At 67.6% G+C, this 54425-nt stretch carries 40 protein-coding genes and 7 pseudogenes; 24 read left to right on the forward strand and 23 right to left on the reverse strand.

Annotated features, from left to right (window positions below; all coding sequences use genetic code 11):
• Both I8N68_RS27780 and I8N68_RS27785 read left to right on the forward strand, forming a co-directional pair.
• A partial coding sequence (locus tag I8N68_RS27780; RefSeq protein ID WP_200215460.1) for an IS3 family transposase occupies window positions 1–330 on the forward strand: 330 nt, incomplete at its 5' end.
• Between the two features lie 122 nt (window positions 331–452).
• Window positions 453–1075, forward strand: a pseudogene (locus I8N68_RS27785) (IS6 family transposase); the annotation flags it as partial.
• 340 nt (window positions 1076–1415) lie between these two features.
• On the opposite strand, the gene I8N68_RS27790 reads toward I8N68_RS27785, so the two are convergent.
• The 3 genes from I8N68_RS27790 to I8N68_RS27800 form a co-directional block, all read right to left on the reverse strand.
• Window positions 1416–1889 (reverse strand): DUF3618 domain-containing protein, encoded by a 474-nt coding sequence (locus I8N68_RS27790; RefSeq protein ID WP_200215461.1) that lies wholly within the window; start codon window positions 1887–1889, stop codon window positions 1416–1418.
• Window positions 1886–2317, reverse strand: a complete 432-nt coding sequence (locus I8N68_RS27795; RefSeq protein ID WP_200215462.1) for a phage holin family protein — start codon at window positions 2315–2317, stop codon at window positions 1886–1888. The genes I8N68_RS27790 and I8N68_RS27795 overlap by 4 nt, the downstream gene beginning before the upstream one ends.
• A gap of 93 nt (window positions 2318–2410) precedes the next feature.
• Window positions 2411–2641, reverse strand: coding sequence for a hypothetical protein (locus tag I8N68_RS27800; protein WP_200215463.1), 231 nt, complete (start codon window positions 2639–2641; stop codon window positions 2411–2413).
• A 244-nt stretch (window positions 2642–2885) separates the two neighbouring features.
• Between I8N68_RS27800 and I8N68_RS33260 the strand changes: the two are divergent.
• Window positions 2886–3187, forward strand: a pseudogene (locus tag I8N68_RS33260) (transposase family protein); the annotation flags it as partial.
• 326 nt (window positions 3188–3513) lie between these two features.
• On the opposite strand, the pseudogene I8N68_RS34565 reads toward I8N68_RS33260, so the two are convergent.
• From I8N68_RS34565 to I8N68_RS27835, 7 genes and pseudogenes are all read right to left on the reverse strand, one after another.
• A pseudogene (locus I8N68_RS34565) lies at window positions 3514–4981 on the reverse strand (tyrosine-type recombinase/integrase).
• Window positions 4974–5363, reverse strand: coding sequence for a hypothetical protein (locus I8N68_RS33265; RefSeq protein ID WP_234040732.1), 390 nt, complete (start codon window positions 5361–5363; stop codon window positions 4974–4976). The pseudogene I8N68_RS34565 and the gene I8N68_RS33265 overlap by 8 nt, the downstream one beginning before the upstream one ends.
• Window positions 5364–5590: 227 nt before the next feature.
• On the reverse strand, window positions 5591–6385 hold the full coding sequence (locus I8N68_RS27815) for a hypothetical protein (RefSeq protein WP_200215464.1): 795 nt from the start codon (window positions 6383–6385) through the stop codon (window positions 5591–5593).
• Window positions 6354–6974 (reverse strand): DNA cytosine methyltransferase, encoded by a 621-nt coding sequence (locus I8N68_RS27820; protein WP_307813003.1) that lies wholly within the window; start codon window positions 6972–6974, stop codon window positions 6354–6356. The genes I8N68_RS27815 and I8N68_RS27820 overlap by 32 nt, the downstream gene beginning before the upstream one ends.
• Window positions 6975–6990: 16 nt before the next feature.
• Window positions 6991–7917, reverse strand: coding sequence for a DNA methyltransferase (locus I8N68_RS27825; RefSeq protein WP_234040735.1), 927 nt, complete (start codon window positions 7915–7917; stop codon window positions 6991–6993).
• A 55-nt stretch (window positions 7918–7972) separates the two neighbouring features.
• A complete protein-coding gene (locus I8N68_RS27830) occupies window positions 7973–8761 on the reverse strand; it encodes a hypothetical protein (protein WP_307813004.1) in 789 nt (262 codons plus the stop codon).
• Window positions 8762–9222: 461 nt separating this feature from the next.
• Window positions 9223–9825 (reverse strand): DedA family protein, encoded by a 603-nt coding sequence (locus I8N68_RS27835; RefSeq protein ID WP_307813005.1) that lies wholly within the window; start codon window positions 9823–9825, stop codon window positions 9223–9225.
• A gap of 148 nt (window positions 9826–9973) precedes the next feature.
• Between I8N68_RS27835 and I8N68_RS27840 the strand changes: the two are divergent.
• A pseudogene (locus tag I8N68_RS27840) lies at window positions 9974–11144 on the forward strand (IS256 family transposase).
• Window positions 11141–11557 (forward strand): VOC family protein, encoded by a 417-nt coding sequence (locus tag I8N68_RS27845; RefSeq protein WP_200215466.1) that lies wholly within the window; start codon window positions 11141–11143, stop codon window positions 11555–11557. Before I8N68_RS27840 ends, I8N68_RS27845 begins: the two are co-directional and overlap by 4 nt.
• Here I8N68_RS27845 and I8N68_RS27850 read toward each other — a convergent pair.
• From I8N68_RS27850 to I8N68_RS27860, 3 genes are read right to left on the reverse strand one after another with little or no spacing between them, the layout of a single operon-like run.
• A complete protein-coding gene (locus tag I8N68_RS27850; protein WP_200215467.1) occupies window positions 11482–11856 on the reverse strand; it encodes a VOC family protein in 375 nt (124 codons plus the stop codon). The two genes, I8N68_RS27845 and I8N68_RS27850, sit on opposite strands and share 76 nt — an antisense overlap.
• Window positions 11853–12155 carry a DUF1905 domain-containing protein gene (locus tag I8N68_RS27855; RefSeq protein ID WP_200215468.1) on the reverse strand — a complete coding sequence of 101 codons (303 nt, stop codon included), beginning with the start codon at window positions 12153–12155 and terminating at the stop codon, window positions 11853–11855. Before I8N68_RS27855 ends, I8N68_RS27850 begins: the two co-directional genes overlap by 4 nt.
• The gene (locus I8N68_RS27860) at window positions 12152–12916 is read right to left on the reverse strand and encodes an ArsR/SmtB family transcription factor (RefSeq protein WP_200215469.1); all 765 of its coding nucleotides are present in this window, start codon (window positions 12914–12916) and stop codon (window positions 12152–12154) included. Before I8N68_RS27860 ends, I8N68_RS27855 begins: the two co-directional genes overlap by 4 nt.
• Before the next feature lie 243 nt (window positions 12917–13159).
• On the opposite strand from I8N68_RS27860, the pseudogene I8N68_RS27865 reads away from it, so the two are divergent.
• Window positions 13160–13937 (forward strand): annotated as a pseudogene (locus tag I8N68_RS27865) (transposase family protein).
• A gap of 132 nt (window positions 13938–14069) precedes the next feature.
• Here I8N68_RS27865 and I8N68_RS27870 read toward each other — a convergent pair.
• The 3 genes from I8N68_RS27870 to I8N68_RS27880 form a co-directional block, all read right to left on the reverse strand.
• The gene (locus I8N68_RS27870) at window positions 14070–15020 is read right to left on the reverse strand and encodes an aminoglycoside phosphotransferase family protein (protein ID WP_200215470.1); all 951 of its coding nucleotides are present in this window, start codon (window positions 15018–15020) and stop codon (window positions 14070–14072) included.
• A gap of 95 nt (window positions 15021–15115) precedes the next feature.
• Window positions 15116–15670, reverse strand: coding sequence for an AAA family ATPase (locus I8N68_RS27875; protein WP_200215471.1), 555 nt, complete (start codon window positions 15668–15670; stop codon window positions 15116–15118).
• 444 nt (window positions 15671–16114) lie between these two features.
• Window positions 16115–16984 (reverse strand): hypothetical protein, encoded by an 870-nt coding sequence (locus I8N68_RS27880; protein ID WP_200215472.1) that lies wholly within the window; start codon window positions 16982–16984, stop codon window positions 16115–16117.
• Window positions 16985–17784: 800 nt separating this feature from the next.
• Here I8N68_RS27880 and I8N68_RS27885 point away from each other — a divergent pair.
• From I8N68_RS27885 to I8N68_RS27920, 8 genes and pseudogenes are all read left to right on the forward strand, one after another.
• Window positions 17785–18681, forward strand: coding sequence for a hypothetical protein (locus tag I8N68_RS27885; RefSeq protein WP_200215473.1), 897 nt, complete (start codon window positions 17785–17787; stop codon window positions 18679–18681).
• Window positions 18682–18736: 55 nt separating this feature from the next.
• Entirely contained in the window at window positions 18737–19699 is a 963-nt protein-coding gene (locus I8N68_RS27890) for a TRM11 family SAM-dependent methyltransferase (protein WP_234040737.1), read from the forward strand.
• Window positions 19696–20244 (forward strand): DNA cytosine methyltransferase, encoded by a 549-nt coding sequence (locus I8N68_RS27895; RefSeq protein ID WP_200215475.1) that lies wholly within the window; start codon window positions 19696–19698, stop codon window positions 20242–20244. Before I8N68_RS27890 ends, I8N68_RS27895 begins: the two co-directional genes overlap by 4 nt.
• Entirely contained in the window at window positions 20213–21007 is a 795-nt protein-coding gene (locus I8N68_RS27900; protein ID WP_200215476.1) for a hypothetical protein, read from the forward strand. Before I8N68_RS27895 ends, I8N68_RS27900 begins: the two co-directional genes overlap by 32 nt.
• Window positions 21008–21098: 91 nt before the next feature.
• A complete protein-coding gene (locus I8N68_RS27905) occupies window positions 21099–21407 on the forward strand; it encodes a helix-turn-helix transcriptional regulator (protein ID WP_200215477.1) in 309 nt (102 codons plus the stop codon).
• A 121-nt stretch (window positions 21408–21528) separates the two neighbouring features.
• A complete protein-coding gene (locus I8N68_RS27910; RefSeq protein ID WP_200215478.1) occupies window positions 21529–22992 on the forward strand; it encodes a tyrosine-type recombinase/integrase in 1464 nt (487 codons plus the stop codon).
• Window positions 22993–23145: 153 nt separating this feature from the next.
• Entirely contained in the window at window positions 23146–23871 is a 726-nt protein-coding gene (locus I8N68_RS27915; protein ID WP_200215479.1) for a hypothetical protein, read from the forward strand.
• 474 nt (window positions 23872–24345) lie between these two features.
• A pseudogene (locus I8N68_RS27920) lies at window positions 24346–25572 on the forward strand (helix-hairpin-helix domain-containing protein); the annotation flags it as partial.
• 279 nt (window positions 25573–25851) lie between these two features.
• Here the strand turns inward: I8N68_RS27920 and I8N68_RS27925 are convergent.
• Both I8N68_RS27925 and I8N68_RS27930 read right to left on the reverse strand, forming a co-directional pair.
• Window positions 25852–33423, reverse strand: a complete 7572-nt coding sequence (locus tag I8N68_RS27925) for an FG-GAP-like repeat-containing protein (protein ID WP_200215480.1) — start codon at window positions 33421–33423, stop codon at window positions 25852–25854.
• 951 nt (window positions 33424–34374) lie between these two features.
• Window positions 34375–34527 (reverse strand): hypothetical protein, encoded by a 153-nt coding sequence (locus I8N68_RS27930; protein WP_200215481.1) that lies wholly within the window; start codon window positions 34525–34527, stop codon window positions 34375–34377.
• A gap of 759 nt (window positions 34528–35286) precedes the next feature.
• Between I8N68_RS27930 and I8N68_RS27935 the strand changes: the two genes are divergently transcribed.
• On the forward strand, window positions 35287–35487 hold the full coding sequence (locus tag I8N68_RS27935; protein WP_200215482.1) for a helix-turn-helix transcriptional regulator: 201 nt from the start codon (window positions 35287–35289) through the stop codon (window positions 35485–35487).
• Window positions 35488–36016: 529 nt separating this feature from the next.
• Here the strand turns inward: I8N68_RS27935 and I8N68_RS27940 are convergent.
• Window positions 36017–38134 (reverse strand): N-6 DNA methylase, encoded by a 2118-nt coding sequence (locus tag I8N68_RS27940; RefSeq protein WP_200215483.1) that lies wholly within the window; start codon window positions 38132–38134, stop codon window positions 36017–36019.
• Between the two features lie 795 nt (window positions 38135–38929).
• On the opposite strand from I8N68_RS27940, the gene I8N68_RS27945 reads away from it, so the two are divergent.
• From I8N68_RS27945 to I8N68_RS27960, 4 genes are read left to right on the forward strand one after another with little or no spacing between them, the layout of a single operon-like run.
• Window positions 38930–40432 carry a type I restriction-modification system subunit M gene (locus tag I8N68_RS27945; RefSeq protein ID WP_200215484.1) on the forward strand — a complete coding sequence of 501 codons (1503 nt, stop codon included), beginning with the start codon at window positions 38930–38932 and terminating at the stop codon, window positions 40430–40432.
• Window positions 40429–41919 (forward strand): type I restriction-modification system subunit M, encoded by a 1491-nt coding sequence (locus I8N68_RS27950; RefSeq protein ID WP_200215485.1) that lies wholly within the window; start codon window positions 40429–40431, stop codon window positions 41917–41919. The genes I8N68_RS27945 and I8N68_RS27950 overlap by 4 nt, the downstream gene beginning before the upstream one ends.
• Complete coding sequence (locus tag I8N68_RS27955) at window positions 41916–43097, forward strand: restriction endonuclease subunit S (RefSeq protein ID WP_200215486.1); 1182 nt, start codon at window positions 41916–41918, stop codon at window positions 43095–43097. The genes I8N68_RS27950 and I8N68_RS27955 overlap by 4 nt, the downstream gene beginning before the upstream one ends.
• The gene (locus I8N68_RS27960; protein WP_200215487.1) at window positions 43094–46027 is read left to right on the forward strand and encodes a type I restriction endonuclease subunit R; all 2934 of its coding nucleotides are present in this window, start codon (window positions 43094–43096) and stop codon (window positions 46025–46027) included. Before I8N68_RS27955 ends, I8N68_RS27960 begins: the two co-directional genes overlap by 4 nt.
• Window positions 46028–46474: 447 nt before the next feature.
• Here I8N68_RS27960 and I8N68_RS27965 read toward each other — a convergent pair whose 3' ends face one another.
• Genes I8N68_RS27965 through I8N68_RS27980 form a run of 4 tightly spaced genes read right to left on the reverse strand, consistent with a single transcriptional unit; the run spans window position 46475 to window position 48913 of the window.
• Complete coding sequence (locus I8N68_RS27965; protein WP_200215488.1) at window positions 46475–46753, reverse strand: hypothetical protein; 279 nt, start codon at window positions 46751–46753, stop codon at window positions 46475–46477.
• Entirely contained in the window at window positions 46753–48273 is a 1521-nt protein-coding gene (locus I8N68_RS27970; protein ID WP_200215489.1) for a ThiF family adenylyltransferase, read from the reverse strand. The genes I8N68_RS27965 and I8N68_RS27970 overlap by 1 nt, the downstream gene beginning before the upstream one ends.
• A 17-nt stretch (window positions 48274–48290) precedes the next feature.
• Entirely contained in the window at window positions 48291–48656 is a 366-nt protein-coding gene (locus I8N68_RS27975) for a hypothetical protein (RefSeq protein WP_200215490.1), read from the reverse strand.
• A complete protein-coding gene (locus tag I8N68_RS27980) occupies window positions 48653–48913 on the reverse strand; it encodes a multiubiquitin domain-containing protein (RefSeq protein WP_200215491.1) in 261 nt (86 codons plus the stop codon). Before I8N68_RS27980 ends, I8N68_RS27975 begins: the two co-directional genes overlap by 4 nt.
• Before the next feature lie 339 nt (window positions 48914–49252).
• Between I8N68_RS27980 and I8N68_RS27985 the strand changes: the two genes are divergently transcribed.
• The 5 genes and pseudogenes from I8N68_RS27985 to I8N68_RS28005 all read left to right on the forward strand — a co-directional run.
• The gene (locus I8N68_RS27985) at window positions 49253–49546 is read left to right on the forward strand and encodes a hypothetical protein (RefSeq protein ID WP_200215492.1); all 294 of its coding nucleotides are present in this window, start codon (window positions 49253–49255) and stop codon (window positions 49544–49546) included.
• Complete coding sequence (locus tag I8N68_RS27990) at window positions 49543–50541, forward strand: hypothetical protein (RefSeq protein WP_200215493.1); 999 nt, start codon at window positions 49543–49545, stop codon at window positions 50539–50541. The genes I8N68_RS27985 and I8N68_RS27990 overlap by 4 nt, the downstream gene beginning before the upstream one ends.
• Window positions 50538–51932, forward strand: coding sequence for a hypothetical protein (locus I8N68_RS27995; RefSeq protein ID WP_200215494.1), 1395 nt, complete (start codon window positions 50538–50540; stop codon window positions 51930–51932). The genes I8N68_RS27990 and I8N68_RS27995 overlap by 4 nt, the downstream gene beginning before the upstream one ends.
• Entirely contained in the window at window positions 51925–53700 is a 1776-nt protein-coding gene (locus I8N68_RS28000; protein ID WP_200215495.1) for an AAA family ATPase, read from the forward strand. Before I8N68_RS27995 ends, I8N68_RS28000 begins: the two co-directional genes overlap by 8 nt.
• Window positions 53645–53915, forward strand: a pseudogene (locus I8N68_RS28005) (transposase family protein); the annotation flags it as partial. The gene I8N68_RS28000 and the pseudogene I8N68_RS28005, both read left to right, overlap by 56 nt.
• Between the last annotated feature and the right edge of the window lie 510 nt (window positions 53916–54425).

Here is a 54425-nt window from a genome sequence, read left to right on the forward strand (position 1 = left end):
AACTACACGTCCTTCCGGTTCGCGGAACGCTTGCAGGACAACGGAATCCTGCCGTCGATGGGTTCCGTCGGCGACTCGTACGACAACGCCCTGATGGAAAACTTCTGGTCGACGCTCAAAATCGAACTCGTCTACCGCACCTCATGGCGGACCCGCGACGAGGCCGAGAACGCGATCTTCGCCTACATCGACGGCTGGTACAACATCCGCCGCATACAGAAGGAACTGGGCTACCTCAGCCCCGACGAGTACGAGACCGCCTGGCACACCCGCCAGCACAACCTGGCCGAGCCAACTATCAACACCCCTGCACCAGCCGGCAGCAGGTAACCACCGCTCCATCAAAGCGGGGGGAACTCAGCCACCCTGCCCGACGGGCTCCGTTGCGTTGAGTGTTGGCATGATCGAGGCAGGCTTGAGCAGTGAAGTCGTTGACCCACTCTCGGCCGTGGCTGCCTCCGAAGTCGGCGTTCGCCGGGTTCCGGTTCCCGCCGGAGGTGATCGTCGTCGCGGTCCACTGGTATCTGCGCTTCAACCTGTCCTACCGAGACGTTGAGGAGCTGCTCGTCGAGCGCGGCGTGGAGGTCGATCACGTCACCGTGTTCCGGTGGGTGCAGCGGTTCACCCCGCTGCTGGCTGACGGCGCCCGATTTTGCCGCCACTCACCGGGCGACCGGTGGCACGTTGATGAGACGTACGTCAAGGTAAACGGGGTGTGGCGGTACGTGTACCGGGCGGTCGACCAGTACGGGCAGGTCATCGACGTGCTGGTCTCGGCCCGCCGCGACGCCGACGCGGCCCGGCGGTTCTTCCGACGCGCGCTGTCCACGCTGAGGTGACGCCCAACGAGGTGGTCACGGATGCCGCGCCGGTCTACCCCGGCGTGCTGGATGAGCTGATCCCGCAGGCATGGCACCACGTCGAGCAGCACGCGAACAACCCGATAGAAGCCGATCACAGCCAGCTCAAACAGCGGTTGAGACCGATGCGCGGGCTACGAACCGACAAGACAGCACAGGTCATCATCGCCGGACACGCGTTCATGCAGAACCTGCGCCGCGGACACTACGAACTCGGGACTGCCCCCGGTTCGGTTGACTCCTGACCTGTGAGGATGCGTTCCTCGCTGGAAGGATGTCTGTCATGCCGAAGGCTTTCCCCCTGGAGTTCCGCCGTGACGTCGTCGCGGTCGCCCGCAAGGGCGAGGCTCCTATCGCTCAGATCGCGAAGGATTTCGGGATCTCCGAGACGAGTCAAGGGATTCCTGAACAGCCCGCAGGGGGCCTGTTCAGGACTACGACCGGACCTGCACTTGAGAGCTGGGGAGCTTCTCGCGGAAGCACTCCGCCGCAGGTCATGGGCCGTCTCCATCCCCGTTGAAGGCGCGTAGGGCACCGGTCGGGCGGGGCCCTTGGTCATCTCGTCCGGCTACGTCGGTAGGCCACGATCGTGAGGGCGGCTGCGGCGCCGGCGGCGGCGAGGACCGGCACGGGTTTGGCGCGTACCGCGGTGCCGACCTTCTCTGTCACGGCACGTGCGGAGGTTACCTCGGTGGACTCGGTCTTGCCGGTGGTCTGGGTACCGGCTGAGGCCGAGGCGCGTGCTTTGGTCATGGCCTGACGGGTCTTCTGCTTGGCGATGGCGACGCGCTGGGAGGCTTTCTGGCTCGCCGTGCGGAACATCTGCGTTGCCGAGGTCTTCGCCGACTGGCTGGCTGTGGTCAGGCGCTGCCTGAGTCCACCGGCCGCTGAGGTGGCCTTGCCGCCGAGGCGGGTCTTGACGTCGGTCTTGGCGGCCAGGGCGGCGACGGTGTCCCCCAGCTCCGCACGCGTGTGCTGGATGTCCTGCGGTACTTTGTCGGGACCACTGCTTGGGCTTGCCGTGCTCATGGCCGCCTCCGACCTGCCGCGCCGCGTATCGTCTCGATGTCTGCTTGCACGCTGTCCCTGGTCGCTGTCGGCGTGGCTGGCATGGCTTTTGTGACCTGCTTCTTTCCGCGTCGCGCCGCTACTGCGGCGGCGATGAACAGGATGACGGCCACGATGAGCGCGGCCAGCGCATCCGGCATGAACGCGCCCAGGGCCAACACCACTGCGGCGACGAGGGCACCACCGCCGTAGAGACCGAGCGTGGCGCCGCCGCCGAGCAACCCGGCGCCCACGCCTGCGCGTTTGCCCTTCGCGGTCATCTCCGCACGCGCCATCGTCAGTTCGTCCCGGACCAGGCGGGTGATCTGTTCGGTGGCGCGTTGCACCAGCTCGGCGACTGGCGTGTCAGCAGAGGCAGCGCCAGGGCTGCCGCTGGACTTTTCTGCCATGAGTGCCCTCATTCTTTCTCGCGCCGGGATGGCCAGAGACCCGACGGCGGTGACCTGTCGGCCACGTCGGACTGAATCTGTCGGACCGCCGGGTCAGCCTCGCTGCACCGCTGGTGTCTTCACCGAGCCCTGCGAGGGTTCGTCGAAGCGCCCGCCCGGAGACGGCAAGGCGGTGTCGCCCAGCTGGCTGGCGGCGTCACCCGCCGGGATGTCACCCGCCTGCCTGCGATGCAGTGTCAGCGCGCCCGCCGCCCCGGTCAACGCCCCCAGTCCGAAGGCAAGGATCAACGCTTGCCGGATGTTTGAAGTGCTCTTGCGCGCCATGATCGCTCCCTGAACCCCACGTGCCTGGATGGCCTTGATTGTCCGGCTTGGCCACTGAAGCCGCGCACCAAATCGGCGGACTTGTATGGCAGCCACGCGGATTGGGGCCGCAGAAGTGCGGTCGGCATGGAGGTCATCCCCGGCGCTGAGCAGGCACGCGGCGGCGTGTCGTTGCTCCGGATAGGACGAGGCTCCCGGTAGGACAGCAGTCGACCAAGACGCACTGCCCAGTACGGGAGGTTCGTTGCTGACCTGTCCTGCCAGCATCCCGCTGTCCACGCGCAGCCTGACCCGCCCGACCGAGCTGATCCGCGCCCGGCGCCGTGCGTTGGGCGGCCGTTGGCGCAGGCTGCCCGCGCAGCAGCAGGCGCTGATGGCCCTGGCCCACCTGCGCAACGGCGACACCCTCACTCGCCTCGTGGCCGGGCTTCGAGTTGTCGGGTGGCCACGGTATGGCGGTACCTGCGCGAGGCCGTCCGCCTGCTCGCCGGCTGCGCCGACGACCTCGCCGCCGCGATGCGCCGGGCCGTCAGGTTGGCGTATCTCGGCCGAACTTGGACAGGGTTTGGTTGTAGAAGACGATGGCCGGACCGACGGCACACGTACGGACGGCCGGGATTCATCGTTGAACGTCGTTGTAGACCTGTGCACGTTCGGCCGTACCCGGTTGGGCATGTTGACCCGTACGCCGACAGCGGAGCTGCTTCTCCCAGCCGAGGTGTTCAGTCAGCTCCTGGTCAGCGTGTTCTCGAGGAGTGCCTTGGTCAGTTGCGTGAGCAGCCCATCCGGCCTGGTCGGGGAGAGCCGTCGCTCCCTGACCAGGCCGGACGTGGTGGCATGGCCTCGGGTGCCTTGACTGGTCATCGCCGTCGTCATGCCGCCCGATACGGTCGGCGGGGAATTAGTTTCGTGGTGGCTTCCGCGGTTGTCCGCTTCAGCTCCTCCAAGACGGAGGTGTAAATGTCGGCGGTCATGGTGTAGGAGGCGTGGCCGAGGGTGTCCTGGATTTCTTTGATGCTGGCGCCAGCGGCAAGCATGAGGGTCGCGGCGATGTGTCGGAGATCGTGGAATCAGACGGGTGGGAGGCAGCTGGCGGCGACCAGGTTGTCGAATCGTTGGGTGATCGTCTCGGGGTGCCAGGGTTTGCCGTCGGGGCGGACGAAGAACATCCCGGTGTCGGGCCAGTCCGAGCCGCTGACCAGTTTCCACCCGTTGCGGCGGGCGAGGTAGGCGCGCAGCACGGTGACCGTGTCCTCGGCGAGGGGGACGACTCGTTCTCCAGCGCGTGATTTCACCGGCTTGGTGATCGGTTTGTAGCCGACGCTGGTGCGTTGTTCGGTGATGGTGATGGTGATGGTGATGGCGGCGGCGTCGAGGTCGACGTCGTAGTCCCGCAGCCCGCACAGCTCGCCACGGCGTAGTCCTCGGTGGGTGGCGAGCACGAGCAGGGCGTAGAGGACGATGTCGTGAGTTTCGGCGTAGTCGAGGAACGCGCCGGCCTGGGCGGGAGTCCACACCATGACGGCACTGGGCCGTGCGCCGCTCTTGCGCCACCGGTTGACGGCGGTGTCGGTCCACAGCCGTGGCTTGGGCGAAGCGCCGGAGGGCAGGTCGACGTGCTCGGCGGGGTTGTGGTCGATGAGCCGGCGGTGCTTGCGGATCGCGTCGTTGAGCGCCGCGCGCAGTGTCGCCAGGATCCGCTGCTGGCTGGCAGGCCCAACCGTTCGGACGCCCTTGACACTGTCGCGAGCCACCTGGTCGGTGCTGGCGCGCGCGGCGGTGATCTCGTTGTTGCGGGTGTCGATCAGCGTGAACACGGCCTGGATGTGCGTGGCGGTGAGGCTGCAGTGGAATGCCGCCGATGTTGGGGATCCAGTACATGCGGATGTGGTCCTGGTAGCTGCGCAGCGTCGCTGGCGACAGCCGCGTTCGCGAGGTGATCCAGTCGGTGAGGTAGTCCCCGACGGTGGTGGCGACGTTGGCGGGCACGCCTGCGCGGATGCGGCGGGCGACGGCGTCTCGCTCGGGCAGCGGTTCGCCGCGCTTGCACGAGTGCAGGAGGTCGGAGACCTGGCGGGTGAGGGTCTTGTCCCGGCAGGCGAGGTCGAGCAGCGCGCGGGCGTGGTCGCGTTCGGCGACGGCGGCGTCGCGGGTATCGAAGCCGGTGCGGCGTAGTTGGCGGCGCTTGCCGGTGGCGTCGGGTGGAAGTTCCAGTTGGTATCCCCAGTTGCCGTGGTGGGAGTTCCAGCCGGCGCCGCGTCGGAGTTTGGGGCACTTCGCGCCGAGGCGCTTGCCGTCGTGGACGCATCCGCATCGTTTGCCGACGGATCCGTCAGCCATCATCGGTCCTTTCGTCGGTGCGGCCCCGCGTGTGCTGGCCGGGGCGGGCATCGGATTGGTCGGTGCTGATCGACGCGTGATTCGGGGGCAGGGTCAAGTCGACGGTCCGGTGGCGGGGCGCGGGTGGGGGGTCGGGGTCGACGCCGAGGGCGGTGAGGATGGCGGCGACGGAGACTCGGTAGCGGGACCCGACGCATAGGACCCGGGCCGGGAAGGTGTCGGTGGCGGCGAGTTGGTAGGCGCGGCTTCGGGACAGGCCGAAGATCTGGCCGGCGGTGGTGATGTCGGTGACCGCGCCGAGCGCGCGGATCCGCTCCACCGTCCACACCTGCGATGGGCGGTCGTTGGTTGCGGCGGTCGTCGAGGGGTGGTCGGAGTTCATGAGGGCAGTTCTCCTTGTGTGGGGTTTGCGGTGGTGGCGGCAGTGAACCGGCTGGCGCCGTAATGGCGCAGCGACCAGATGGGTGGCGAGGTTCGATTGCGTCGGCCGATGCGTCCGGCATCCAGTGAGTACCTCGGGGGCGTCTGCGAGGTGCAAGGCGAGCCGGCCGACCTGCCGGTATCGGTATGCCTCCAACCCTGCAGCGGAAGGCTGCCCGGGCCGGCCGGTCATCGCGGCTGCCAGCGGTGAGGGCACAGGAGCAGCCGCAGTGCGGCGGCGGCTTGCTGCGTTACGACGCCGTTGCCGAGGACCCGCAGCGCGAGGGTGCGCGGCAGGCCCAGCGCGGGTTCTGTGACGTGGCCGTCCGGGAGTCCCATCAGCCATTCCACGAACGGCGGGGCGAGGACAGGCTTGCCGTGCCGGCCGGTCTGCGTCGGCTCCGGCGCGGACCGGCCGAGCAGCAGCTCCCACCGGTCCACAGCGGCGGCGTAGACGCCCCACCTGTCCTCGTCGAGCCCTCCCAGCCGGTCGGACAGACCGGCGATGGTGGTGCGCAGGTCGACGCCACCGTCGCCGTGCAGGCCGGGCCCACGCCCGTCGGAGGCGCGTGGCGTGGGCAGGGACCGGGCGGGGACCCGGACTGCCGCGGAGGGCAGGGTGAGGTCGCCGTGGGAACCTCGCTGTCCAGGGCAGCCGTTCTCCCCGTCGGTGGCCCGCGGGGTGGGAAGGAGCACCTGCGACAGCGGCGGGCGGAAGCCCTTACCGGCCCGCCGGCCCGGGGTGCCGGTGTCGCTGGCTCGCGGGGTGGGCAGAAGCCGAGCCGCGTCGGTCAGCGTCCGGCCGGCGTGCGGGATGGGCGTGATGCGGCCGGCGGTGGCGTTGGCCGACGACCGGCTGTCCGCGACCGTGGGTGTGGGCAGCAGCCCGTGCGTCGAGCCGGTGGGTTCGAGCAGGTCGGGCAGGCCGTACTGGTGGCCGGGGCCTTTGCCGTCACGGGCACACGGTGTCGGCAACGTCCGCACGCCGCTGAAGGTGCTCGGCGGGAGCGGCCAGCAGAAACAACCGGTCACGACGGTGGGCGGCGCCGACGTCGGATGCGCGTAGGCACAGCCAGCTCGTGTCGTACCCGATCGCGGCCAGGTCGGCTTCGACGACGTCGAGTCCGCGTCGGAGGAGGGCGGCAACGTTCTCCACGAAGACGAGCGGCGGTCGAAGTACGCGAAGGGCGTCTGCGACACACGTCCAGACGCTGGAATGCTCGCCGCCGATGCCGGCGCGCTTGCCCGCGTTGGAAATGTCCTGGCACGGAAACCCGGCGGTGAGGATGTCGACGGGCTCGATGCCGGTCCAGTCGACGGTGCGGATGTCACCGAGGTTGGGCACGTCGGGCCAGTGGTGGGCCAGGACGGTGCGGGCGTGCCGGTCGGTCTCGGCGTACCAGGTGAGCTGGCCGCCGAGCACCAGCTCGACGGCCATGTCGAGTCCGCCATATCCGGTGCACAACGATCCGATGCGCGGTCCGGGCCCCGGCCCGGCACGGTGGTCACTCACTCCACCTCCCGCAGCGGCATCACGTCCGGCAGGTCCGCGTCGGCGGCGAGGCTCAGGCACGGTGTGGCGGGTTCGCTCATGCGCGGCCCTCCCGTTGCTCACTGGGGGGCTGGGTCTTGGCGAACACGAGGACGTCTTCGTGTGCGATGAGGTGCATCGGGGTGCCGGCGGTGCGGGCCCGGCGGACCTGCTGGAGCTGGAAGAAGCTGGGCCGGGCGACGAGGTGCCCGTCGCGGACGGCCGCCAGGAGTGCGACGCACCGGTCGACCGGGGTCAGGCCTGCGCGGATCCCCGCACCGATGACAGCGGACGGCAGGTCGACCAGCTGGCCGTGCTTGCGCCACGGCCGGGCGGTGACCACGACGACGCCGCCGGGGCGGAGCAGGGTGTGGCAGCCGGCCAGGATCTGCGCGAACCCGTCGGCGAGTCCGGTGAGGTCGCGGTAGGCGAGGTTGCCGCGGTCGCTGCCGTCGTTGTAGGCGTTGTCGAACTTCGCCACCCCGTCGGTGCCGGGGCGGACCAGTCCGTGGACGGTCGGCCCGTACGGCGGAGATGTCACCACCAGGGCGACCTTGCCGGCGAGGGCGGCGGGAACGAGGGACAGGATGCGGGTTGCGTCGCCGCGGATCACCGCCGCCCTGCCGGTCGCCCCTTGGACGTGGGCGTGGGTGGTGTTGGCGTCGGCGATGTCGGACCAGCGGGACTCGTATTCGACGCCGATGGCGTCGCGGCCGGCGTGGATGGCCTCGACGAGGGTGGTGCCGATGCCGCACATCGGGTCGAGGACCAGGTCCCCTGGGTTGGTGTAGGCGGCGACGGCGTGGGCGGCGATCGCCGGCAGCATCCGGGCGGGGTGCTTCACAGACTCGGGAACGTAGCGGCCTCGACGCTGCACCGGCCCGGTGCTCTGGGCGGTCGCCCACACCGACAGGCCATCTGGCCCGGTCGGGGCCGGGTGGCGTCCGTCGTACTCCCGGTGGCGATCCTCGTGGGCGCGGTGCATGCCGCCGGCGCCCTCCGGCCGGACCGGCTCATCCGGTCCGTGGGTGGTGGGGTGCTCAGCCACGTCGGTCACCGCCCTCTCGGTGCCGCCGCCGCTGCGGCGGGTTGGCCGGTGGAGGGTTGAACACCAGCAGGTCGGCATGGACGCGGTGGTGCGTGAGCGTCCACTGCTGCCCGGCCATCTCGTGGGCGAGGGCGAGGAGTTCTGCGTCGGTGACGTGGTAGACGAAGGTGTCGGCGTCGGTGTCGGCGGTGACCGCGACGATGTGCTGCAGATATCCCAGCCCGACGTTCGCCGCCCCGGCGGCGAGGGGACCGAAGTCCTCCGGCGTCGCGATTGTGCCGGCGGGGACCGCGACGATGAGCACGAGGCAACCGCCGGGGCGCAGCAGCCGGGCGCAGGCGGTCAGCAGGCACGCCAGGCGTTCCCGGTTCGTGGCGTCGTTGGCGTCGAGGGGCCAGGAGGCGACCAGCAGGCCGGTCGCCTGCGGGGAGCCAGTGGGGTCGGCCGGGTCGGTGAGGTCGTCACCGAACCAGGCGCTCACCTCCGGCACGTCGTCGTACTGCTGCTGCTCGTCAGACGGGTTGGGTTCGGCAGGTTCGCTGGCCGGGCCGATGAGGAGGTTGGGTCCGTCGGTGAACCGGCCGGGGTGGTGCCGGCGCCGCCCGGCGAGGCAGGCGGTGGTGAGGGCGTGGTCGTCGGTGCAGTCGACGACCGTGTCGCCGGGGCGGCTGTAGGCGGACACGAGGCGGTAGGCGAGGCGGGCGCCGACGGTGCGGCCTGCGTCGGCGGCGGTGCGGGCGGTGCGCCACACGGTGATCGGCACCGGCGGGTCGCCGGCCACAAGATCGGTCTGGGTCGGGTCGGCGCCGGAGGTTGGTTACGTCGTGGCCGTGGCTGTCGGTCAGGGTGGCCTGGCCGATGAGTTTCGACGGTCCGCCGGCGACGTAGGTGGCGTCAGCCCGGACCTGTACCTCGAACTTGCTGTCCTGTGGTTGGCCGTGATCGTCGGTGAAGTGGATCATGCAGATCCAGTCGGGGCCGGAACCCACGTCGGGGACGTCGGGCCGCCACGGTCGCAGGCCGTGGAAGCGCCGATGGTCTGCACGGTGATGCCGTGTTCGCCGAGCAGGTCGGCCCGCTGCACGTAGAGGTTGGCGAAGGCGGGCCCGACGGCCGGTTCGAGGCGCGTCTTGGTGATGTCGGGCTGGCCGCATCCGGTCAGTGCCCCGGAGGCAGCGACGGCGAGGCCTGCGGCCGTTCGGCCGGCACCAACGCCGTTGCCTGCCTTACGGCGATAGCTGGCTATCTCTTCCTGCTGCGGAGCAGCTCGATGATCATGGGCGCGATGGAGAGGAGGACGATGGCGATGAGGATGATTTCGATGTTCGCCTTCACGGCGTCGATTTGCCCGAGGAAGTAGCCGAGGACGGTGACGCCGGTGCCCCAGAGGGTGGCTCCGATGATGTTGTAGATGGTGAAGGTGCGATAGTTCATGCCGCTGACCCCGGCGATGATCGGGGTGAAGGTGCGCACGATGGGCACGAAGCGGGCCAGGACGATGGCCCGAGGCCCGTACTTCTCGAAGAAGTCGTGTGCTCTGCGGACGTTGTCTTGCTTGAACAGTCGGGAGTCAGGGCGGCGGAACAGGGCGGGTCCGGCCTTGCGGCCGAACAGGTATCCGACCTGGTCGCCGGCGATGGCCGCGGCGACGATCGCGGTGCAGACCAGCCACAGTGGTTGGGTGAGGTAGGTGTCGCTGGCCACCAACAGTCCGGTGGTGAACAGCAGTGAGTCGCCGGGGAAGAAGAACCCGATCAGCAGCCCGGATTCGGCGAAGACGATCGCGAGGATGCCGATGAGGCCGAAGGTGGTGATCAGGTAGTTCGGATCAAGCCAGTGAGGCATCGGGACTGACAGCTCCGGTTTCGAGCAATGCTCAAGATCTGTGGATCGGTTCCGGGAGGAACGCGGAGGGCGCAGTACCTTCCCGAATGATCCCGTGATGGTCATCGAGTAGGCCGACGTTCGCAGCGTCGGTCGGGAAGGCACGCCCATGCTCACCGTAGTCAATGCCGACGATTCCACGCGAGACGGCTCCCTGCTGGACGAGATCGTCCGGGAGGGAGCGAGGCGCATGCTGGCCGCCGCACTGGAGGCGGAAGTCAACGCCTACATCACCGGCCGGGGCGATCGAGGTCAAGGCCCCGCGGGTGAATGACAAGCGGGTCGATGAGACCACCGGCGAGCGCAAGCGGTTCTCCTCGGCGATCCTGCCGCCGTGGTGCCGCAAGTCCCCGAAGATCGCCGAGGTGCTGCCGCTGCTCTACCTGCACGGCCTGTCTTCGGGCGACTTCGTTCCGGCGATGGAACAGTTCCTCGGCTCGGCGGCCGGGCTGTCCCCGGCCACGGTCACCCGGCTGACCGCCCAGTGGCAGGCCGACCACGCCGCGTTCCAGGACCGCGACCTGTCCGGCACCGACTATGTCTACACGTGGGTCGACGGCATTCACCTGCGCATACGCCTGGAGGAGGCCAAGGCCGCTGTCCTGGTCGTCATCGGGGTCCGCGCGGACGGCACCAAGGAGCTCGTCGCGATGGCCGACGGTTACCGGGAGTCGTCCGAGTCGTGGGCCTCTCTGCTGCGGGACTGCGCGCGCCGGGGCATGCGCGCGCCCGTGCTCGCGGTCGGCGACGGCGCCCTCGGGTTCTGGAAGGCCCTGCGCGAGGTCTTCCCCGATACCCGCGAGCAGAGGTGCTGGGTTCACAAAACCGCCAATGTCCTGGACGCCCTGCCGAAGTCGGCCCAGCCGGCGGCGAAGAAGGCCCTGCAGGACATCTACAACGCCGAGGACCGCGACCACGCCGAGCAGGCCATCACAACCTTCGCCAAGCTCTACGGCGCCAAGTTTCCCAAGGCCGTCACGAAGATCACCGACGGCCAGGACGTGTTACTGGAGTTCTACGACTACCCGGCCGAGCACTGGATCCACCTGCGGACCACCAACCCGATCGAGTCGACCTTCTCCACCGTCCGCCTCCGCACCAAGGTCACCCGGGGCGCCGGCTCCCGCGCCGCGGCCCTCGCCATGGTGTTCAAGCTCGTCGAGTCGGCCCAGGCCCGCTGGCGCTCGGTCAACGGCGCCCACCTCGTTCCGCTCGTCCGCGCCGGAGCCCGCTTCGAACGCGGTCAACTCGTCGAGCGCCCCGAGGCGGTGGCCGCATGAACCGGCTGACGCGCGGGGCACTACTGCACCACGTCGAGATCTGGGTGCCCGATCTCGATCGCGCCCTCGCCTCACTCGGCTGGCTGCTGGAAACGCTGGGTTACGCCGTCTCCCAGAGCTGGGAGACCGGCCGCCGCTGGCTGCTGGGGCCAACCTACGTCGTCCTGGAACAGTCCCCGGCCCTCACCGGCGACCGGCACGATCGCCGCCGACCCGGGCTCAACCACCTGGCATTCCATGTCGAGGACGACGCCGCCGTCGAGAAGCTGGTCATCGAGGCGACCCAGCACGGCTGGAGCCTGATGTTCCCCTACCTGCGCCCGTCTGCCGGCGGCTGTCACGTCTCTGTGATGGAGAAGGCGTTGCCGTCGGGGTCGCGGAAGGCGAACATCGGTGGTACGCCGGGCCATTGAAGGATCTCATCGGTATCGACGCCGGCGGCGTTGAGGGCCGCGTGCGCGGCCGCTGCGTCGTCGGTGGTGAACCGGATAGTGATGGGGCCGCGGGTGACGTCTGCGGTGGCCTGCTCAAGCGTGACGACGACGTTGTCGCCGCCCGGTGCGAGCTCGATCCACCGTCCGGTCGGGATCGGCTCGTCGCGCAGTACCGTGAAGCCGAGCGTGTCGAGGTAGAACCGCAGCGCCTGTTCCTGGTCGTCGACCGGCACGCTGACCGTTCGGACACCCGTGATGACTGACTTCGGCGCGGTCATCGTGCGATCCGCTCGTCGAGGGTGACGGTGACGGTGTCGCCGGCCTGCTTGCCGATGCGGGTGCGGATGTCGGCGGTGAACGCGAGCTTGTGCGTGCCGTCGCCGAGCGCCATGAACGAGCCCTGGAACTGCTCGCCGTCGACGTGGCCGCGCACCTTCACCAGGCCACGGGTGCCGAAGAACTCGGCCGAACCCGGCATCACGACGTAGGTCCAGCCGCCCTTGCTGGGGCTCTTCCGCAGCTCCGAGGTGAACGTCTTGTCGAGCTTCGTGTCGGACTTGGCTTGCTGTGCGGTCATGATGTTTCGCCTCCGTACATGAGCGAGCCTGGCGTGGTGAGTTCCCGGCCCGTTTCGAGCCAGGTCTTGAGCCCGGAGAGGATCATCGGCCAACCGCCGTAGAGATGCGCGTCGGCGTCGGCGGCGAGTTGGTCGTGCCGGACGACGAGCTTGCAGCTGTCGCCGACCTGCTCGATCTCCCAGGTCACCCGGCTGGTACCCTGGCGGGCGATGTCGTCGTCCCAGATGGCGCGGTATGTCTGCACGAGCCGTCGGGGCGGGTCGACCTCGAGGTTGTCCCCTTCGATCAATCCGCCAGGCACGCCGTCATGCGTGACCCTGTACGCGGATCCCGTGGCCCAGTCGGATTCCACGCGGGAACCGAACTGGAACCGCGCCCGCGTCTCGGGATCGGTGATCGCCTGCCACAGCCGCTGCGGCGTGGTGCGGATGTAGATCTCGAACACCTTCTCCACGCTTGTCTCCAGATCTCGTTTCAGGTCGACGAGGCCGGCGGCCCACGTCTCGGTGTATTTGCTGACCCAGCGGTCGTGGATGAGACGGATCGGAACGGGGTTCAGGAAGTGCAGCTTCTCCCTGCCCCGCCGGTCCGACATGACCACGCCGGCCTCCTCGAGCAGACGAAGGTGCTTCGCTACGGCGACCCTTGTCATCGCGAACCTGTTCGCCAGCGCGTTCAGCGACTGCCCGTCCTGCCGGAACAGCTCGTCGAGCAGCTCCCGGCGCGTCGGATCCGCCAGCGCCCTGAACACCTCTTCCACACATCCGACTATAGGAAACCAGATGGTTTCATGTCAAGGCTAGCGAGGCGCGCGCCGACGGGTTGCGAAGCAGCGGAACGGCCCACGGCCCCGGACAGCCGGACCTGTTCCGCCGGTGCCTCCATCTGGCACAACTGGACCACAGGCGCCCTCGTCAAGCGATCCCTGATCGCCTGCAACGACTAAGGGATGTCTCGTAACCCCGGCGTCTGTCTGTTGAGGACGGTGAGGCAGGATGCCTGGGTGCAGGTGATCACCGCAGCCCACTCGGAGTGGATCTTCCCGTTCACCGGGCTGCAGCCCGCCCAGTTCCGCAAGCTGGTCCGGCTGGTCGCCGAGCGTGGCGGTGACGGCACCGCCGACGGCCGGCCGGGCCGGCAATGGGCCCTGGACCTCGCCGACCGGGTGCTGCTGGTGGCCACCTACTGGCGCACGAACCTGACGATGCGCCAGATCGGCCCGCTGTTCGGGGTGTCGCACTGCGCGGCGCACCGGGTCATCGACACCCTCGCACCCCTGCTGGCCCTGGCGCCGGTGCGCAAACGACCGGTCGAGCAGATCGCGATCGTCGACGGCACCCTGATCCCCACCCGCGATCACCGCCTGGCCGCCCGGAGCAAGAACTACCGGTACTCGACGAACCTGCAGGTCGCCATCGACGCCAATACCCGCCTGGTCATCGCCGTCGGCGACCCGCAGCCGGGCAACCGCAACGACACGATCGTCTACCGCAGCTCAGGCATCCAGGAGAAGCTGGCCGGGCGGCCGGTGATGGCCGACGGCGGCTACCGGGGCAACCCCGAGGTGATCATGCCGTACCGCAAACCCTCCGACGGCAGTGCGCTGCCGGACTGAGCAAGCCCTCAACGTCGAGCACCGAACCGTCCGAGCAGGGGTCGAACACGCTCTGGCCAGGATGAAGTGCTTCAAGATCCTCCGCGACTACCGCCGCGCCGCCCACACATTGGCCGACGCCGCTTCCGGCATCGCCAACCTCCACAACATCATCCTCGCCGGCTGACCGCCGGCCCGGCCCCAGGCAACGCCTTCACCCAGTTACGAGACGTCCCTTAGCCAGGGCGTCCGCTCGGCGGCAGTGAGCGGATGGTGCATCGAAACCGCCCCTTCGGACTTCAAACCCGCGGTTCGGTGGTCATGCCAATGTCGGATTGGCTTGGAGCCGGCTCTGCAGCCAGCGCAGCGACGCCTGCCCGAGGGCGATGACCATGCCGAGCCAGTTGTGGTCCACGGCCGGCCCGACGACCGTTGCCAGCCGTATGAGGATACCGGCATGCATCGCCAGGAATACGTTGATCTGATTCGGGTCGAGGTGGCGGGTAAGTGGATGCGTGTCGGCGAATGGCTCCGGGTCGACGCCGCTCAACGCCGCACTCGATATCAGTGTCAGAACGTCGCAGTGGGCGGCGCCGATCCATGCATGGGGCCAGTCGATGAAGAACACGCGATCCGGGGAGAGCATGATGTTGAACGGGTACAGATCGCCATGCAGCAACGTCTCGCCTGCGAGCGCCTGCCCTGCCTGCTCCTCAAGCCCAACCAGTTTGTCGAGGTGGCGGGCGGCCCACGGCGACAGCGACTGAAGCCTGCTGGTCGCGCCCTCGCTGGCCAGGGCGAGCCAGCCGCCGAGCCGCGGCGAGCCCAGGATGGACCTGTCGACCGGTGAAGGGGTCAGCGCCATCGCCAGGTCCGTGGCCGCGGTGAGCACCCGCTCGAATTCGTCGCGCCGCCAGGGCTGGGCCGGCAGGGCGCCGTCGATCTCCTCGAACAGCAGAGCCACCCAGTTACCGTCGTCGTAGCCAGCCAACAGTCGAGGGACCGGCGCCTCGGCTGGCAGCCGCTGTGAAATGGCGATCTCCCTCTGGTGGAACCGCGCCACCGCGGGGGCGACCAGCGAACTCGCTGCCTTGACGAACGCCCGCCGGCCGTCGGCCAGGCGCACCCGAGCCGCCAGCGCTTCCGAGAAGCCACCTGGCTGGCTGGTCGCAACGACCACCCTGCTGCCAAGCAACTCCTCGATCGACGCGACTACTTCCGCCGGTACCTGTGCCCAGGTGATGCGCCGGCCTCCGGTTGCCGGCGGCATAACACGCACCGCATCCCGGCCTTGGGTTGAATCCCATGTCATGGCGGTCTCTCAATTCGGCACGACGCGCGAACTGCGGTATGACGCTACGCCGCTCACGGCAGCCGGGCCGGTCGATCGACAACCTGCTGAACCGCGGCCACGCGAACCGGAAGCGGAGCCGCCGGAACTTCGAAGAGGTCGAATCCGACCTCGCGGTAGGTCAGTTCATGGACTTTCTCGAAGGCGAGCGAGTCCTCGAAGGTGATACGACGAGCGGCGGTGGCCTGGATGAAGCCCTGATGTCGTACGAAGAAGGCCGTCCGCTCATACCACCGCTCAGCCACCATGCGTTCGATCGTTTCGAACAGGTGAGACGGTGCTGTCAGGTCGAGGTAGCGGCACAGGGCCAACGTGCAGACCGGAGAACGGTCGAAGAAAACGACGCCGCGTGGGTCCGCCTCGGACGCAAGCTGTCTCTTTCGCTGAAGATCCAGCACTCGGTCGGCGAAGCCGGCATCTCGCCACGGCTCTGGCTGGCCGAGCGCCTGCTGGAGCGCGATGACGTCCGTCGCGGCCTCCTCGACGACGCTATGGCCGTCGATCTCTAGCTGGCGCAGTATGGCCGTCTTACCGGAGCCCGGGGCGCCGGTGAGGATGTACGCAGGCATGGTCCCTCCTATGAGATACGACGGGCAGAAGGCAACCGCACGATCCCGGGTCGATCCGGCACGCAAGGGCGAAGCGCGTTGCGGCCAGCCACAAGAATGCCGAGAGCTGGGCTCCATCGGCGCGGTGCCAACGGAAAGGCTATCCGAGCAACAGCACCCTGTCATCGGCAAAAGCGGATGCGCCGCCATGCCGAGGCGCGTCTGCTTCGTCGCGGAACGTCACGACGGCCACCGACTACCCATGGGTCCCGCTGAGGCACCGCTGGTCGGCTCGGGGAGCGGTTGGAGGTGGAAACTGCTCGCTCTCATCTCAGCGTCCGTCTACACGACGCTGTGCATGTTCATCTGTACCTGGCCGGGCACGTTGGCTCGTACGTCGGCGATGACAGCAGTGGCGGGGTCCGACGGTCATGGTCGGACCCCGCCTCACGGATGTGGTGCAGGTTAGGCAGCGGCGGCTGCCGGGGACGCCGTCCGCCTGGGTCGGGTGGTGATGCGGCCGGTGCGGGTCCGGATGCGGTGCACGGACTGGTTCTGCAGGTACTCGCGGGTCTTGGGGGACACGACGCTGGTGAGCAGTCCCTTGGCCAGGGCGTCGGCGAGGCGTTCGTCGATGCCGTTCATCCGCTTGCGTAGCGCGTCGACGGTGATGCCCAGACGCGCGGCGATGGGCTCGATCGCCCGCTTTCCGAGCCGCAGGTCGATGTAGGGGTCCAGGTCGGTGTGCTCGAGTAGGCCGAGGCGGGCGGCGCGGCGGACGAGCAGGTCGGGGTGGCCGTAGGGGACGTGCGGGATGCGGGGGCCGGTGAGGTGCTCCACGTGCTCCACGGGCACCGCGGTGCCTGTGCGGCGCAGCAGTTCGTGTCCGGCCCGCCAGCTGGCCATGCACAGCGCCGCGTGCGGCGCGGGCTTGGCCAGATCGACGCGGTCGCGCAGAGCGGTGAGGAACCCGGTGAGGATCTCCGCGTCGAGGTCGGCGGCGTCACCGGACCAACCGGCGTGCAGTCGACCGGCGTGGCGGCGCAGCGCGGGCATCGCCATCGCCACCGCCGCGATGACCCAGGACGGTCCGTCCAGGCGGGCGCGGCGGACCAGGTCCCGCCACACCGCGTCACGCGCGGTGTAGGCGCGGGGTTGGCGCAGCAGCCAATCCCGCAGCGCAGGAAGTGTCATGACCCCGCCCGGCAAGCCGGTGTCAGGGCCGAGGGTGTCCAGGTCGAGTGTCATCGGGTCGGGGCCGGTGGTCAGCGCCGCGAAAGCGGCGTCGACGGCGTCCAGCGGCGAGTCGGGCCAGTCCGGGTTGGACACGGTCATGTCCACACACTCCCTATAGAAGAAGGTCGTCGATGACGCGCCGAGGTGGTGCCACCCCCCCCGGCGCGGAAGACATCGATTGCGCCACGGCGACCTCGCAGACCTCTGACAGCCCAGGCCAACGCCCCGATGACACCGTGTCCACCCGCCGACTCGCCGACCTGACAGACACCGGCGGCCACCGGCACCGACTCTGACAGCGGGCTAACAAACTGGCCTTGACCTGCGCGTTGACACCACCCAGTCCGGTGGTGACACCGGCCGCGCCGGCGGATCTGACAGCCCGGCCGCGCCCGTCAGAGGGGTCTGACAGCGGTATGACAACCGCGCCGTGACGCCACGGCGGTGTCTGACAAGCCTGCCGTTGTCAGATGACGCCAACCTGACGGCGGCACGGTGTCTGTCACGGCGACACTCCCGGCGGCGAACCGCGATCTGACAGCGGCACCGCCGGATGACACGACGTCGCGGCGCTGTCATCGACAACACTGCCTGACCGCGCCAGACCTGACACGCGGGCCCTGGCGCGACGCCGCGCCGGTCTGACAGCGCGGTCCACGCACCAACGTCATCGGCATCCGTCGTTACGCCGGGCGGGGGGATGCGCGTCACCTTCCGTCACGATGAGCGGCGACGACGGCCCCGGGGCGTCGGTCTGACCGCATCGCAGCGCCTGCGGGCGGGGTCGGCAGGGTGGTGCTGTGAGACCTCTGTCAGGCCGAGGGGTGTCCGCCAGAGCTGACAAATGCCGGTTTGAGGGGTGTCAGCGCATCACGGCGCGGCGCGGAGCCCACATCCAGATGAGCGAGCACACGCCGCAGCACCACCTCGACCCTGCCCAGCCCGTCGACCCGCACGACGTCGACCCGACCCTGATCGACCTGGTCGCCGGCGACCCGCCCGTGCCGGTCACCGTGTGGCGCACCGCCCGCGGCCCGGCCGACGCCGGCCGCACCATCGGCGCCCGACTGGCCTACCGGCTCGTCGCCGCCTACAGCCGCCCCGGCGAGGCCGTCGTCGACCTCACCGGAGACCACGCCCTGACCGCCGTCTGCGCGGCCGGCGCACGCCGGCACCACCCGGGCTGGTTCACCGACGCGTCCAGCCTGATCATCGGACCAGCCACCCCGCCGACCCGCCCCGACCCGGCCGCCATGCCCGACGACAGCAGCGGCGACCTGCCAGACATGCGCACGTGGTTCGGCGACGATCTCACCGACCCCGACCTGCCCGCAGACGAGGCCACCACCTACCCCGGTCGCACGTCGCTGACGGAGGCGACCAGCCTGGTCGTGGCCTGCTGGCCCCTGGACGCGGCCGACACAATCAACCGGGTCCGGCTGGCGTGGCTGCTGACCGCGTGCGCTCGCCTGCTGCGCCCCGGCGGCTGCCTCGTCCTCGTCGTCACCGTGCCGGCCAGCATGGACGGGCCGGAGGACTTCACCCCGGTGGCCACCGCCGCCGCAGCTGCCCGCCTGGGCTACCTGCAGCACATCGTCGCCGTCGCCGCCGACACCGACAGCGACGCGTTCGTCTACCACGTCACCGACGAGGAACTGCTCACCCTCGCCCAGCAGACCGGCGAGCAGCAGTGGTCGGTAGCACACCTGCGGGTACACGCCGACCTGCTCGTGTTCAGCCAGCAGCCCGACCAGCTACGGCGCCCGCGCCGACAGGAAGGCGGCAACCGTGACTGAGCACGAGCACGTCCACCCGGAGCAGAACAAGTGCCACCCCAGCCCACCCGGATGCCTGCGTCCCCATCGAACCGAGCCGGACCCCGACAGGCTGTCGGTGTGGGCGACCGCCCAACGCGCCGGCCCGGTGCAGCGCCGCGGCCGGTACGTGCCGGAGTCGGTCAAGCACCCCGCTCGGATGCTCCCGGCCATCGCCGCGCACGCCGTGCACGCCTACACCCAGCCCGGAGACCTGGTCCTGGACCCGATGTGCGGCATCGGCACCACCCTCGTCGAGGCCGTCCACGCCGGCCGTGACGCCCTCGGCGTCGAGTACGAGTCGCGTTGGTCCGACATCGCGGATGCCAACATCACCCACGCCCACGACCAGGGAGCTACCGGCCGGGCCTCGGTGATCCGCGGTGACGCCACCCGCCTTTGGTCCCTGCTGCCTGCCGCCCTGACCGGGCAGGTCACCCTGGTGGTCACCTCACCGCCCTACGGACCGACCGTTCACGGCCTCATCCGGCCCGGCGCCGACGGGGTGGCGAAGTTCGACAACGCCTACAACGACGGCACCGACAAAGGAAACCTCGCCTACCGCGACCTCACCGGCCTCACCGACGGCTTCGCCCAGATCCTCACCGGCTGCGCGACCCTGCTACGCCCCGGCGGCACCGTCGTGGTCACCGCCCGCCCCTGGCGCAAGAACAGCCAACTCGTCGACCTGCCCTCCGCCGTCATCGCCGCCGGCGTCCGCGCCGGCCTGACACCGACCGAACGCTGCGTCGCGCTGCTTGCCGCGGTCCGCGACGGGCGCCTCGTCGCCCGGCCGTCGTTCTTCCAACTCCAGGCCGTCCGCAAAGCCCGCACCGCCGGCACGCCCCTGCACCTGATCACCCACGAAGACGTCCTGATCTTCACCAAGGTGCCAACCCCCGCGAGTTCCGGCGAACCCAGGCGTTCCGACAGCGGATCCGAACGCCACCAGGGCCCGCCCAGCCGGGACGCCGCCGGGGACCCGGGGGAGGGAGGTTGAATGACCGTCCCACCCGGCCGCGCATCGGATCCCTGTGCACCGGATACGGCGGCCTCGACCTGGCCGTCGAGCTGGTGCTCGGCGGCCGGCTCGCCTGGTACGCCGAAACCGACCGACACGCCCGCACCGTCTGCGAACATCACTGGCCGCACGTGCCCAACCTCGGTGACATCCGCACGGTCGACTGGACAACCGTCCAGCCCGTCGACGTCCTCACCGCCGGATTCCCATGCCAGGACATCTCCAACGCCGGCAAACGCGCTGGCATCACCGGCCAACACTCCAGCCTCTGGACACACGTCGCCGACCCCGTTCGGGTACTACGACCGCCGCTCGTCTTCGTGGAAAACGTGGCCGCCCTGCGCCGCAGGGGACTCGACGTCGTCCAAGCCGACCTGGCCACGCTCGGGTACGACACGAGCTGGCTATGCCTACGCGCATCCGACATCGGCGCCGCCCACCGACGCGACCGCCTGTTCCTGCTCGCCACTCCCACCCAACGACTCACCAGGCGTGCGAACGTTGCCGACGCCCTGCGCCCGTGACGGCAAGGGCCTCGGCCACCAGTACGGGCTGCCCGACGTGATCGAGCCCGGCGGTACCCGCCACGGTCTTCTGCCGACCGCGACGCCGGTGGACCGCCGTCCGCCGGCCGACACCACTGCCCGACCCGGCACCGCCAACCCCGACGACATCGGGCCCGTCCTCGCCGACGCCGACCGGCTGCTGCCCACCCCCAGGGCCAGCGACACCGGCACCGCCGGACGGCGCGCCGGACAGGGCTTCCGGCCGCCCCTCTCACAGGTCCTGCTCCCCACCCCCAGGGCAACCGACGGCGCCAAGGGCTGCCCCGGACAGCGCGGATCGCACGGTGACCTGACCCTGCCCTCCGCGGCGGTGCAGGTCCCCGCCCGGACGCTGCCCACACCACGCGCGTCCGACGGGCGCGGCCCCGGGGCCCACGGCGACGGCGGCGCGGACCTGCGCACCACCATCGACTGCCTCCCCGGCGAACTCGGAGCACGCGACGACACCCGCTGGGGGCCCTACGCCGCCGCGATCGCCCGATGGGAACTCCTGCTCACCCAGCCCGTCCCCGAACCGACCCAGACCGGCCGCCACGGCAAACCCGTCCTCGCGCCACCGTTCGTGCAATGGCTCATGGGCCTCGAACGAGGCTGGGTCACCGACCTCGACCTGCCCCGCACCGCCGCACTGCGCGTGCTCGGCAACGGTGTCGTCCCCCAACAAGCAGCGGCAGCGCTCCAGCTGCTGCTCTGCCCCAGACGCTGGCAGGTGACGACATGACCAGCCGCAACCCAAGGCGCCACCCCAGGCAGGGCCACCGGCCCTCACCGGCAAGTAGGACTGCTCACGCCGCCACGAAGGGTGCCCCGGCATGAGCGAACGGCGACGCACCCGCACCGCCTCATACAACCCGCCACCTACCGAACCCGCGGCCACACCCCGGTGGGCCGAGGCGGATGTCCGCGCGCTGGGAGTGACCACCGACGTCGTCACCGCCGGACAGATCCTCGGACTGTCCCGCAACACCGCCTACCGCCTCGCCCGCGCCGGAACCTTCCCCGTCCCGGTCATCCAGGCCGGCCACCAGTACCGGATACCCGTCGCCGGCCTCCTCGCCGCCCTGCACCTCACCACCACGGCACCACCCGACGGCGACGACCCGCACCCACCCGCACCGTAGACACCCACCGAGCGGCGACTGCCCGCGACGACTTGATCGTCGCGGGCAGTCGAGCGTGCATATCGATCGACAAAACCGCTGCCCCGGCAGCCACCAGCCCACCCACCCGGAGAACCCACCCATGTCGCACGGATCGATCTTCAAACGCTGCGGCTGCCGCGACCCGCGCACCCGCAAACCCCTCGGCAACCACTGCCCGAAACTCCGACGCGCCAACCGGTCCTGGAACCCCGACCACGGCCACTGGGCCTACCAACTGGAACTCCCACCCACCGCCGACGGCCGCCGCCGACAGCTACGCCCCACCGGCTTCGACACCCACAAACAAGCCGCCGACGAACTCGACCGGGCCCGGCAGTTGCTTGATCTCGCCGGCCGCAATCGCCGCCGCCGCGTCGAGGTCGGCGACCTGCTGCAGGCCACCCTCCGCGCCGGCGGGACCCTTCCCGATGTCGACACCGTCCGCAACCGGCTCCGCGCCGACACCCCACTGGTCGGTGTGCCCACCCTCGCCGAATGGCTGACCACCTGGCTGCAGCGGCTCACCGTCGACGACAACACCCGCCGCGGCTACGAATCCCACGTCCGCGTGCACCTCATCCCGCACATCGGCGACGTCGTCCTGGACAAACTGCGCCCCCACCACATCGAGGACCTCATCGACAACATCAAGCAACGCAACGCCGACATCGCCACCGCGAAAGCCAGCCCCGACCCCGACACCCGCGCCAGCGTCCGAGGGGTGCGACCCACCGGACCCGCCACCATCGCCCGCATCCGCGCCACCCTGCGCAAGGCGTTCAACGACGCCCTCGCCCGAGAGGTGGTCAGCGGCGTCACGAACCCCGCCACCCTCGTCAAGACCCCCAACGCTCGGGCCAAACCGATCGTGTGGGAACCGGAACGCGTCGAAAGGTGGAAGGCCACCGGCAAGGTCCCCGGCCCCGTCATGGTCTGGACCGACGACCTCCTCATCCAGTTCCTGGACTACGCCGCCGAGCATGCCCCGGACCTGCACCCGCTACTGCACCTCATGGCCTACCGCGGACCCCGCCGCGGCGAAGCATGCGGACTCCTCGACGCCGAAGTCCGCCTCGCCAAAGGCGAGGTCAGCATCGTCAACCAAATCGCCACCCACGGCTACGAGGCCCGCCAGAAACGGCCCAAGAGCGACGCCGGCAACCGCGAGGTCACCCTCGACCCCGACACCGTCGCCGTCCTCACCGCCTACAAGGCCCGCCGCGCCGCCTGGCGTCTCGCCGCCGGGAAGGACTGGCCCGACACTGGGCTGTTCTTCGTCCGACCCGACGGCGGACCGTGGCACCCCAACTCGATTACCCAACGCTTCCGCCGCCTCGTCAAACAAGCCGGGCTGCCACCCATCCGACTGCACGACCTGCGCCACGGCGCCGCCACCCTCGCCCTCGACGCCGGCGTCGACATCAAAGTCGTCTCCGACCAACTCGGCCACTCCACCACCACACTCACCCGCGACACTTACCAGAGCGTCGTCAAGCGGCTGCACCATGAAGCCGCAACCGCCGTCGCCGACAGAATCAAGAACAAGCGGCGCCGTACCGCCTGAGCGACCGACCTGGGTGATGGGTTGAAATGTCAGCTCAGGGGTCTGCGGTACTTTCTTCACCAACACCAATCGGTGAACAGGTGGAGTTCTGCCGCGTTGCCGGACGTCTTACATGAGGCGACACCCGGAATCCACATTGGAGGGCATGATTCGATGAGTTCCTACACCATCACGATCGCCGCTGACGATCCCAGTCGAGCGACCACAACCCTGAAGGTGGAGGTGAACGACAGCACCCCGCGTATCACCGAACTGGTGGTACGCGCCGGGCAGGGGGACGGGCTGACGGCGGGCCAGATCCCCGCGGTCGACCTGGATCTGCTGTTGAGGGCGATCGCGCCCGCCGCCGGTCAGCGGCAGGCGATAGCGACGCCGCCCATTGCCGTATCCGACGAGGTGCCCGCAGCCGGCGGTATGTCCGCGGACGACGGTGAGCCGCCCGCCGAGCCGACGGCGGTCCAGTCCACCGCCCCTACAACGGCTGCGGATGAGCCGGCTACGAGTCACCCTGTGGAAGTTGGTGCGGTTGACGTCGTGGTGCCCAAGCAGGCGTCACCGGCGACCAAGGCAAGCAAAGCGAAGAAGGCCACCCGGGCGTCAGGCGCCGGCGCGACCCGCAGCCGAGCGGGCAAGGGGAAGACCGCAGCGGGCGCCAAGGCCTCGACTACGGTGGCGAAGGCCGCGAAGCGGACCGCCAAAGGTGGGTCCTCCGGAGGCGAGGGGCGGGTGTACCGGCGCTCACCGGCCGATCTCGAAGCGGTCTACCAGCAGGCCGGCAGTGTGACCGCCGTCGCCGACCACTACGACGTGCCCCGGCACACCGCCCAGGGATGGATCCGCACGCTGCGCCGCCGGCAAGCCGGGCCAGTTTCTGAGTAGGGGAACCGGGCCAACAGGGGCGTCGCGTCAAGGCGCGGGATTAGAGCCTGACGGCGGGTCGGCGACGTGCTGCGACAACGCCACCAGCTCCCGAGTCATGCTTCTGCCCCATGGGTATGGCAGTCATCCGGCCGGCGACGGCTCGAGGACTCGGTCGGGAATGGCGTGGCGGGCGAAGCACGCCGCAGGCTGCCCGTGCGCGCAGGTGGCGACGGTGCGGCGGGCGGTGGCAGCCTAACCCGACTGGCCGGGGCGGCGACCGCGGCGTGGAGGAGGCCGAGGCCGACATCAGCGTCATTTGAGAGCGGCCGGCCGACAACTGTGTTCCAGAGGCCGAGAGGCACCAGATTCAGGACCTGCTGCGCTATGTCGCCCGCCGGGACCATCGGGCAGGCTGACCGCCCCTGGCCACCACCGCCACACGGCATGGTCGCGCCGACGGCGGGTGGCAGCGCAGCGCCTGTAGGCGGCACCATGGTCTCCGTGACCGCTCCCGCCCGCCCGCCCCTGGCAGTACTGGAGGCGGTGCTGGAGCGGTTGACCTACGTCAACGAGGAAACCGGCTACACCGTCGCCCGCGTGGCCACCGACCGCAGCAGCGACCTGTTGACGGTGGTCGGTGCGCTGCTCGGCGCGCAGCCCGGGGAGTGCCTGCGCCTTCAGGGACGGTGGTCGTCGCACCCGCAGTACGGGCGGCAGTTCGAGGTCGACTCCTACACCACGGTGCTGGTCGCGGCGATCCAGGACATCCAGCGGTACCTCGGCTCGGGCCTGGTCAAGGGCATCGGCCCGGTGTTCGCCGAGCGGATCGTCGCCCATTTCGGCCTCGACACCCTGCGGGTCATCGAGGAGGAACCCGCACGGCTGGTCGAGGTCCCCGGCCTTGGCCCGAAACGCACGGCGAAGATCACCGCCGCGTGGGAGGAGCAGAAGGCCATCAAGGAGGTGATGGTCTTCCTCCAGGGAGTCGGCGTGTCCACGTCCCTGGCCGTGCGGATCTTCAAGAAGTACGCCGACGCCTCGATCTCGGTGGTCAGGAACGAGCCGTACCGGTTGGCGGCCGACGTGTGGGGCATCGGCTTCAAGACCGCTGACACCATCGCCCAGGCCGTCCGCATCCCGCACGACAGCCGGCAGCGGGTCAAGGCCGGCCTGCAGTACACCCTGTCGGAGGCCAGCGACTCCGGGCACTGCTATCTGCCCGCCCCGCAGCTCGTCGCCGACGCCACCAAGATCCTGGACGTGCCCGGTGACCTCGTCACGGCCTGCCTCGACGACCTCGTCGCCGAGGAGGGTGTCGTCCGTGAGGCGCTGCCCGGCCCAGGCGGCGAGCACGTGCCGGCGGTGTACCTGGTGCCGTTCCACCGCGCCGAGCAGTCCCTGGCCGGGTCGTTGCAGCGGCTGCTGGGAGTCCACGCCGATCGGCTGCCCCACTTCGCCGACGTCAACTGGGACAAAGCCCTGGCATGGTTGAAGGCCCGCACCGGCGCTGACCTGGCCGCGGAGCAGGAGCAGGCGGTGCGGCTCGCGCTCACCTCCAAGTTTGCCGTGCTGACCGGCGGGCCCGGCTGCGGCAAGAGCTTCACCGTCCGCTCGATCGTCGAACTCGCCGCCGCGAAGAAGGCCAAGGTCACCCTCGCCGCCCCGACCGGCCGTGCCGCGAAGCGACTGTCGGAGCTGACCGGCCACCCCGCTGCGACTCCGCCTACAACCGACTGCTACGCGGCCTGCGCTGGCAAGGAGAACACGGCTTCGCGATCCTAATCGGACGCTGGAAAACGCTACGCCACACGACAATCAGCCCAGGCCGCATCGATGACATCTTCGCCGCCGCGCTACACCTGACCCACTTCGAGTACAAATACCTACCGGAAAGCCGCTGAGATCACCTCACTACGACGGCGATGTTCTTGACCGGCTGCACACAGCCGTCACGGTCCGGCTCCCGCACGTTACCCGCGCCATCGATGGTAGAGGCCCTTACTTGGCAGTCGTGCTTATCGGGACCGTCGTTGTGCGATACCAGCTGACACTCGCACCGGTAGACTTCGCAACGCCAAAGCTGAACTGCCAGATTCGCCCATCGGTCGCATACTGGAGGTTAATTATTGTAAAACCGAGATTCTTGACTTCGAATGGGCCGGCCAGATCAGCGACACTACTGGCGTTTGTAATGAATAGGCCGGCGCCAACCCCGGCACCGACGCCTAGCACACCGACATCCTTAGCGGCTGGTGCACTCAACCCTCCCGGACCTCCACCCACGAAGGTGCCACCGGCTACGTAGGACCCCATGTTTAGGCCCTTTTCGCCACCCCAATAGATACCATTTCCGACAGTTGCCTGGGCAGACGCTCCATAGCCAAGGCCGGCCTCCCCCAATGTTCCGATCCATCCACCGAAGCCAAACCCAGCTGCCGGCTGCTGGCTGCTCGACGTCGGCGCGGGACAGCAGATCTCAATAAGCTTCTCGTCAGATACGCCTATCTTGGTAGGGTAACAGCGTTCACCGGAACATTTCATCGTCACTGTTTGGCCGTCCGCATTGGTGAACGATATTTCTTCGCCGTCACCCCCTACGATGATCGTTCCACTCAATTCTTTTTGCGACGCCTGACCGTTACCGGACTGACCCTCGCCGCCCGCCTTGGCTTTAGGATTTGATTGATCTTTTGGAGACACCGAGCATGGGCCATCAAGGCACCCCTCAGCGTGCCAGCGGGTGAAGCTGGGCACCCATCCGGCTTGGCATGCGGTCACTCCTTGGGCACAGTTGAGGATGAGGAGTTTGGCGTACCCTGCCACCTGCCGGAGTCCCTGCTGCTCCTGTTCCTTTTTTAGTTCGACGCGCATGCTCATGTGGCCGGTCGGGTCCCACCTGTTGACCGGGTCGCCGTCGCCAAAGCCGTACCGGTGTAATGTCTGCGGGTTGTACGGCTCGGGGATGATGGTGTCGGCGGCGGTGAATTGGCCGAGTTCGGGGTCGTAGTAGCGGGCCTTCATGTGTACGAGGCCGTTGTCCGGATCGGTGTGCTGTCCTTGCCAGCGCATGCTGGTGGCGTCGGCCGGGTTGCCGGGCTTTTCCTTGCCGTAGGGCTCGTAGTTGTAGCGGGCGGTGACCGCGCCAGTGTGGTCGGCGGTTAGGCGGGTGGAATGTTGGCGGTCTTGGAAGACGTAGGTTACCGCTCCGGCCGGGTTGCGGGTGGCGAGGAGCTGGTCGCCTGCCCAGTAGTGCCTGGTGAGTCCCCCCGTGCTGCTGTGCTCCAGGTAGCGGTCGAAGAAGCGTGTCGCACTCGCGCCGGTGTCCCGCTTGACTCGTTGATTGTCGGGCCCGTAGGCGTAGGTCGTGCGGGTCTGCCCGGCGGTGACGGTGTGGGGCATCCCGGTGGGCGTCCAGGTTATGTCGAGGCTGCGTCCGCCAGGTGCGGGATCGACGAGCTTGGTGAGATTGCCCCCGGCGTCGTACATGCGCTCATGCCCGGATGAGGTTCCCGTGACCGCGTGGACATGCGCCGGGTCGTCGTAGCTGTAGGTGCCCGCGGCGGGGGAGCTGGTGATCTTACCGATGCTGTCGTAGGTGAACGCCCCAGAGGTGCCTTCGGACGTGCTGTGCGAGGTGAGCCGGCCTCGCGCATCGTAGCCGAACGACTGCGTGAGCGGGATCAGCTGGCCCGTGGGTCCTGCCGCGTTGGAGATCGTCTGGGTAAAGACCCGTGCCGTCTCGTCATGGTGGTAGGTGGCCGCGTACAGCGGTTGCGGCCCGCCGGGGGACGGGCGGGTGAGGGCATGCGTGTCGAGCCATCCCCGAGCTGGGTCGTAGCTGAGGCTTTCGACCAGGCCGTTGCCGTAGGCGCGAGTTTCCGGCTGGCCGGCCGAGTTGCGTTTGATCACGGTGAGGTAGGCCCCGACAGATCTCAGCCGGCCGGCCGCATCGTAGCTGTGTACGACGTGCTCGCCGGCAGGGTTGGCCGGATCCGGGTAGTGCACATCCAGAAGGCGCCCGGCGGGGTCGTAGGCGAAGTTCATTTCTTGCCGGACCCTGTCGATGAACCGTTCCGTGCGGGTTGTCTGGCCGAGCCTGTCGTACCAGAACCGGTCGCTGCCAATAACAGTCTTATCGTCGCCGCGGGAGGACTGGTAGTCCACTTGGACGAGCCGGCCGAGGCTGAAACCGCGAGTTGGTCCGCTGCTGCCCTCGCGGTCGTAGTGCCAGACGGTGTTGCTGGTGCCGGTGGTGTTCTTGTCCTGCCGGGTTTCCGGCCGGCCCGCCGCGTCATAGGTCCATGTGTGGACGCCGTTGGCGTCGGTTTCGTTGTCCAGCGTGCCGTTGGGGCGCCAGGTGAGGGTGCGGGTGCCGCGGTCGGGGTCGGTAATTGAGGTTTCCCGGCCCAGAGCATCCCGAACGATCTTTGTCTGGTTGCCGGCCGCGTCGGTGATCGTGGTCAGCCGGTCCAAGGCGTCGTAGGTATAGGCGGTGTGATGGATGATCGGCCTGCAGGGGTAGGAACAGAGCCGGTCGAACTCGTCGACGCCGGTGCGCCGCCCGAATGAGTCGGTGAGGGTGGTGATTTGGTGGCCGAGTTCGTCGCGGTCGTCGACGGCGCCGATCCGGTAGGTCCGGGTGCGGCGGACGTCGGCGCCGGGGTGGATGACGGCGGTGCGGCGGTGCGCAGCGTCGTAGATGTATCGGGTCCACTGCGGCGCCTCCGCGGCGGTGTGCTGCAGGGCGGTGGCGGCGGGGCGGGTGGAGGCGTCGGCGTATCGGGTATCGGTGATCAAGACGTTGGCGGGATCGGCGGTGGTTCCCTCGTCGAGGCTGCGGTAGACCCGGCCGAGCCCGTCGAGCAGGTCCTCGTGCCAGTGCACGCCGTCGACCGAGCTGCCGTCGCTGATCTCGGTGCGGGTCCGCTGGCGCCCCCTGTCGGGGCCCGTGACGACGCCGGGGTCCGGGTAGGTGATCCGGGTGATTGTGCCGTCCGGTCGGGTCGTTTGTGCAGGGCGGCCGTATGGGTCGTAGTCGGTGCGGGTTGTCTGGTTGTTGAGGTCCGTGGCGGCCCGGACGGCGCCCAGGGCCTCGTCCCACTCCAGGCTTGTGCAGCCGACCGGGGTGCAGGTGGAGGTCGGGAACAGTTTCCGGTGGGGGTCATAGCCGGTGGTGGTGACGACGCCGACCGGGTCCCTCGTCCATTCCAGGTTGCCTGCGGCGTCGTACTGGTGGAACGTCTCGGCGGCGTCGCCGGCTTTGAGGTCGGAGTATTCGGTGATCCGGGTGAGGTCGCCGTGCCGTGCCGGTCCCTCGTCCGATCCTCGCTGGTCGTAGCCGAACAGCGTGCGCGCCTGGACCAGCCACGGCAGGTTGGGGCCGGCGGGGTCGGGTATCAATGTCTCCCGTTTGTACGGCCGGTCGACGATGTAGTCAGTGGTGTTGGGGTGCACCGGGGTGTGGGTGCGCCGCAGTCCCGCGCCCGAGTTCTCAGCGATGGTTTCGAGGTTGCCGTAGTCGTCATATCCGTACGTGGTGACGTGGTGGCGACATAGCGGGCGGAGCTCGCATTCACTGCGCGTTGTGGTCTCTGGACGGCAGGTGAACGGCGCTACGGAGCCCGGTGAAGCGAACAGGGTCGCCGTGCTGGCGATGATGCCACCGCTGGCCAGGTCTGGGAGTGTGTCGGTGCTTTTCGGCGGCGGGAATGCTGCCGGCGGATTGCCTGCGGTCTCCGGCGGCGGAATTTTTCCGATCATGGCGTGTGACGATTGCCGGACGCCGCAGGCGTCGCTGAGGTCGTTGCCGACGAGGCTGGTGGTGTCGCCCTGCAGCGAGCGGATCGTGCCGTAGCCGAGCATCTGCCGGTGCCGGATGGACCATGCCGCCGTGTCGTATTCGAACGCGGCGGTCGCGGTGATGGGCGGCTGGTGGGCCGCGTCGGTGACGGTGATGCGGTCCACGACGACCGGCAGCGTCCCGACCGGCAGGTAGGTCCGCGCGTCAGGTTGTGTGCGGTGCGCGACGGAAGTGGTCGCACCTTGCCCGTTGCTGATGGTGGTGAGCCGGTCATCGGTGGTGACCCAGCTCAGTGTGGAGAGGTCATTCGGGTTGACGTGCGCGAGTTCGCCGTGGCCGTCGTGGTCGGTGTCGAAAGCGATGTACGCCCAGGTGTCGGGATGCGTGACCGGAAGGGCGGGCTCGGGAACCCAGTGCCATGCTCCTGGTCCGCCTGGGTTGAGCATTACCGACCCGTCGGTCCTGGCACCAGCGCGTGCAAGAAGGCGCACGTCGGTAGCGCCGTCCTCGTTCACGTCAGTCAGCGCCAGGTTAGTCAGGTCCTCCAGGCCGCCTGCGGGCTGACAGGGCGCCGGGGGATCCGCGGTGCGCCGTGACCATTGCCCGGTCACGTTGACGTAGGCCTCGACTCGGACGCAGCCGCCGAACGCGACGGCTCTGCCGAGGTCGGGCAGGCCATCGCCGTCGAACTCCATCGGCTGCAGGCCGTGCGCCGCGGCCGGGTCGAACGGGCCGGCCGCATAATCGGTTTGCTCGGCCCACGTGGTCGCTGTGGTGGAGATGAGGGTGCGGATCGTGCGGTATCGGGTCGCCGCGGTCCCACCGACCTCGATGTGGACGAAGTCGCTGACGCCGTCGTGGTTGCGGTCGGTGACGCGGAAGCTGCCGACGTCCGCGCGGCGCAGCGGTCCGCCTGTGGGAGCAGCGGACGTGAAGTACGTCCTGTCGGCCGTATCTCTGGTCCATGTGCCGTCACCGGTGGCGAGCAGGTAGTCCAGCCGAACGCCGTTGGGCAGTGCCGTGAAGTGGACCAGGTCGGTGAGCTCGTCGCCGTTGAGGTCAGCCGGCTGCCAGCCCAGCCCCGGGACGGCCACTCCTACCGCCGCATCCCCAGCCGTCGGGACGAGGCGCCAGCCTTTGTCGGTGGAGAGCAGGGTGACGGCGTGCAGCGTCGATCCACTCTGGGACAGCAGGACGAGATCGCTGCGTCCATCCGGTGTCGAATCCGGCCCCCCGACGTCCATCGCCATCCAGCCGGCGGCGTTCGGCTCGTCCAGCCCTGGCCCGCCCGTGCTGGGCAGGATCGGGGTTCCGGTCAGCTCGTATCCGCCGTCGGGCTTGGCGTGCTGGACATACACCTGGTAGCCGGGGTTGCGGTAGTGCACGGTGTACAGATCCTGTCGGCCGTCGCCGTCGACGTCCAAGGGTGCCCACCGGTGGGACGCCGGGGCGGCCACCGGGGACGGCTGCGCCCACATCGCGAAGGCAGGTCGGCCGTCGGGACCCGCGGTGAGCCAGGAGCAGACGAGGTCGGCCTGCCCGTCGCCGTTCACGTCCGCCGCTGAGAGGACCTGAAGCTCCTCGCAGGCGCGGTCGTTCGCAGTGGGGAAGACCTGGTGGTCGGCGAAGCTGCCGTCGCCCTTGGAGCGCAGGCCGCCAACAGGGTTGCCGGTCAGCAGGTCGTCGCGCCCATCGGCGTCGTAGTCGCCAACCGTCACCTCGCCGGCGGAGGTGAGGACCACCGGCTTGGCCGTCTGCGGCGGCGATGCCCCTTTCTCCGACGTGGCGATGTAGACGACCGATCCGGTGATCAGGACGTAGTCCCGGCGGGCGTCACCGTCGAAGTCGCCGCCGGACAGCTGCCAGAAGTCCTGCCCGCGCTCGCCCCGGGCCCAGGATGTGGCGGTCGTCCGCCAGGCCTGCACCGTGCCGTCCAATTGGGTGTACCCGGTGATGAGGCTCCAGTTTGCCTTGTGCACGCCGACTGCGAGCATGATGTCGCCCGTTCCACTGGCGTCCACGTCGCCGATCGTGAGCAACACGTCCTCGAGGAAGCCTGCGGACCCGGGTAGCGGTTCGTCCGTGATGACGAAGCCGGCATCGGCGGTGGACCGGACGATGCCCAGACGCGGCGGCTCAAGGCCGCGCTCATAGGCGCACACTACGTCGCCGAGGTCGTCGTTGTTGAGGTCCCCGGTGGCGCAGCGGCGTTTGACGGCCGTGCCGGGCTGACTCGCCCACGGGGTGGCCTGGTGGGTCTGCTCCACGAACGTGCCGTCGCGTTGGGAGATCGCCGCTTCGATGGAGCCCCGATCGCTCATCAGCATGATGTCGTCGATACCGTCGCCGTCAAGATCGGTGACCAGGCCGGCGGCGGGGCACCCTCCGGTGAACGGGGTGTTTCGTAGCGGCCGCGGTGCGCGGCCGAGGCGCACGTACAGCGGCGAGCAACTGAGCCCGGTTCTCCAGGAAGCCACGTCGAGCAGGCCGTCGCCGTCGAAGTCGCCCTGAAGAGGGCTCTGGGTGGTGTTGTCGTCCCCGTCCGGGGACCAGTGGGCGATGTTGCCTGGCACCGACGTCTCGATGGCTGGCAGGTCGGGTTTGCCGGGCGGGGTGGCGATGGTGAACGTGCCGGGGGTCGAGTCCGGCTTCCAGCGTGGAGCCGGTGTCGCCGTTGAGCCGACACGCAGTGTGGTGCCGGGCAGCGGCGGCGTTGGCCCTGCGGTGATCGTTCCGTCCGGCGCTACAGCTGCGTCGTGGGGGAACTGCTGCACCGAGCGAAGGACCGAGTCGCCGCTGACCGGGCTGGTGTCGTACTGCAGCGCGTAGGCGGCGAGACGGTCGCCGTCCATGCGCACGTCGACGCTCTTCAGCCGCTGGTCGATGTACGCGGTCTTCTTCCCGGTGGGGTACGCGGTCCAGTCGGGCCGGGGCTCGAAGAAGAAGCGAATCTCAGCTCCCGCTTTACACTGCGGCTGGCCGGCGTCGCCGCAGGCGGAGTGCACGGACGCGTACGTGATCGTGGCGAGATAGCAATGGTCAGCAGGGCAACTCGATCCGTAGCTGACGGTGTTGCCGTGGGTGTCGGTGACGCTGCGCAGCGGCCACCGGTACATCGAGCCGGGAGGTTCGTCATATGACTCGTAGACGTGCTTGACGCCGCTGCGCTGCCAGCGCGTCCAGGTCCTCCCGTCGAAGGTGATCCGTTCGAAGGTACGGCGGCGTGCTTCGTGTGTTCCTCCGGTGCTGCAGGAGGGGGCGCACCGCACCAATTCGTCGCCATTGAGCAGGAAGACGTCGCTGGCGTCGTACCGGGGCAAGGCACCGCGGGGTCCGCTGCGCACGATGCCCGGATCGACGCCGAGGCTCCAGCCCACGCCCAGCTCCTCATTGCCTGCACCCGAGTCATATTCGAGAGACAGGCCAGGTTCGATGCCGTGGAAGGCCGGCACCCGGATCGGGAAGGATGTAGTGAAGGAGCCGGTGGGCGACGTTTCGGCGTCCAACCCTCCTTCCTGCGGAGCGGGCGACGGCAAAGCACCGGCCGTGCCCGCAACTTCGTCGTCGTCCACCGCGGCTAGCCAGACGGCACCCATGATGATAAATGCCCCGACCACGCCGATCGCTAAGCCCAGAGGCCACGAGATGGATCGTCCCGCCCAACCTCTCCGCTTTCGGCTCCGCACGGCGATCACCGTCAAGAACAGGGCCAAACAGATGATCCCGGTGGCGGCGTCGGTGCCGGCGAAGGAGCCGGTGGGTCCGTCCATTGGGCACTCCACCCACTTGTCGGTTCATGTAGCGACGGTCCGATTCGTAGAGACCTTTCTGCCATTACCACGGTGAGCGCACCGCCGTATCACGGGAATAAAGTCAGAAGAATTGCGGCCCCGCACATGAGGACAGTTCGCCAACGAGGTCGTGCTTCATCACGTCTTTAAAAAATAGATTGAGGTGGCAACGTCGATGGTGGTTGTCGGCGGAGGCGTGTTGTTCGTTGCCCAGGCATCGGGTGCGCGCTGTGGCTGCTCTCGATCCTCACCCGCCCCCATTCTGTCCACCCGGCAGGATTCCATTCACGGCACCTACATGAAAGAATCGTGACCTACATGAACCGACTCGTGAGGCAGCATACGCCCAGAGTGGTGACGCCAGCTCGGCCTGTCGGACATCCAGCAAAACACGGCAGGTGTTGGCGCGGCAATCAGTAATTGGGAATTTTGCCGCTTTGGGCACATGGCGGATCTATCGACAAACCGCAAGCACTCCCAATATCAATTCCGCTACTCCGTTCGCTCCTCGCCGGCAATCGTCGCGTTGGTCCATCACGATGGCGTCGTAGTACATGGCGAACCCTATGCATCATCTCGCCACTTGCCCAATCGGCCGCCGAACCTGGGGTGAGCAGGCACTGACCTAAACTTTGGCCGTTTTAGTAGTTTTGGGTAGTTCTGGCGGGGTGATGGTTATCTACGTGTACCGGGGCTGGCAGCCCGCCGACAGTCGGCAACCCCGGACCGTAGTCACCGGATCGGGGGACGGTGCGGTCGGGTGCGTGGGGTATGGCTTCCTGCGCAGAATGCCGATTATTGTGCTTCCCTCGTAGGTCGGCCGTTAGCCCCGGTCAGGCGCTCGTTGCTAGATGTCTGTTCGGCGTCTTGTCCTTGATCGCTCATGGCTGCTCGGTGCTCGCTGGGGTGGGATCCGGGCTTGGGCATTCTTCACGTCCATTTGGCGGGTCGCTTGTAGACCACCGCCGTCACCGGATCAACGACCGTCTCAGGCAGTTGTGGCTGGCGCAGCGCGGTCTCGTTGATGTTGAAGTAGCCGACGTTCGTGAACCGGCGGTGGGGCTTGCAGTTGCCGGGGGGCATGAGCCCTGTAATGACGACGGCGAGGGCCGAGACGAGGACGCCGATGGGGCTCCCCGCGCGCGCATCCAGTCAGTGACCTTGGGAAGTTCAGCGGCGAGCACCGCACGAGGGGAGATCGTCCCGTCCACGAGGAGGCTCCGTGCGCAGCCAGCCGAGGAACCGGGTGTACACCCCGCCGGTGTCGAGGCCGAGGCGGTGTAGATCATCCAGGGCGTCAGCGAGAGCGAGGGCGAGGTAGACGGCCAGCGACGAGCGGGCGTCCCGGTACTCCGCTAGCAGCGCCAGACGTGCGGGGGAGCAGGGCCAGGGGCAGCCGCAGCGGCGGCACCGCCAGAGGGGGCGCATCGGCGTGTGGGGGCGTCCCCGTGTCCCGCTCACCGCCGAGTGCCTGCCCGGCGCGCCTGCGCGGGCGTCAGGTGCCCCGCCCGCCCAATCAGCCGGTACAGCACCGTCACCTCCCGCGCCCATCGCGGCGGCGGCACCGAGGCGGCACCCCGGTACGTCGGTGAGGGCTCGGCCGGGGGTACCGGGCCGCGATCGGGGCACGGCCAGGGCAGGCCGCAGGTGCACCGCCACCATCCCGTCCGCCAATCTCGGCAATGTCGTGGGCCTGCGGGTACGGGGCGGGGTCTCCTAGTCGGCGGCATGCGCTCATCGTTTGTCGATGGCTACCCCTTGTCAAGGTGCATCCCGCAACGCGGGCAGTTGCGATAAGACAAGCTGCGGTTTGACCAGTTACTGCGTGGCTACCCTGCGGCCATGCCACGGCACCTGTACGGAGCGGGGGAGATCGCGGCGCGCCTCGGCGTCAGCCGGCAGCGGGCGCGGCAGATCATCGACCGGCCGGACTTCCCTGAGCCGTACGACCGGCTCGGGATGGGCGCGGTGTGGCTGAAACGCGACGTGGAGGCGTGGGTCGCCGAGAACCGCCCACACTTGGGCGAGCCCGACGAGGAGTAGCGGTGGGCCGGCTGTACGGTGTCGCGCATGTGCCCACTCACGGTCTGGCACGTCCTCTGGGCCGCGATCGTAGCCGCTGGCGTCGTGCTGGCGCGCCGCCGCTGACGGGCACTTTCAGCAGAAGCCGCGCCCGTCCTAGAGCACGATTTGGGGCGGGCCGCTGCCCGGGCAGGCGGGTCGGCGCGCCGAACGTCGCCCAGGTGCACCCGCACCGCAAAGGCCGGCAGGTCGGGTCACGCCGCCGCAGGATCTTGTTTCCGCGGCGCTCGGCCTTCCAGCGGTTGGCCTCAAGGGCGCCGCCCGCGTGCCAGAACATAGCCGCCCAACGCGAGTCCGCCGCCACCTCCCGCGTACAGAGCGAGTGTGGGCGCTACTACTAGCGCTATGCAGAACGGGGTAGTGAACACCACAAGCAAAAACCCAAGCTGCAGCGTTCGCGACCAGCTCCAGTCGGACGAGGCAATTCGCTCCGCAAGCCGGTCAACGAGATCTCCTATAGACGTCCCGGACGGCCGTGATCTGCGCATACTCATGAACCCGCTCCGTCGCCGTAGAGATTGAGGACGCCGGCGGCGAAACCCGAGGCGAGCGTCTCAAGCACATCATCGACACCCTCCACGATCGCGGCAGCTCTCGTCCGCTGTTCGATGAGGTCAGTAAGGACGTCGGCAAGCCGAGTTCCAGTCGCGCTTTCCAGCAAGCGGATCTCAACACGCTCGAGATCGAGGCGGGGGACAGTTGTCCCAACGAGATGCGCGTTGGCTGCTCCACGGATCATGAGAGCTAGTGTCAGCGGGTGGATTACGTCGGTGCGGGGCCGGAGAACCTGGATGGCTGGGGTGGCGATGATCGACCCGCCCAACATGTCGACTCCGACGCGGGTGGATGCTCCCTCAACAACAACAAGGACGTCTCCCGGCTCGGTCAACTCGGCGGCATTGGGAAGGTCTTCCAGCCTGATACCACGGCTGGACCGTACGGTTAGCCCGGGACCGATGTCACCGGCACGAATCAACGGAGTCGGCCCCTCCCGCAGGCTGTCCAGGTCCAGCTTGCGGCCCTTGAAGCGCCTGATGAAGCGGCGCTCCACAAGTTCGGCAACCGTCAAACGTCGTGTCAACGAGGTTGGCGCGGTTAGGTGAAGTTCGGGCGCGGTCAGCGAGTGGGCTGCCTTAGTCCTTGTGCGCAAGGCATCCATCGCCTGCGCCGCTCTCTCCAGCATCGCCACAGGATCGACCCCACGCACAATCCAACGACTAGGCATGAGATTGCCGTCGCCGGCCGCGACCTCGTCGATGGGTATCGCAGCTGCTCGCACACGGTCTGGGCGCTTCGGCTCGCGATTACTCCTCCTCGACTCGAGGCAGTCGAGGATCTCTTCGATATCGGCTTCCGTTAGCTCCTTCCTCGTCGGCTTACCCTCTCCGACCTGGGAGGCGTCAATAAAGAGGATCGTTCTGTTCGAGTTCGACGCTGGCCGCCCCAACACCCAGATTGCGACGGGAATGCCGGTGCTCGGGTAGAGGCCGGCGGGGAGAGAGATGATCGCGTGGACGCATCCGGCTTCGACAAGCGCTTGCCTGATTGACGCCTCGGTGCCGCCGCGGAACAAAGCCCCATGAGGGAGCGCGACTGCCGCCCGTCCGTGCGGCGCCAATCGGCTGACCGCATGTTGTACCCATAGCAAATCAGCCCGACTTGGCGGAGGGACGCCAAACTCCCATCGGGAGGGCTCGCGATCCACATCTGGCCGCCAGGATTGCCCGTATGGTGGATCAGCCAGGATAACGTCAGCCTGTGCTGTCCCGGATCCATCGACAAGAGTGTCGGCCAAGGTGATCGTCGCTGGTAGGTCGTGGACGAGTATGCGCGCACGGGCAAGCCGATAGGCCGACTGGTTGATTTCCGTTCCTAGGAGCAGGACGGGACCCTTAGCGCGGCGTTCTGCGGTCACGAGGGTTGTTCCGTATCCGCACGCAGGGTCCAGCACCGTACCGGCGATGGGTTGCACGAGGGCCGCCATCAGATCTGCGACTCCAGACGGAGTGATGCTCGCACCGCGGGCACGCCCGCCCGCACGGCTAGTCGCCGTCACGAGGCCCTCGAACACGGCTGGAACGCCGTATTCACCGGAGAGATCATCTACTGCACGAAGAAACGGCCCGCTGGCTGCAAACCACTCGGTCGGAATCGCAGGTCGCAACAAGTACTCGGCGCCGGCGTCGGTTAGGAGCTGCTCTAGTTGTCCGAGCAGCAAGGCAGCCTTGAGGCTAGAGGTGTCCTCAGCGAGTAGGCCATCGCGAAGAATCTCGCTGAAGTCTTGGTCAGCAAGAGCGTGGCGAGCTGCCAGCATGATCATGGCCAGTTCGGCGGCGTCCTCGGGGAGGGCGGAGCCGCGGGCGCGGTTCAACGCTGCCCATACCGCCTCGTCTGCGCCGGGAAGTTCGAACCGCTTCCCGTTGCGTGCCATCCAGTCACGGACCTCGTCGAGACTAAACAGCGACGTTGTGCCCGTTTCCTCGACTGGCTTAGGGAAGTCGACGTGCCGTCGTCGCCAGTTGCTGACGGCCGGCCGGCTGACGCGAGCCATGACCGCGATGTCAGCGAGGCTGACGTATGGGCTCCCATGGCCCGCATGCTCGTCCATGGCTTCATGTTATCCCCCTGCACAGTGGCTCGCAAGCGTTAAGGGGGTTAACGAAGCTGGCGCTTGAGGAGGCGCGCGTCGCCACACCTGCGGGCCCGGTTCTGTCCAGCATGGCGGCTGCTCCCTCGACCTCGGTGAACTGGCCCCCCAGGGGCCTTACCACCCCGGCTTGCCGATGCCCTGTTTCCCGCCCGCTGGGTCTTCGCCCACCACCGACTCACCCGCCTCACCGGGCTGCAGGTCGTCGACCGGTTTCCGGCCCTTTCGCCCCGACGTAGGCTCCTTCCCTTACTGCCTCTCGACCAGCTCGCGCCGAAGTCGTCGCCGCCCAACGTGACCAACCCGCACCCCGACTCGCCACGCCACGACCAACCGCCGCCGCTGGACGGCCGCCCGCACACTTCACGACCGGCTCAGCGTGAACGGCTTCTTCACCGATCTCGCCGGCCATGCCCACACCGATCCACGCCCTCACCCGCTGGTGGCCCGGAATCCACTGCACCCAACCCGGCGCCTTCACCCAGCGCGGCAACCCAGGCAAGCCCATCAGCCCACGCCCTGGCTGCAGCGGCCGATATCTATGCCGGAGCCCGCCCCTCATCACGCAAACGACACGCTTGACAGCCGACCCGGGAACCCCCGCTACCCGACGTTGCAGCTACGGTAGGACCGGCGCGGACGCGTGACCGCAGCTCGCGAGGAGACAACAGCAAACATGGCCTTCGACCGGTGACCGACATGACTGACCGCTATGCGCGAGCCTCCGCGACGGCCCATGACACGCTCGCCGTTCCGATGAGCCTGCCAGAGCTGGAGCAGTATCTCGCCCGGGCCGCTGATTTGCTGCGCGGGAGCATCGACCAGGCGGACTTCAAGGCGTACATCTTCCCGCTGATGTTCTTCAAGCGGATCAGCGACGTCTACACCGAGGAGTACGAGCGGGCACTGGCGGAGTCGGACGGCGACCACGAGTATGCGTCGTTCGCCGAGAACCACCGCTTCGGCATCCCCACCGGCAGCCTCTGGGAGGACGTGCGCGCCCGCACGGAGAACGTCGGACAGGCCCTGGTGACCGCCTTCCGCGCGATCGAGACGGCCAACCCGGACGTGCTGTACGGCATTTTCGGCAACGCCGCCTGGACGAACAAGGACAAGCTGCCCGATGCCAAGCTGCGCGATCTCATCGAGCACTTCTCGACCAGGACGTTGAGTAACGCGGTCGTCGCGCCGGACGTGTTCGGGCAGGCGTACGAATACCTCATCAAGCGGTTCGCGGACCAGTCAAACAAAAAGGCCGGCGAGTACTACACCCCGCGCCCGGTGGTCAAACTGCTCGTCGACATCCTCGACCCGCAGGAGGGCGAGATGGTCTACGACCCGGCCTGCGGCACGGGCGGCATGCTCATCGAGGTCATCGAACATGTGAAGCGCCAAGGTGGCCGGCCCGAGACTCTCGGGCGCAAGCTCTACGGCCAGGAGAAGGTGCTCGCGACCTCCGGCATCGCCAAGATGAACCTGCTCCTGCACGGGGTCGGGGACTTCAACATCGCCCACGACGACACCCTGCGCTCGCCGGCGTTCTTCGACGGCACGCGTCTCGCCCAGTTCGACTGCGTCATCGCCAACCCGCCGTTCTCGCTCAAGAACTGGGGCGACGTTGCATGGGGCTCCGACCCGTGGGGCCGCAACCGGCTCGGGGGCGTTCCACCCAAGGGGTACGCCGACTGGGCCTGGGTCCAGCACATGATCACCTCTGCGGCGCCCGGGACCGGCCGGGTCGCCGTCGTGCTGCCGCAGGGTGCGCTGTTCCGCCAGGGTGCCGAGGGGCGCATCCGCGAGTTCGTCCTGACTGCGGACCTGGTCGAGGCCGTGATCGGCCTCGCGTCCAACCTCTTCTACGGCACCGGCCTGGCCGCGTGCGTGCTGATCCTGCGCCGACGCAAGGCCGATGACCGCAAGGGCAGGGTGCTGTTCGTCAACGGCGAGACGCTGTTCAAGCGCGGCCGTAACCAGAACACTCTCGAACCCGAGCACGCCGACACCCTGCTGCGGGCCTGCCAGGCGTTCGCTGACGCACCCGGCTTGGCCGCGGTCGCCACGCTCGACGACATCAGGGCCCACGGTTTCAACCTCAACATCCCGCTGTACGTCGCTCCCGCCGAAGACGGTGAACAGCGCACCCTGGAGCAGGCCCTGACCGACCTCGAAGCGGCCCACGCCGCCGCCCGCGAAACCCGCGCCGCGCTGGAAGCCGAACTCGCCAAGTGGGGTCTCAGCCCGACGGAGGTGACGGCGTGAGCGCCCGCATCACCCAGCGCGAACTGGAGTCCTACCTGTGGGGCGCGGCCGTCGTGCTGCGCGGCCTCATCGATGCCGGCGACTACAAGCAGTACATCTTCCCACTGGTCTTCCTCAAGCGACTCTCCGACGTGTACGACGAGGAACACGCCGCGGCGCTGGAGATCTACGGTGACGACGAGCTGGCCGACCTGCCGGAGAACCACCGCTTCGCCATCCCCGACGGTGCCCACTGGCAGGACATCCGCAAGGTCACGAGCGACGTCGGTACGGCGATCCTCGCCGCCATGCGGGCGATCGAGTCGGCCAACCCGGACACCCTGACCGGCGTGTTCGGTGACGGCGACTGGGGCAACAAGAACCTGCTGCCCGACGCGACTCTCAAGGAGCTCATCGAGCACTTTTCCAAGAAGACGCTCTCGGTGGCCAACCTGCCCGAGGACGAACTCGGCCAAGGGTACGAGTACCTCATCAAGAAGTTCGCCGACGATTCCGGCCACACCGCCCAGGAGTTCTACACCAACCGCACCCTCGTCCACCTGATGACGATGATGCTCAAGCCCGAACCAGGGGAGTCGGTCTTCGACCCGACCTGCGGCACAGGTGGCATGCTCATCTCCACCGCAGCCGAGCTGCGCCGCCAGGGCAAGGAATGGCGCAACCTCCGGCTCTACGGGCAGGAGCTCAACTACGGTACGTCGGCCATCGCCCGGATGAACCTGTTCCTGCACGGCATCACCGACGGCCACGTCGCGCACGGCGATACGCTCACCAAGCCCGCCTTCCTCGACGGTGCCTCGCTGCGCACCTTCGACGTGGTGCTCGCCAACCCGCCGTACTCCATCAAGGCATGGAACCGCACCGCGTTCACCAAGGACCCGTACGGCCGCAACATGTGGGGCGTCCCGCCGCAGGGCCGCGCCGACTACGCCTTCTTCCAACACATCGCCGCCAGCCTCGACCCGAAGACCGGCCGCGCCGCGATTCTCCTTCCTCATGGCGTCCTGTTCCGGCGGGACGAGGCGGAAATGCGGGCAGGGCTGGTTCAGTCTGATCTCGTCGAGTGCGTCCTGGGACTGGGAGAGGGCCTGTTCTACAACTCGCCCATGCCGGCGGCCGTCGTTGTCCTACGGTCGCGCAAACCAGTCGATCGGAGGGGAAAGATCCTCTTTATCGACGCCCGGACGGAAGTCGCGCGCGAGCAAACTCAGTCGTTCTTGCGTGACCATCACCAGCAGAAGATCCTCGCTGCCTACGAGGGCTTCGAGGACCAAGATGGCTTCGCTGCGGTCGCCCCCGTCGACGAGATCGGCGACAAGGGCTACAGCCTTGCCATCCCGCTCTACGTCTCCCGCACTGCCACGGCTGGGGCAGCCGAGGCCGTGAGCGTCACCGACGCGGTCAACGCATGGCGGGTCTCAGCAGCGCAAGCGGACCCCGCCATCGACGGCGTGCTCGCCATGCTGCGACAGGAAGTGGCCAAGTGAGCCTTAACCTGGACAAGAGCGGCTGGAAGCCCGTTGCGCTCGGAGACGTGATCAAACACGTCACGGATCGGGTCGACCCGGAGACCTCTGGTCTCGAACGGTTCCTCGCCGGTGAACACATTCCGAGCAACAGCCTTCACATTACGAAGTGGGGTGTGATCGGGCGTGACCCGATCGGCCCCATGTTCTACAAGCGCTTCCGGCCCGGCCATGTTCTTTACGTGTCGCGTCGTTCGTACCTGCGTAAGACTGCTGTGCCCGAGTTCGAGGGGATCACTGGCGAGAAGACCTTCGTCCTAGAAACCCGCGATCCGAGCGTCCTGCTTCAGGAGTTCATGCCGTTCCTGCTCAGCGCGGAGGCGTTCCACTCGTACGCGGTGGCCAACTCGCGCGGCTCGGTCAACCCCTACGTCAACTGGACCGACCTAGCGAACTACCAATTCGACCTGCCGTCCCTCGACGAACAGAAGCGCCTCGCCGATCTCCTTTGGGCGGTTGAACGCCACAGTTCATCGCTGGCGTATCAGAGGGAGGTCCTCCTTACCGCACGCACAGGTTGGCTTTCGGTAGAGATGGATGGGCTGCTTGCGGAGGTGAGCGTCCCCTTTGAGAAATTGTGGATTCGTTCGCCCCAAAGCGGCTGGTCTGCTCGGCCGGTCGATCAGACGACAGGGCGCTACGTGCTGTCTTTGGCCGCCTTGGGACCCGACGGTTATCGAGAGGGTCAGTTGAAGAACGTTTTAGACAGCCCTGAGCTGCGGCCGGTCACTTTGGCCGCTGGCGACCTCCTGATCTCAAGGGCGAACACCGTGGAGGCAGTGGGGCGAGCCGGGATCTTTGACGAGCCGCGTGATGATGTCTCCTTTCCGGATACCATGATGCGGCTCCGACTAGTTAGCGGGATTCAGCCAAGGTTCGCTGAAGCAGTCATTTCCAGTTCACATGGTCGTGCACATATGCGGCGCACGGCGGCAGGTAGCGCGACGAGCATGGTAAAGATCAACCGGCAATCCCTTGCGAAGTTAGCTTTCCCGGCCGTGTCGGTCGACCGGCAGGAGCAGCTGCTGAGAGAACTCTCGCGGTTCGATGGCGCCTTGACTTCGGTGGATCGTGCTATCGCCGATGCCAAAGCTGTGAAGAGTGGCATTTTGGTGCAGGTATTCGGAGATGGGGCATGACCTTCAACGAAGCCAATACGGCTCGGGACTTCGTGCGTGATCTTGTTGAGTCGCCTGACATCCAGTTCGTTCCCGGCAAAGAACTGCCGCGCCGGGAGGATGAGGTGCTGCTGGAGGGGCCGGTCAAGGAGGCCCTGAAGCGGTTGAATCCGGCGATCGAGGCCGACCCTCGGCTGGCGGACGAGGTGATCTATCACCTGCGGGCGATCACCCTGGCCGCTCGGCGTACGCCGAATCCCGTGGTGGCGAACGAGGAGTTCGCCGCGTGGTTGACCGGGCAGAAGTCGATGCCATTCGGCCCGGCGGGGGAGCACGTCACGGTCCGGCTCATCGACTTCGGCAATCCCGAGCCGAGCGCCAACCAGTGGATGATCTCCACGGAGGTGACCCACCGGGTCGGGCGGGTCGAGCGGCGCTTCGACCTGGTGCTGTGGTGCAACGGTTTTCCGCTGGTCGTCGGCGAGGCGAAGTCGCCGGTCCGCCCGGCGTACACGTGGATCGACGCGGCGGCGCAGATCAATGAGGACTACGAGGTCAACCTACCGGCGTTCTTCGTACCGAACGTGTTCAACTTCGCCACGGAAGGCAAGGACTTCCGGTACGGATCGGTCGGCATGACGATCGACCTCTGGGGTCCGTGGCGGGAAGAATCCGACGATGACGCCCCGGCGCGGACCGGCCTGGCCGCGGTGCGCGAGGCCGTCGAGGGCGTGCTCACCCCGGCGGCGGTGCTGGACTTCCTGCGGTTCTTCACGGTGTTCGCCACGGACAAGAAGCACCGCAAGATAAAGATCATCGCGCGGTTTCAGCAGTTCCAGGCGACGAACCTCATCGTCGAGCGGGTGTTGCACGGGCGGATCAAGCAGGGCCTGATCTGGCACTTCCAAGGCTCAGGCAAGTCGCTGCTCATGGTGTTCACCGCGCAGAAGTTGCGCGCCACGGCCGGGCTGACGAACCCCACGGTGATCATCGTGGTCGACCGCATCGACCTGGACACCCAGATCACCGGCACGTTCAACGCCTCGGACGTGCCGAATCTCGTCTCGACCGACAGCCGCAAGGAACTACAGGATCTCCTCAAAGTGGGCGCGCGCAAGGTCATCATCACCACGGTGCACAAGTTCGGCGAGGCGCCGGGGGTGCTGGATGCCCGCGACAACATCATCGTCATGGTCGATGAGGCTCACCGTTCCCAGGAGGGCGACTACGGGCGAAAGATGCGCGCGGCCCTGCCGAACGCGTTCCTCTTCGGCCTGACCGGCACGCCGATCAACAAGCGCGACCGGAACACGTTCATGTGGTTCGGGTCGGAGGAGGACGAGGGAGGTTACCTGTCGCGGTACTCCTTCCAGGACTCGATCCGGGACGGGGCGACGCTGCCGCTGCACTTCGAGCCGCGTCTGTCGGAGATCCACCTCGACGAGGCCGCGATCGACGCCGCGTTTGCGGAGCTGGCCGAGCAGCACCGGCTCACCGAGGCAGACAAGACCACGCTGTCGAAGCGGGCCGCCTCGCTGGAGGCGCTGATCAAGTCCCCCGAGCGTATCCGCAGGATCGCTGCGGACATCGCCGAGCACTTCCGGACCAAGGTCGAGCCGCAGGGGTTCAAGGCGCAGGTAGTCGTCTATGACAAGGCGACCTGTGTCGCCTACAAGGCGGAACTCGACAAGATCCTCGGACCCGACGCCTCCACCGTGGTGATGAGCCGCAACGCGCACGGCCAGCACCAGTGGAAAGTAGAGTACACCCCCGACCGCGACGAGTTGGAGCGGATCACCGCCCGGTTCAACGACCCGGCCGACCCGCTGAAGATCATCATCGTGACGGCCAAGCTGCTCATCGGGTTCGACGCGCCGATCCTGTACGCGCAGTACCTCGACAAGCCGCTCAAGGAGCACAACCTGCTTCAGGCGATCACGCGCACCAACCGGGTTTACCCGCCGAACAAGACCCACGGGCTGATCGTCGACTACCTGGGCATTTTCGACGACGTCGCCAAGGCGTTCGCCTTCGACGAGAAGAGCGTCCAGCAGGTGATCAGCAACATCGCCGTACTGCGGAGTCAGCTCGGCCCGGCCATCGGGGCCGCGCTGGCCTTCTTTCCCGGCGTCGACCGGACCGTCAGCGGCTACGAGGGGCTCATCGCCGCCCAGACCGCGATCAGCGGCGACGAGGCCCGCGATGCGTTCGGCGCATGCTTCAGCGTCGTCGCCCAGCTATGGGAAACCCTCAGCCCGGACCCGATCCTTGCGACCTACGAGGCCGACTACCGGTGGCTCACCGACGTGTACGAGTCGGTGCGGCCGTCAGACATCGCCGGCCGGCTCGTCTGGCACACCCTCGGTGCAAAGACGTTGGAACTCATCAACGAACACCTCACCGTCGAGGTGCCCCGCACCGACCTTGACACGATCGTCCTGGACGCCCAAGTGATCGAAGACCTCATGACGGGCAGGAGGAAGGACGTCGACCCGGTCGAGGTCGAAAAGTGGATCACTGCCCGCATCGGCAAGCACATCGGGAATCCCGTCTTCGTCGAGCTCGGCAAGCGGCTCACGGCACTGCGGGAGAAGTACGCGCACTCCCAGCAGGCCAGCCTGGAATTTCTCAAGGAGCTGTTCGCCCTTGCCCGTGACACCGTGGCCGCCGAGAAGGCTGCCGCCGAGATCCCCCGCGAGGAGCGAGGCAAGGCGGCGCTGACGGAGCTGTTCCAGTCCCTCAAGGGCAACGGAACCCCGATCATCGCCGAGAAGGTTGTCAACGAGGTCGACGAGGTCGTTCGGGCGGTGCGGTTCACGGGCTGGCAGAACACCCGCGACGGCGACCGCCTGGTCCAGCAGTCACTGCGCAAGACGCTCTATATCAAGTTCAAGATCCGCGACAGCGACGTGTTCGAGCGAGCGCTCGGATACATCCGTGAGTACTACTAAAGATCGGACAGGCTCACTGATCCAGGCGGCGATCTTCAGTCGGGCTTCGGGGCGCAGAACTGGCGACGGTGGACTTACTCGGCCTTGATGGTGGAGAACGTGGCCTCGGCGACGGCGTTGTCGAAACGAACCCGTCCCGGCCCATCGACTGGCACTCGACAGTGGGTGCACGTGGCGAACTCGGCGGAGCAGCACTCACTGGACTCGGTCCGAAAGAAAGATCAGTCGGCGATGTTGCCGCGCGGATGACGGCGGCCATGCTCGCCGCGGCGACGACCAGGCCGGCGTTGCGGCGCTTGCCCAACGACGGTGGCGAGGTAGAGACTGGCCCTCGCCGGTGACGATCTCGGTCATGTCGCCGCACCGGGCCACGTCCCGCCGTCGGCGCGGTGAAGACTCGTCCGACCAGCGGCCGCGTCGTTGTCAGCGACTTCCGAGGCGGCACGGTCAGTCCGGGAAGTTGGGCTCGTCTCCCCAGATGGCTGAACCGGCGGCATGGGCGGCGGCCGACCCTGCACGTGAGGCGCTCACGCTGGGGCCGCTGATGGAGGCGCTGTCGGTCGAGCGGTAGACGACGCGGTCGCCAACGATCGTCCCGGCGTAGCGTCCGCTCGGGTCGTAGACCTTGCTACCACCGATGCGGCCGACGCACGTGCCGGAGCGGGAGTACACGTTCGAGCCCACAACTTGGAGCGGCCGGCCATTCTTGGTGTAGAGACTGCTCATCACGCTACTCCACCAGATCCCTCTGACATTCCAACATCGCGGTCAGTGTCAGTCGCCAGTAGCCTCTGGATGGCCACGGAGCCCAGTCCAATCAGGTTCTGGAAGACGCGCCCCGCACGTACGCGCCCCGTCCGTGCATGTGTTTCTCGCTGTCGTCGTGCGGCCTCGGCGGCGGGGTGGTGCTTGGCGAGGGTCGGTCGTCGGTCGCCCCATCCTGTCGCTTGCTCGTATGGGCAGGTGGCGAGCGTCTCGACGGGCATGTGTTCAAGGGTATGGGTCGACAGTGAGAAGCGCAGTGGGTCCGGTGCGCCGAGGCCGCCTGGCGTGACGGCGAGGCTGACGAACTGCGCGAGCATAGATGCCGTTACCGACGGAGCCAGCAGGGACACGTTCTCCCGTGAAGGCGCCTTGAGGCCGGCGGTCCTGATGTAGGTGGTGTCGTCGAACAGCCCGGCGCGGTCGCGGGCAACTTGGGCGCCGTCGATCTGGCCGTTGCACTGCAGGCAGGGTCGGCCTGGGGTGACGACGTGTGCCCGCCAGGTGGCGTTGCGCATGCCGCCGTTGGGGAATGGTTCGAGCGCCAGTCCCCCGTCAATGACGGGAATGAGATCGCTGTAGGCGAGCTGGTTGAGTACCGCGCGGGCCCACGGTCGATCTACACAGCTGAAGATGACGTCGTGGTCCAGCGCCGTACGCTGGCCCTGAGGTTCGCAGATGCTCAGGTCGTAACCGCTCAACACCGGTTTGGCGGCGGTGGTGGCTGCCCGCATCGCCCGCAACGCGACGTGGATCTTGCTGCGGAAAAGGGCAGCGTCAGTTCGAGTGGCGGTAAGAAGGCGGTCGAGGTTGACCTCTTCAACGGTGTCGAAGTCCATCACGGAGACGTCTTGCGCACCTGCCTGGACAAGACGGATCGCGAGATCGAGCCCGACCGTGCCGACGCCCACGACGAGGACGCGCAGCCGGGCCAGGTCGGCTTGGACAGCCTCGCCCCAAGCCGATACGGTGCGGACCTGTGCTGACGTGGGGGCAGGGGGCGGTCGGAGCCTGCCGTTCCAGCACACTCGCAGTGCGGTTCCTGTGATGCGGACGCTTTCGGCGTCACGGTGGCCGTGTTCACTGTCCCAGAATCTCGCCGACCAGGTTGCGTCCGCTGCGACCGTTAGACCGACGAGTGGATGCCCAGTGATCGTCTCTGCCACGCGAGCGTAAGAGTGCTCAGTGTCGCGATCGACACCGCTCATTTCCTGCCATCCGGTGCTTTCCGGATGAGAGTGCAGCAGCGCGATTCCCCGCCCGTGTTCGGCAGCTTGGCTGGCCGCCCTGACCACGTATCGACCGGAGAACGAGGCGTTGCCGTGGACGCTCCTCTCGCCGTCGAGAGGCAGAACAAGGTCCGTCAGCACGCCCGTGGTCCGGCGTTCCCCTGTCGATGGTGCGTACGTCGCCAGGCAGACATCCTCCTGTCCATCGGGCCGGAGCAGGTGGCCTCTCGCTCTCGCCTCGAGCTCCCTGGTCATCGCCACGGACACCCTCGTCACACGGCACCTCCCAGGACGCCCCGCACGTGGGCAAGCCAAGCCGCAACCGGTACCTGCGCGGTGCCCCAGGCGGGGATGTCCCGCGAGTGGGCAACCCATCCGGCCATGGGAGATCCCCCGGCGTTCGTCGCTGCAAGCGTCACGTCTGCCGGCAGGTGGATCCAGTGCGGTGGCGTCGTCGGCCAGGGTGCGACCTCGTCCACGCTGACGCCAGTGCGTACCGGCCGGCCTGCCAGCGCCCCCGTCACCGGGGTGACGGTGTAGGTCACCAGGGTTGCGATGACGACGGGTTCGGCTCCGAATTCTTCGAGTGCGGCCACGAAGGCCTGAACGCCGGTGGCGGAGACGGTCGGCGCGGTCACGCCACGGTTCCCTGTCGGTTGACACTCACGAACACGTCGCCGTCCTTGACGTTCACCTTCTCCTGGTCGCGGAACGTCTCTACCTTGCCGTGCTTGCCGACGCGGGTGAGGTCGTACCCGGCTGCGGGAAGCCCGGCGAGCGTCAGCAGCTCTGCCGCCGTGTAGTGGCGATCCTCGATGTTGAATGGCTGGCCGTCGATGGTGATACTCACCTTGCGGTGGTGGCCGGGCTTGGAGTTCATGGTCTCGGCGGTCATGGCTTGCTCCTTGAGTTGATGATGATCTCGGGGGCTGGTGACCCGATAACTGCCTCGCCCGGCCCAGGACGTCGCACCCCTACCGGTCTGTCCGGCTGCCGAGGGGTCCCACCGGAGCACCACCGTGTGAGGATCGACACGTACCTGGACGTCCGCCGGGCGCCGGACAGATCGGGACGGTGCGACGTCAAAACGGGGGGAAGGAGCTTGTCGGGACCGGCCCCGCAGGAGGGTGACGAACACATGCCGCGCAGCGCTGGTCGGTCGCACGCCTGGCTCGCGAGGAAGAAGGGTGGGCCAGACGATCCGTTCCTGCCAAAGGTCGGAGAGCTGTATCTCGTGAACACGATCATCTACTCGATCGGCCACGACCCGGCTGCCGATCGGCCAGCCGTCGTTATCTGCGTCCCGCTGGAGCCGGCCTCCCGGAGTCCGATCCAGCTGGTCACCCGAACCTCGAAGCCTGCCCCCGGGATCCGGCACCCCGCGGACAGGTCGCTGAAGCTGAACCGCGACGGAGTGTTCTCCGACCTGGTGTCCGTCGAGCAGCAACTGTGGCGGCCCGAGAACGTGGAGTACCTCGGTATCTTGCCCGAACCATTCCTGTCCGGCGTGTTGGGGCGGTTCTCGTGACACCCCGTGAAGAGCTTCTCAGCACCGGACGGCTCGGGCTGGCGGGAGCCGAACTCCTGTACAAGACGGTCTGGTTCGTCGCGGTCGGACACGGCTTCCCCCCACCAGAGGGCTCGACCGGTTGGGACGTGACCGCTGTGACGGAGACCGCCCACGACTTTGTGAAAGATGAGCGCGGAGCGAAGCGTCTGCTCGATCTCGCTGTCCGTTCCACAGATGCTCGGTCATTCGAGCGGCTTCTCGACGCTGCCGTTCTGAACTTCCTACGGGACGTGGCCAGGGGCACCGACCTGGGCAAGCTGATCGTGCGCGTAAAGGAGATCTTGCGCGACGAGAAAAACTTCGAACTCGTTCCCAGCTCTCCCGACCGGTGGACGCTGGCCGGCCGCCCGGTTACGCCCAGTGCGGCAAGCGCCGGGGAACTGGCCTCAGCGACCGCTGCAGTGGAGGTGGTGGTGCCCAGGTGGACCAGTGAGCGGCGTGATGCACCGTTGGCGGATCGGCCTTCGTTCATTCGGCTGATGACGAGCGTGCTGACCGCTGCGGACGGCAGCCTCACCGCAGTCGATCTCGCTCAAGCCCTGACGGCACGCCTCGACTATCGCAAAACGGCAAATACGGTAGACCTTGACATACAGGAACACATCTCGGAGCCGGCGTGGATCACGGGCGACCCCGCAACTCGTACTGCCGCCGAACTCCACGCACAGGACATCTTCGACGCGCTCAGCGACAGGGAGCGCATCGTTGTCCCGACGTTGGACAGGAACGTGCGCGACCTCGCACGGCTGATCGACACGGGCAAGACGCAGGCAGCGCTCATCCGCCAACGACTCATCGACCGGCTCCGCGACGAACTGGCCGACGACGACCACCCAGACAGCACCGCGACCATTCTGTGCCAGCTCTGTGACGACTGGCTCAAGCGTCGGACAGAAGAGCTGGGTGCAACGTCTAATGACAACGAGCGCAACGGAAGGGGTGATCACCGGTGAGCGCAGACGTCCATCCCTCGTCCAGCGAACTGCTCACGGCTCTGCACGAACCTGACCGGGCAGCATCCACGCTCGAACACCTTGAGGAGTGCCTGGCGTGCCGCGTCCGCCTGTCGCGCGTCCGCCGCGCCTCGGACCTTGCACCGCCGCCAGGCGATAGCCTCCAGCGCATTGTGGAAGCCTCGACGCCACTGCCGCAGAACCTGGCGGATTTGGTCTCTGACGACAGGGACGGCGAACCCCAACCGAACGAGATCTGGCGCGTTGGACGGGACGAGGCTCTGCTGGTATGGGTCCGGCGCGTCTTCGAGGACGCCGTGGCCGACGTCATACCGCTGGTGCTCGATGTCGAACTCGCAGACCAGGAAAGCGTCATCGTTGGCGCAAGTGCCACCCCTCTCGCCACTGCCGCCGCCGCGATTGTGGCACTGCGGACCCACATTCACACGGGCGCGTTCCTCAACAGAGTTGGAGTCCTCGATATCGGCAAGGACGTAACTGAGGTGATGACCGCCGTGCGAGAGGGTCGTCGGCCGAGCGGTGTTCGGGTCGGCCCCCCGATCAACGATGATGACGACCAGCGGCTGGAGTACCGACAGGCACTGCGCGACTTCCTCGCGGAACTTTCGCCGAGCGCCTGGCTCGAAACCCAGGGCGACCGTACGGCGGGCGCCGAACAACGGGCAAACGAGTCGACGGCGAACCATCCAGGGGGCGACATCAATGCCATTAAGGCTCGCCTCGGCGAACGGCTCAGTGGCGTGCGGTTCATAGACCCCGCTCCGCAAACAGTCGCCGTCAATGGAGACGTCCGCGTCACAAGCATCCTGAAAGTCCTGTACCTGGATACCGCGATCTTGGTGGCGACTCTCCACGGTGGGAGCCACAGCAAGTTTCCCGATCCCCGGGCCATTGCTGCCGCATGCCAAGCAATGACTCTCACCGAGGCCGACGTTGATGCTGTGGCGGTCGCCATTCCCCGGCAGGATTGGCCCGCACAGCTTTTCACGACGGCACACATGCGCGCAGCCTTCGAAGTTCCCCGGGGCACCCGCACGGGCCCGACCACGACCTTGGCGGGCTACGGACTCGTCGACACCCTGTGCAAGCATCTCGACGCGGCCGTGCCCGCGTGGGAGGTCACAGAACCGGCAAGCAGCCGCATCGGAAGAACCGATATCCACGAGATCACAGCAAGGCACGCGAGGACTTCCATCGGACAGATCGCAACCGAAGGTCAACGGGCACGTCAGGCCGCCAAGCGGGCCGCTTGGGGCGAGCTTCCTGCCGAACTCGACGAGCGAGTAGCAAAGTTCGTCGTCGCCGTCATCAATAACGAGGCTGTGGAGGACGCCTTGACTGAACTCGTCCAGGGAACAGGCGATGATTAGGCGACTGACCCTGAAGAACTGGCGCAGCTACGAGGATGTCACCGTCGAGTTCGGAGCAGGGACGACCTTCGTAGTTGCGTCCAACGGTGTAGGCAAGACCTCGCTAGTCGAGGCTGCGCGGTGGGCACTCTTCGGCAGGATCGCGCCAGAAGGCCACGGCGCGGTCCGTGCAGGTGCAGCCGCCGCTTCCGCGACTGTCGAACTCGAACTTCCAGACCTGCGCGTCCTCTGCGTCGAAAGGACGCTCTCGGGCAAGCCCCGTCGCGCGGACGTGCCCCCCGCAGTTCGCCTCGACGGGGCGCCCGTACCCCACGAAGAACTCGAGCGGCATTTGATCACGGCATATGGTACCGACCCCGGCTTCCTGGCACGTCTAGCGATGCCCGCCGTCGACCGGGGCCACGACAGGCCTACCGCCCTAGGCCTAGAAGAACACCTGGGCCGGTACTACGGAATCGACGGCCTGCGAACCGCGATCGAGCAGCTCAATGCTCGCCGCAAGGCCAACGAAGCCCAAATCAAGCGAATCAAAGACGCGAACTCGACTAGTTCCCAACGACTCGCGCAACTGCAGGACGACGTGGAACGAACGGCCCGCCAAGTCGAGGAAGCCACCGAAGCGCACAAAACTGCGCAGGACAAGGTCGCCAACGCCCGGGAGCGGGAACGCCGCCTAGCCGAAATTCAACGGTGGCAGGACGACCATTCGACCTGGACCGAAGCCGTCAAGCGTCTCGCTCTGCGGGTCTCCGCCGACCTCGGCCGACCCGTCGCCGGCGACAGCCTCGAAGGACTGCTCGACGAACGACTGGCGGATATCGACCGGCAAATCGAGGCTGTCCGTGTCGAGCTCGCGGTCAATGCGGCCAAGGAGGCGGCACTGACTGCCAACCAAGAAGGCCTCGATGCAGCACACGACGACTGCCCAATCTGCCGGCGACCACTCGATGACACGACAATCGCACTTGCACACGAGGTCAACGCACAGGACCTTTCTGCCCTCCGCGGCGCCGTCGTCAAACTCAAAACCTCCGAGAGTAACTTGCTCGCCGGGCGCGAACGCATCAAGGCCGCTCAGAACGAGTGGCGACGAATCCCGCGTCCCGGAGACGCACCCCGAGCCCCAGCCCCTGATGATGAGGAGCTATCCACCGCCACCGAGTTTGCTGCGATAGCCCAAACCACGCTCACTGCCTTGGTAGAGGCTCGTGCCGCCCAGGTTCAAGCGACAAGGGAACTGAACCAGGCTCGCGCCGCCGACGAGGCGATGCGAGAGCTTGAGTCCCTATTTAGGCAGGCGGCAATTCTCAGAGCGGCCGCAGAGGCAACCGAGTCAACGCTCACAGAACTGCTCGAGGGGACAATCCGCCCGCTCGCGGCGGAGATAAATCAGCGTTGGAAGGCGTTGTTCCCAGACCGAGGAGACGTCAACACCTACCCGAACGGAAACATGACGAGGACGGTCAACGGACACCCCCTACCCTACGACTCGTTCAGCACCGGTGAGACGATGGGTGCAACCCTTCTTCTCCGGCTCCTCGTCGTACAGATGGCCACCACAGCGGACTTCTGCTGGTTCGACGAACCACTCGAGCACCTCGACCCTGACGTCCGCCGCAAGGTGGCAAGCCTCCTGTCCCGCGTCACCACCGCAGACGGGCCGCTAAGGCAAGTGGTAGTCACCACATATGAAGAGCCCCTTGCGCGTCACCTCAACGCGCGAGACCAACACACGGTCAACCTTCTCGACGTACGCCAGTCGGGCTGACACCCGTCGGGACCCGAAGCCGGGCAACCGCAACGACACGACCGACTACCGAACCTGTGGGATCGACCAGAAGCTGGGCCGGCCTGCCGGTCATGGCCGACGGCGGCTACCGCGGCAACCCGGAGGTGATCATCCCGTCCCGTAAGAATCGCGACGGCAGCCCGCTACCGGCCTGGAAAGAAGACCTCAACGCCCAGCACCGCACCGTCCGCGCCTAGGTCGAACACGCCCTGGCCAGGATGAAGTGCTAGGCGGGCGCAACCGGTGGTAGCGCTCGGAATGTGCTCGGTGAGTCGTGGGCACGCACCCGTAGCTCTGGTCAGTGTCGGGCAGCGGTGGGTACCAGGCGTTGCCAGGCGATGAACGCATGCTCGGTGTGTGCTCCACCGGTCGGAGCAGCGGCGGCTGCCAGCGGTGAGCATCGGTGGGCACTCCTGGGCACTCGTGGCTGTCCGCTGGCAGGTAAGCTGGGCCCTCGCGCCCTCGTAGCTCAGGGGATAGAGCATCGGTTTCCTAAACCGTGTGCAGGACGCACCTGGCGGGAGATGAGAGCCCCTCTGCAATTGAGCTGCCCGCCCGTGCGAGCGTTACGGGACGAGCCGCCGGATGGCGATGATCTCACTGTGCCATTCCTCCAGGTGACTGATCTTGACGACGTCCCCGGAAGCTGGAGCCTGCACGATCTTGCCAGCACCGAGGTACATGCCTACATGGCGAGGGTTGCG

The organism is Micromonospora coerulea (genome assembly GCF_016598485.1).
GTDB lineage: Bacteria > Actinomycetota > Actinomycetes > Mycobacteriales > Micromonosporaceae > Micromonospora > Micromonospora coerulea.

Excerpts from the sequence above, each read along its gene's own strand:
- I8N68_RS33265 (WP_234040732.1), bottom strand. The coding sequence starts at position 5,363 with ATGAACTCCGACCACCCCTCGACGACCGCCGCAACCAACGACCGCCCA.
- I8N68_RS27790 (WP_200215461.1), bottom strand. The coding sequence starts at position 1,889 with ATGAGCACGGCAAGCCCAAGCAGTGGTCCCGACAAAGTACCGCAGGAC.
- I8N68_RS27915 (WP_200215479.1), top strand. The coding sequence starts at position 23,146 with ATGAGTTCCTACACCATCACGATCGCCGCTGACGATCCCAGTCGAGCG.
- I8N68_RS27835 (WP_307813005.1), bottom strand. The coding sequence starts at position 9,825 with ATGCCTCACTGGCTTGATCCGAACTACCTGATCACCACCTTCGGCCTC.
- I8N68_RS27945 (WP_200215484.1), top strand. The coding sequence starts at position 38,930 with ATGAGCCTGCCAGAGCTGGAGCAGTATCTCGCCCGGGCCGCTGATTTG.
- I8N68_RS27885 (WP_200215473.1), top strand. The coding sequence starts at position 17,785 with ATGAGCGAGCACACGCCGCAGCACCACCTCGACCCTGCCCAGCCCGTC.
- I8N68_RS27880 (WP_200215472.1), bottom strand. The coding sequence starts at position 16,984 with ATGACCGTGTCCAACCCGGACTGGCCCGACTCGCCGCTGGACGCCGTC.
- I8N68_RS27825 (WP_234040735.1), bottom strand. The coding sequence starts at position 7,917 with ATGCACCGCGCCCACGAGGATCGCCACCGGGAGTACGACGGACGCCAC.
- I8N68_RS27910 (WP_200215478.1), top strand. The coding sequence starts at position 21,529 with ATGTCGCACGGATCGATCTTCAAACGCTGCGGCTGCCGCGACCCGCGC.
- I8N68_RS27925 (WP_200215480.1), bottom strand. The coding sequence starts at position 33,423 with ATGGACGGACCCACCGGCTCCTTCGCCGGCACCGACGCCGCCACCGGG.
- I8N68_RS28000 (WP_200215495.1), top strand. The coding sequence starts at position 51,925 with ATGATTAGGCGACTGACCCTGAAGAACTGGCGCAGCTACGAGGATGTC.
- I8N68_RS27870 (WP_200215470.1), bottom strand. The coding sequence starts at position 15,020 with ATGCCGCCGGCAACCGGAGGCCGGCGCATCACCTGGGCACAGGTACCG.
- I8N68_RS27980 (WP_200215491.1), bottom strand. The coding sequence starts at position 48,913 with ATGACCGCCGAGACCATGAACTCCAAGCCCGGCCACCACCGCAAGGTG.
- I8N68_RS27960 (WP_200215487.1), top strand. The coding sequence starts at position 43,094 with ATGACCTTCAACGAAGCCAATACGGCTCGGGACTTCGTGCGTGATCTT.
- I8N68_RS27800 (WP_200215463.1), bottom strand. The coding sequence starts at position 2,641 with ATGGCGCGCAAGAGCACTTCAAACATCCGGCAAGCGTTGATCCTTGCC.
- I8N68_RS27845 (WP_200215466.1), top strand. The coding sequence starts at position 11,141 with ATGAACCGGCTGACGCGCGGGGCACTACTGCACCACGTCGAGATCTGG.
- I8N68_RS27875 (WP_200215471.1), bottom strand. The coding sequence starts at position 15,670 with ATGCCTGCGTACATCCTCACCGGCGCCCCGGGCTCCGGTAAGACGGCC.
- I8N68_RS27850 (WP_200215467.1), bottom strand. The coding sequence starts at position 11,856 with ATGACCGCGCCGAAGTCAGTCATCACGGGTGTCCGAACGGTCAGCGTG.
- I8N68_RS27940 (WP_200215483.1), bottom strand. The coding sequence starts at position 38,134 with ATGGACGAGCATGCGGGCCATGGGAGCCCATACGTCAGCCTCGCTGAC.
- I8N68_RS27970 (WP_200215489.1), bottom strand. The coding sequence starts at position 48,273 with ATGACCAGGGAGCTCGAGGCGAGAGCGAGAGGCCACCTGCTCCGGCCC.
- I8N68_RS27935 (WP_200215482.1), top strand. The coding sequence starts at position 35,287 with ATGCCACGGCACCTGTACGGAGCGGGGGAGATCGCGGCGCGCCTCGGC.
- I8N68_RS27965 (WP_200215488.1), bottom strand. The coding sequence starts at position 46,753 with ATGAGCAGTCTCTACACCAAGAATGGCCGGCCGCTCCAAGTTGTGGGC.
- I8N68_RS27905 (WP_200215477.1), top strand. The coding sequence starts at position 21,099 with ATGAGCGAACGGCGACGCACCCGCACCGCCTCATACAACCCGCCACCT.
- I8N68_RS27855 (WP_200215468.1), bottom strand. The coding sequence starts at position 12,155 with ATGACCGCACAGCAAGCCAAGTCCGACACGAAGCTCGACAAGACGTTC.
- I8N68_RS27795 (WP_200215462.1), bottom strand. The coding sequence starts at position 2,317 with ATGGCAGAAAAGTCCAGCGGCAGCCCTGGCGCTGCCTCTGCTGACACG.
- I8N68_RS27930 (WP_200215481.1), bottom strand. The coding sequence starts at position 34,527 with ATGCCCCCCGGCAACTGCAAGCCCCACCGCCGGTTCACGAACGTCGGC.